The sequence below is a fragment of the Streptomyces sp. NPDC046909 genome (assembly GCF_040644695.1).
Taxonomy (GTDB): Bacteria; Actinomycetota; Actinomycetes; order Streptomycetales; family Streptomycetaceae; genus Streptomyces.
Map to the genome: position 1 here is coordinate 33310 of NZ_JBEYXC010000028.1, position 55493 is coordinate 88802.

A 55493-nucleotide genomic window follows, 5' to 3' on the forward strand; every position below is an offset into this window, starting at 1 on the left:
GCTGGCCCAGGTGATTTCAGCCTGTCCGGCGTTTGAGGCCGAGGTTTTGCCGTCCCGATCCCCCACCCACCCGCTGGGGGCTGAGCTTCTTGCTGCTGGCCCAGGTGATTTCAGCCTGTCCGGCGTTTGAGGCCGAGGTTTTGCCGTCCCGATCCCCCACCCACCCGCTGGGGGCTGAGCTTCTTGCTGCCGGCCCAGGTATTTCCAGCCCGTCCGGCGTTTGAGGACGAGGCCCCTTCAGGGCCGAAAAGGCGGGGTCTGGGGGCGCAGCCCCCAGGGACGCGGGGTCGAAGGGGCAGCGCCCCTGGAGGATGGGACGGGTAGGGGCGGCGGGGGCGAGAAAAACCCGGCCCGCACGCCCGCGCCCTCAAGCCCCCAACATCCGCCGCAACAGCTCCCGCAACACTTCCCGCTCCGCACGAGACAACCCGGCCAGCGGCTCCCGAGCGAACCGCAACTCGTCCCGCAACCCCCGAGCCACCCCCCGCCCCTCGTCCGTCACCGCCGCCAGCTTCACCCGCCGATCCGCAGGATCAGGCCGCCGCTCCACCAACCCCCGCGACTCCAGCCGATCCACTATCCCGGTGACATTCGACGGCTCGCACCGCAACTTGTGCGCCAGCTTCCGCATGGGCAACGGCTCCAGCGACAGCAGACTCAGCAGCCGCGCCTGCGCCCCGGTGAGCGAATGCTCCGCCGCCGCATCTTCGAAGTCCGCGTAGAAACGCGCCACGACATCCCCGATCAGCTCGACGACCTCAAGAGTGAGCGCGTCGGGACGGCGATCGGCGGTCTGGCGATCAGCGGTCTGGCGATCGGACTTCTGCGGAGCGGACAGGCCTTCGGCGGACATGCCCCCACCCTACCCCCAATACTTGACAACATGAAATATTCAGGAGCATGGTTGTTTCAGGTACTGAAGTAAATTCGAAAGGCTCCGTCATGATCAACCGCGAGTGGCACCTCCTCTCCCGCCCCGTCGGCTGGCCCAAGCCCGAGGACTTCGCCCTGGTCGAGGCGGAGATCCGGCAGCCCGCCGAGGGTGAGGTCCTCGTACGGAACAAGTACCTGTCGGTGGACCCGTACATGCGCGGCCGCATGAGCGCCGCGAAGTCGTACGTCGCCCCGTTCGAGCTGGGCAAGGCCATGCAGGGCGGCGCGGTCGGCGAGGTCATCGCCTCCGGCGCCGAGGGCATAGCCGTCGGTGACCATGTCCTCCACTTCGGCGGCTGGCGCGAGTACGCCACCTTCGATGCCAAGCAGGCCGTCAAGGTCGACCCCGACGCCGCGCCCCTGTCCACGTACCTCGGCGTCCTCGGCATGACCGGCCTCACCGCCTACGCCGGCCTCCTGCGCACCGCCGTCTTCAAGGAGGGCGACTCGGTCTTCGTCTCCGGCGCCGCCGGTGCCGTCGGCAGCCAGGTCGGCCAGATCGCCAAGCTCAAGGGCGCCTCGCGCGTCATCGGCTCGGCGGGCTCGGACGACAAGGTCAAGCTCCTCGTGGAGGAGTACGGCTTCGACGCGGCCTTCAACTACAAGAACGGCCCCGTCGCCGAACAGCTCCGTGCCGCCGCCCCCGACGGCGTCGACGTCTACTTCGACAACGTCGGCGGCGACCACCTGGAGGCCGCCATCGGCTCCCTCAACCAGGGTGGCCGTATCGCGATCTGCGGCATGATCTCGGTCTACAACAACACCGAGCCCGCCCCCGGCCCGAAGAACCTCGCCCGTCTCATCCAGACCCGCGGCCGCATCGAGGGCCTCCTCGTCGGCGACCACTACGACCTCCAGTCGCAGTTCGTCCAGGAGGTCGGCGCCTGGGTCCGCTCCGGCGAGCTGAAGTACCGCGAGACGGTCGTCGAGGGCATCGAGAACAACCTGGAGGCGTTCCTCGGGGTCCTGCGCGGCGACAACACCGGAAAGATGATCGTCAAGCTGTAGGTCTTCCGACTGGTTTCCGGGATGCGGTAACTTCTTTCCACTATCTGCCGTCGATCGTGGGCGCGAGTCACGGCGGGACCCAGGAGGAAGACACCGCATGTCCATCCAGCAGACCGACGTCCTCTACACCGCCGTCGCCACCGCCGAGAACGGTCGCGACGGCCGGGTCGCCACCGAGGACGGCCGCCTCGACGTCGTCGTGAACCCGCCCAAGGAGATGGGCGGCTCCGGCGAGGGCACCAACCCGGAGCAGCTGTTCGCCGCCGGTTACAGCGCCTGCTTCCAGGGCGCCCTCGGTGTCGTGGCGCGCCAGGAGAAGGCCGACATCACCGGTTCGACGGTCACCGCGAAGGTCGGCATCGGCAAGAACGACGACGGCTTCGGCCTCATCGTCGAGATCTCGGCCCACATCCCCCATGTGACCGCCGACACGGCCCGAGCCCTCCTCGAAAAGGCCCACCAGGTCTGCCCGTACTCCAAGGCGACCCGCGACAACATCACGGTGACCCTCATCTGACGGTGACCCTCATCTGAGCGCACTCGTTGCGTACGACAGAGGCCGCACCCCTGGACGTGGGGTGCGGCCTCCGCTCTTGCCCTCGTTCAAACCGCCAGCGCAGCGCTGTGCACCGCCCTCACCAGCCGGTCGTTCTCCGGCGCCGCCCCGCCCGGGAAGGCGGCCCGCCGCCGGGTGTAGCCGTACGCCAGACCGCTCCACGGATCGGCGAAGGCCTGGGAGCCGGCGGCCCCGCTGTGCCCGAAGGTGCCGGCGCCCAGGAACGGATGGCGGCTGTCGGCGGTCGCCTGGAAGCCCAGACCGAAGGAGCGATGGTCGCGGGCCACCAGGTCGTAGCCGGTCGAGTGGATCTGGCCGACCTCGGCGATGGTGTCCGGCTTCAGCAGCGGCGGCCGCTCGCCCACCTCGCTGATCGCCGCCGCGTACATCCCGGCGAGCCCGCGCGCCGCCGCCACCCCGCCCGCCGAAGCGGGCCCCTTGGCGCGCACGGTACGGGAGTTGGCGTACTCCACCAGGTCCACCGGGTCCGGCACATGCGTGTTGAACGCGATCGACGCCAGGGTGTGCGGGCCGGTGGGCGTGGCGTCGATCTCGGCCTGCTGGACGGGGGTGGGGAGCATCGGCTGGACCGGCCGGTACCGGGGCTCCAGGGCCGCCGGCAGCCCCAGATGGAAGTCCAGGCCGTACGGCGCCCGGACCCGCTCCTCCCACAGCTCCTGGATCGTCCGGCCGGTGGCCCGGCGCACGACCTCGCCGGTGAGCGCGCCGATGACCAGGGCGTGATAGCCGAACGCGGTGCCCGGGCGCCAGAACGGCCGCTGGTCGGCGAGGCGTTCGGCGATCACCCGGTCGTCGGCCATCTCGTCCCGGGAGAACCCGGCGTCGAGACCGACGAGTCCGGCCCGGTGTGTGATCAGCTCGCGCAGGGTCAGCGCGCCCTTGCCCTCGGCCGCGAACTCCGGCCAGTAGTAGGTCACCTTGCGGTCCAGTTCGAGCGTGCCGTCCTGGACGAGGAGAGCGACCACGAGATGCGCGGCACCCTTCGTCGACGAGAAGACGGCGTGGAGGGAGTCGGCTTCGTTGCCGTCGCCCGTCCACAGGTCGACGACTCTGCGGCCGTGCACATACGCGCACAACTGGCCCTCGTAGTCGGGGCGTTCACCGGCCACGAACGCGGCGAACTCCTCGCGCACGGTCTCGTACCCGTCGGCGACGGTGCCGTGGATCTCCTGCGTCATCCGCTCTCCTTGACTGTTCTACACCGCTAACCGGCGTGTGCCACGCTGAACAACGCCTTCGCGACCTGCGGGAGTTCCCCCTTCGGATGGTCCCGGAAGAGGGGCTCGGTGCCGAAGAGGACCGACTGCCGGCCACTGACGACCGAGGCCTGTCCGGCCGCGGCGGAGGGTCCCCCGCCGCCATCCTCCAATGGCCGCCAGTGCCCGGAGACAAGGGGGTTCCCGGCCGCGTACGACTGTTCCACCCGCACCCCCGGACCGAGATCCGTGAACCACACGGGCGCGTACACGAAACCGTGGTCCGGGGCGCCCTCGGTCACAGGACCCGAATTGACCACCCGCACCACACCGTTGGCGTCCCCGTTCCCCTCGACCGCCTTCACCGCCAACAGGCCGGTGGCGGTGCCGAGTTCGGCCCCGGTGACACCACGCCCGACGAGCCCGTGCCCGGCGCCGAGGAAGGCGTCAAGCGCGGTACGGGCGGCCACGGTCAGATCGCCGTACTCCAATCCCGCCGACACGAACAGCACATCCGCCGACGACCAGTCGAAGCCCGCGTTGAGCACGGCCGTCGAGACCGGCGTCACCTCGAAGTTCATCTCGCGGAGCGCGAAGAGCTCACCGGGGGTGACGGCCGCGGCGACACGGACGCGCTGGAGCGGAGCGGTGCCGCTGACCTTCGTGGCGTCGAAGGCCACGTCGTACGTACGAGCCGCGTCGGCCGCCGCGGCTCGCGCCGACGCCGGGACGATCGCACTTCCGTCCGCTGCCCGCCGTACCGGAACACCTTGCCGCAGCAGCGAGTTGAGGGCGGCGTACGCCTGCGGGTCGTCGAGGCGCAGCCGCAGATCGCCGCGCGGGGCGACGTATCCGACGGCGGCGGCCTCGCTGACGGACCGCAGCGGCAGGCCGGTGAGGTGTCCGCCGGTCACGGCCGTCACCGGGGCGCCCCACAGCCTGCCGAGGCTCCAGCCCGAGATGTCGTACATCACCGAGACCTTGTCGCTGATGTCCCGCCCGTCGGCGAGCAGCACATTGGCGAGGCCGCGCTTGGGCTGGCGCATGTCGACGACGTACGAGCCCTTCGCGTACGTCTGCCCGCCGAGCCGGAAGGCGTGGACGGCGCGGGTGACGCGGATGTCGTTGGCGAGGAGGTGGTCGACGAGCCGGGCGGTGGCGGTGGCGCTCCTCGCGGAGCCCGCCGGGAGGACGTACGCGCGCGGGAAGGTGGTCGTGTAGACGTCCTCGGGCCCGATGCCGGGCACCCCGGGGACGGTCTCGGCGGAGACCGGCACCTGGGCGGCACCGGCGGCCCCGCGCCGGAAGACCTCGATCTGATCGGCGACGAGTGAGGTCCGGTTGGTCTGTACGAAGTCGAGGGTCGCGCGGATCGCGGCGCCCGCGACCTCGACGTTGATCGCGGACCGCCGCCGCAGCTCCGCCACCGGCAGGTTGTTGTAGGCGGCGTTGTTCACCTGCAACGGGATCTCGACGGTGTGCGCGGCGACCGTGCCGTGGAAGGCCGCGTACTGCGGGGTGAAGATCGGCGGCCAGTCGTCCCAGCCCTCCTCCTGGTCCCGGAAGGGGATCTGCGCGGGCTCGACACCGTCCTTCGCGGGCGTGTAGCCGAGGCCGTTGACCGCCGCCTCCATGCCGAGGGCGTTGGCGTAGGTGTTCTTCAGGAAGAGGTCGTACTCGTAGTTCTCGCCGTGCGGGGGAGTGGTGGGCTCGATGAGGGTGCCGTTGACGTACCCGTGCAGATCGAGCATGACGGCCGGCTGCTTGTCGATCTCGATCTGCCGCATCGCCCGCGCCTCGGGCTGCGAGGCGGTGACGAAGTCCCGGTTCAGATCGAAGCCGTTGGCGTTGGCGCGGGTGCCGGCGATACGGCCGTCCGGGTTGGCGGTGATGTTGAAGTAGAGGCGGGAGTGGGCCAGAAGGTCCCGCGTCCTGCCGTCCGTGGCGGTGGCGAGCTGCTCGATGAGCTTGAGGGAGGCGTCGGTGCCCTCCCACTCGTTGCCGTGGATGTTGTTGTTGAAGAAGACGGGCGCCTTGTAACGCGTCTTGATCTCGGCCGACTTGGCGGCGCTGGCGGGGGAGTTCTCGATCAGCTCCCGCATCCGCTCCTGCGCGCGGGTCTGCGCGGTGCTCTCCGGGGCGGTGACGGTGACGAGATAGAGCCGATGCCCACCGGCCGACTGCCCGGCGACCTCCACACTCACCCGGTCGCCGAGGGCCTGGACGGCGTTCAGCTTCGGCGCGATCGCGTGGTACGGCGTGAGGCCGAGCTTGATGGACTTGTCGGCGGGGTTCTCCGGGTCGGGGGCGAGGACCTGCTCCCGCGGATAGCCACGGACGGCCCCGCCGAGGGCGGTGTCCTCGGCGAGGGCCCGCCGGGCGGCGCTCGCGGGGGCCTGGGCCGCGCGCTGGTCGAGGGCGGGCTCGTGCCGGGTGGCGGGGGGTTCGGGCTCGGCGCCCGCTGTGTGGGGGCTGAGGAACAGGGACCCCGCCGTGGTGAGGGCGAGGGCGGTGATCAGTACGGGTCTCGCGGGAGCGGTTCTGGTGGTGCGCACGCGTCGTACCTCCTCCGGAGCTTCCTGAGATCGGTACGGCGACATGTACCTGTTCGACTCAACCGGAACAAGAGGGAGTTGGTGTCACGGATGCCCCGGATGGCGTATGTCGGGGGCCTCGGACGGGGCATGCTGAGGTCGAACGAGCCGAGGACGAGGAGAGCCACCCATGGCAACCATCCCTTCGCTCCCCAGCAGGGACGACGTGCTGCGCATGGCCCGCAGCACGACGGACATCACCGGCCAACTCCTGGACACCGCCGGGAACATCACCAGGATCGCGATCAACACCTTCGACCCCAGGGACGGTTCGGGCCAGGAAGTGCTCAGGGTCCTGCGTGAGACGACCGCGGAACTGGCGGAGGCGAGCGCGTCCCCGCAGGCCCAGGAGGCGTTCTACCGCATCGTCGACACCCTCACCCGCCTCGGTACCAGCGGCGCCCCCCTCGCCGTCCACCCCGTCAGCGAACCGGCCCAGGCCCTGCTCACCGCGCTCGGCGACAGCCTGCTGCCGGTGCTGGACGCGGTGGAACCGGCGGTGGAGGAGTTCGCGACGGCCCTCGGCGACCTGGTGGAGGCGATGTCCCCGCTGCTCCCCGCGGCGGCGGGCCTGGCGGCGGGCGCCCTCCTCGCCCTGACCCCGCTGATCCGCTCGGCGGCGGACGTCCTGCGCGACTCGTCCCCCGAACTCCGCCGCATCGCCGACGCGCTGACGGCCGCCCTCGCCCCCCTGATGCCCCTCCAGGTGGCCCTGGCGGAACGCGCGGCGGCCGCGGGCGCGGGCGTGGTCCGGGCGGGCCTCCAGCCGCTCGCGGATCTGACGGAGGCCGCGGCGGCGACCACGAAGGCGGCCCGCCCCGTCCTGATCGCGGGCGAGGAACTGCTCGTGGCGAGCCTGGAACACCTCCAGCCCGTCCTCCTGGCCGGCGCCTCCCGCGCGGGCCGGGTGGCCCGGGCGGCGGCGGTACGCGTCCAGGCCGCGGTGTCGCCGGTGGCCGAGCCGGGAGTGGTGGTCGCGGTGGTACCAGGATGATGGGAACGGGGGGCCTCCACGGCGGCCGCGAGCCTTGTCAGTGCCGCCCGATAGAGTTCCCCCATGCGCGATCTTGGGGTGGGTTTCACGTTCCTGCTGAGAGGCCAGCGATGGGTGGCCCGGCACGGCAGGCAGTACAACTTCGGGCTGATCCCCGGTCTGATCACCCTTGTCCTGTACGGTGCGGCACTCGTCGCGCTGGCCATCTGGGGCGACGACTTCATCGGCTGGGCGACGCCCTTCGCCGACGACTGGTCGAGCCCTTGGCTGGGCCTGTTCCGCGGCTTCCTCACCGTCGTCCTGTGGGCCCTCGCCCTGCTCCTCGCGGTCCTCACCTTCACCGCGGTCACGCTCCTGATAGGCCAGCCCTTCTACGAGAGCCTCTCGGAGAAGGTCGACCGTGACGTCTCCCCGGACGGCACGGCCCCCGAGTCGAACCTCCCCCTCTGGCAGGAGCTGTGGATCTCGGCGCGCGACAGCCTCCGGATCCTCGTCCGCGCCCTGCTCTGGGGCGTGCTCCTCTTCGCCCTCGGCTTCATCCCGTTCGTCGGCCAGACCATCGTCCCGGTGCTCGGCTTCTTCGTCACCGGCTTCTTCCTCACCGAGGAACTCGTCGCCGTCGCGATGCAGCGCCGCGGCGTCGAACTCCGCGACCGCCTCGCCCTCCTCCGCTCCCGCAAGACCCTGGTCTGGGGCTTCGGCACCCCCCTGGGCCTGGCCTTCCTGGTCCCGTTCGTCGCGGTGTTCCTGATGCCGGGCGCGGTCGCGGGCGCGACGCTGCTGGCGCGGGAGCTCCTGGGCGAGGAGAGCACCGAGGACGGGGACCGAGAGGGGCAGGACGTCACCGCGTGACGGGCGTGGCGGGGGCAAGACTGCACCGCGCAACCCCCAGCGAGGCCGGCACCGTCGGACCTCACCCCGCTCCAGGCCCTGCGCTCCGGCTTCCGCTCGGTCCTGGCCGGCCTCGGCATCAGCCTCGCGTTCGCTCCGTCGCACTGGCCTCCACGGCGACCGTCAGGATCGCCCGCACCTGCGCGATGATGTCGAGCCGGTTCGCCACGAACTCCGGGTCGGTCACCTCGGTGGTGTTCCCGGTCCCGAACTGGAGCACCGGCGTGTGCACATGGCCGCCAGGCAGGCTGCCGTGCAGCCCGAGCCGGTCCCGCAGCAGCGTGGCGCGATAGGCGATCTCATTGGAGAGGTAGTTCCCGCCGCCCCCGGCCCGGGCCGTCGACCCTTCCGTCGGCCCGTCCGGGCGGACGACGGGATCGGTCGCCCCGGCCGGTATCTCGGTCACGCTCGTGTTGTCGTACACGGGGAACCGCCCGGTGGTGGCGGCCACGATCGCCGTGTACGGCAAGGTGGTCGTCGTCCACTGCGGCTGCGAGGCCGGATCGGTGACCGGCACGGTCTCCGTCCGGCTCACGTTCTCGTTGTCCGGGAACCCGCCCCGCCAGGCCCCGTTGGTCCGCTCGACATCGAACCGCCCGACACGCCCCTGACTGACCGTGGTGAACAGGTCGACCTTCTTCAGATACGGCCGCAGAGTCCGCTCCACCGTCCCCTCGGCGAAGTCCTGCCACCGCACCGGAAACATGGCCGTCTCCACCCGCACCGGCCCGTCCGCCGTCTCGATCACGGTCCCGTCGAGCGCGAGCGCGGTGGCCCCGGACGGATTGGAGATCCGGATGTCCCGGTCCAGCGTGAACGGGTCGAACCCGGTGACGAGAATCCGCTTGATCCCCTTGCCGCCCGGATACCGGATGTCGGTCTGCCCCCGAGAGTTCCGCTCCAACTCATCCAACAGACAGGCCCGTTGCTCCTCACTCAGCCCGAACCCCGGCTCCCAGCCCCGCACCTCCCGCGTCATCCCCAGCCGAGCCCAGTACAACGGCCGATCGTCGTCCCGGCTCAGATCACCCCCATCGGGCCCCCGCCCCTGCGCCCGGTCCACGGCCCGCTTCCACAGCTGGGCCCCTTCCCGTACGACGATCCGCCGCGCCTGCGCATAACTGTGCGCCGACTCCAGCGCCCGCTCGAACTCCGGCGCCACGGAGTCGAATCCGGACCGCCGCAGAATCTCCTGCGGTACGGCCTTGTCGAGCCGCAGCTCCTCGACGGTCGCGGTGGGCGCGGCCTCGGCCGCCTGGGGCAGTGCGAGCCCGGCGATCAGGGCGAACCCGATCACACCGACCCGAACACGTAGGGAATTCAAGGGAGTTCAGCCTTCCGTCGCTGTGGGGAGCGTGGTGCTGCCGACGGCGGAAGTATTACGTGACGGAAGTGGTCTACGCCATGGGGTGTGACTCGGGAGGGGTTCAGGGGAGGGTCAGGAGGGATTCATGAACGCGAGCAGGATGATCACCGGGATCACCTGGAAGAGGGCCGCTCCCCACAGCCGGGCGGCCAGCAGCGCGACCCCGATGGCCGCCACCACACCGCACAGCACGCCCAGTTCCGTCGTCGGCGGGTCGTACGACTGCTCGTCCCAGCCCGCCGCCCATCCGCTCCACGCGGCCACCCACCATCCACCGGCCACGGCAAGGAAGTTGACCGGCAGGAGTGTGAGCGTCGCGACGGTGTTCTTCGCCCTCATGGCGGCCATCCTCGCCGGGCCCCACGGAAACCGCCTGAGTATCCGTACCTAGGAAGGGCAGCGGGGAATCCGCGCCGCCGCCTCCCGCAAGGCCCCCACGAACGCCCCCACCACCGGCGCCACCCCCCGCCCCCGCACAGTCGCCGCATACACCGCCCGCGCCGGCGCCCCCTCGTCCCGCACCGGAACCAGCACGACATCCGGCCGCACGGACGCGGCGGCCAGCGCCGGGACCAGAGCGACCCCGAGCCCCGCCGCCACATACCCCTGCTTGGCGGTCCACTCGGCGACGACATGCGCGACCCGCGGCCGGAACCCCTGCCGCAAGGCCGCGTCCAGCAACGTCCCCTCCGGCCGCGCGCTCCCCGAGATCCAGTCGGCGTCGGCGAACCGCCCGAGCCGGACCGGTCCACCACCCGCGAGCGGATGCCCGGCCGGAACAGCGACATACAGCGACTCGTCGAGAAGATGATGAAGCTCGTACGACTCCAGCGCCGCACCCCCCGTCGTGGACACCACCGCCAGATCCAGATGCCCGCCGTCGAGCCGCTCCAGGAGCCCCGGGGTGAACCCTTCCTCCCGGGACACCCGAACCCGCGGATGACGGCCCCGGAACACACCCAGCGCCACCGGCACCAACGCAGCGTCGGCCGTCGCGAACGCCCCGAACCGCAGCCGCCCGCCCGCCACTTCCCGCAACGCGGCCAGCTCCCGCCCCGCCCCGTGCAACGCCGCCACGACCGCCTCCGCGTGCGGCACGAGCACCCGTCCCGCCTCGGTGAGCCGTACACCTCGCGGCAACCGGTCGAAGAGCGGGCCCCCGCCCAGCGCCGACTCCAGCGAGGAGATCTGCCGGGACACCGCGGACTGGGTCCAGCCGAGCGTGCGAGCGGCCACGGTGAAGGAACCCTGACGGGCCACTTCGAGGAAGGCCCGCAGCCAGACGGTCGAGAGATCGAGCGGCGACTCATGCGAGGACGGCAGGACGGACTCATGCGAGGTCGGCATGGCAGCCATGCTAGACATTCGCTTGTCGCATCACGCGCACGGACATAGCTTCGAGCCCATGGAGCACATCGCATTCCTGGGCCTCGGCCACATGGGCACCCCCATGGCCCGCCAACTCCTCTCCGCAGGCCACCCGTTGACCGTCTGGAACCGGACCGCCGAGAGGGCCGCCCCACTGGTCACCGAAGGAGCCCGGCAGGCCGCCGGCCCGGCCGAAGCGGTCAGGGACGCCGACGTCGTCATCACCATGCTCGCCGACCCGGACGCGCTCGACGCGGTGGCGCGGGCCGCCGCAGCAGCCCTACGCCCCGGCACCCACTGGATCGAGATGTCCACCGTCGGCCCGGACGCCGTACGCCGCCTCGCAGCCCAACTCCCCACGGGCGTCACCCTCATCGACGCCCCCGTCATGGGCAGCACCGACAAGGCCGCCACCGGCACGCTCGGCATCCTCGCGGGCGGTGACGCGACCGGCGTCGAGCACGTACTTGCCCGCCTCGGCACCGTCACCCGCACCGGCCCCCTCGGTTCCGGCGCCGCCCTCAAGCTCGTCCTCAACTCGGCCGTCATCAGCGGCATCGCGGTGGTCGCCGAGGCCCTGCGCCTCGCGGACGCCCTCGGCCTCGACGGCGACACCGCCCGCGCCGCCCTCGCGAAGGGCCCCCTCTCCGGAGTCGTCGCCCGCGCCTTCGCGGAAGACGTGCACTTCGAAGCGACCCTCGCGGTGAAGGACCTGGACCTGGCCGCCAAGACCGCCCAACTGCCTGTGATCGAGGCCGCGTTGGAGCACTACCGCCGCGTGGCCGCCCCCGGCGAGGACATCTCGGAAGCCGCGGCCCGTATCCGCACGAACTGAACTGCGCTGAAGGAGCCCCACCCGATGAAAGTGACGATCGACAACCCCGCCTCCGCACCCCAGCCCCTCAGCCCGTACTACTCCCAGGTCGCCCGAGTCGAACAACCCGACGGCAGCGCCCTGTTGTACCTCTCCGGCCAGATCGCCGAGGGCGCCACCCTCGCCGAGCAGAGCCGAGGCGTCTTCGAGACCATCGACGCCCTGCTGAAGGCCCACGGCGCCACACTCGCGGACATCATCAACATCCGCACCTACCTGACCGACATCGGCAAGCTGCACGAATACGGCGCCGTACGAAGGGAGTTCCTCACCGGGACCCCGCCCACCAGCATGACCTTCGAGGTGCCGAGGCTGTTCCGACCGGAGGCCCAGATCGAGGTGGAAGTGGTCGCGGCGGTACCGGCAGACCGCTAGGGCCTGTCCGGGTCCTCACCCAGCAGCCTGAGGAAGTCCCGGAACGCCCCCGGCATGTCCACGGACTCCGGATCCAGCAGCCACTGGTACTGGAGTCCGTCCATCACCGCCACCAGCAGCGGCGCCGTACGCTCCGGCGTCAGCCCGTTCGGCAGCCGCTCCCCGTACTCGGTCCGCAGCACCGCCGCCATGCTCTCGCGCACCTGCGCATACCGCTCGGTGAAATACCCCCGCGCCGGATGCCCCTCGGTCACGCTCTCCCCGAGCAGTGCCGAGAAGGTCTGGATGATGTTCGGCCGCATCGCGTTGTACTCGACGAGCGAGGCGAGCAGATCGACCCGCCAGGTGGTGGCCGGCATCGCGTCCCACTGGTCCCGCTCCTTGAGCACCGCGACCAGCAGCGCGTCCTTCGTCGGGAAGTAGTGCAGCAGCCCCTGCTGAGTGAGCCCGACCCGCTCCGCGACGGCGGCCAGACTCGCCGCCCGGTAACCGCGCTCGGCGATCACCTCCAGGGCCGCCCGGACGATCTCCGCGCGCCGTTCCTCGCTCCTGACCCTGGCGTTCATGGGGAAACCGTACGACATCCCCGTACCCCTAATATTACGGCAAGATAACGAAACCTACCGGTCTACAGGGAACGGGTGCACGATGGAGGAATCGCACGGACCCGAACCCAGGAGGACCCAATGGCGGGCACCCACTCCACCCCGGCCGGAAGCTCGGCCGACCAGGCGCGGGAGGCAGCCGTAGAGGCGGCCCTCGGCAAGCTCGACCTGGACGCCAAGGCCCGGCTGCTCTCCGGCCAGGACATGTGGACCCTGCCCGCCCTGCCCGAGATCGGTCTTGCCTCCCTCGTCATGTCCGACGGGCCGATCGGTGTCCGAGGAGTCCGCTGGACCGCCGACGACCCGTCCATCGCGCTGCCCTCCCCGACCGCCCTCGGCGCCACCTGGGACCCCGAACTCGCCCGCCGCGCCGGTGCGTTGCTCGCCCAGGAGGCCCGCCGCAAGGGCGTCCACGTGCTGCTCGCCCCGACGGTCAACCTCCACCGCTCCCCGCTCGGCGGCCGCCACTTCGAGGCCTACAGCGAGGACCCGTACCTCACGGGACTCATCGGCGCGGGGTATGTGCGGGGCGTCCAGTCCGGCGGCGTCGGCACCACCGTCAAGCACTTCGTCGCCAACGACGCCGAGACCGACCGCTTCACCGTCGACAACATCGTCTCCGAACGCGCCCTGCGCGAGCTGTACCTGCGCCCCTTCGAGCTGATCGTCGAGAACGCCCGCCCCTGGGGCATCATGACCGCGTACAACCAGGTCAACGGCGTGACGATGACCGAGCACCACCACCTCGTGAACGAGATCGCGCGCGGCGAGTGGGGCTTCGACGGCTACAACGTCTCCGACTGGATGGCCGCCCGCTCCACCAAGGGCGCCATCGAGGGCGGCCTCGACGTCGCCATGCCCGGCCCGCAGACCGTGTACGGCCCGCCCCTCGCCCAGGCCGTCCGCGACGGCGAGGTCGAGGAGTCCAAGGTCGACGACGCCGTACGCAACGTCCTCCGCCTCGCCGCCCGCGTCGGCGCCCTGGAGAACGCCGAGCCGGTCGTCACCGAGCTCCCCGACCCCATCGACGGCGAGGCCCTGGCCCGCGAGATGGCCCGCCGCGCCTTCGTGCTCGTGAAGAACGAGAACGACGCCCTGCCCTTGAAGCCGAACGGCACGGTGGCCCTCATCGGCGCCGCCGCCCGCGACGCCCGCGTCCTCGGCGGCGGCTCCGCCACCGTCTTCCCGCCCCGGATCGTCTCCCCGCTCGACGGCCTCACCGCCGTCGTCCCCGACCTGACGTACGCCGTCGGCGCCGACCCCGTCACCGAACTCGCCGTCGCCGACAAGGGGTTCACGCTCCGCGCCGTCTGCCGTGACATCGACGGCAACGTCCTCGGCACCGGCAACGCCCCCAACGGCCAGATCCAGTGGATGGGCAACGACCTCCCCGAGGGCGTCACCCACGACGCCCTCCACACCATCGAGCTGACCGGCACCTTCACCCCGCGCGACACCGGCACCCACTCCTTCGGCATCAAGGGCGTCGGCGCCTTCACCCTCACCGTCGACGGCACGACGTACTACGACGACCTCCAGCTCCCCGCCGACACCAGCGACCCCTTCGAGGCCTTCTTCGGCTCCCCGGTGCCGCGCGGCGAGGTCGAACTGACCGCGGGCGAGCCGGTCGAGGTCTCCCTCACCCATGTCTTCCAGCTCCCCGAGGGAATCCCGTTCAAGGCCATCGCCTTCGCGCTCGCCCATCAGGAGCCGCGGCGCGACGCCGACGAGCTGATCGCCGAGGCCGTCGAGGCCGCCCGGAACGCCGACACCGCCGTCGTCGTGGTCGCCACCACCGACCGCGTCGAGTCCGAGGGCTTCGACCGCAAGGACCTCGAACTCCCCGGCCGCCAGGACGACCTGGTCCGAGCCGTGGCCGCCGCCAACCCGAACACGGTCGTGGTCGTCAACTCCGGCTCCCCGGTGGAGCTCCCGTGGCGCGACGACGTCGCCGCCGTCCTGCTCAGCTGGTTCCCCGGCCAGGAGGGCGGCGCGGCCCTCGCCGACGTCCTCACCGGCGCCCACGAGCCCGGCGGCCGCCTCCCCACCACCTGGGGCTCCCTCGACGCCGCCCCGGTCACCCAGGTCGTCCCGGCCGACGGCCGGCTCCCGTACACCGAGGACGTCTTCATCGGCTACCGCGCCTGGACGAAGGAGGGCCGCACCCCCTCGTACCCCTTCGGCCACGGCCTCGGCTACACCGACTGGACCTACGACTCCGTCGAGGTGGACGGCACCACGGTCCGCGTCCGCCTCCGCAACACCGGCGAGCGCACCGGCCGCGAGGTCGTCCAGGTCTACGTCGCCCCCACCGAGTCCGGGGACCGCCCCGAGCGCGAGCTGGCCGGCTTCGCGGGCATCGAGGCCGCCCCCGGCGAGAGCGTCGAGGTCACGGTCGAGATCCCGCGCCGCGCCTTCGAGACCTGGACCGTCGGAGAGGGAGAGGAGGGCTCGTGGTCGTTTGTGAAGGGTTCGTACGAGATCCAGATCGGCCGCTCGATCACGGACCGCCGCCTCACCGCCACGATTAACGTCTGATCCGGGACAAGCTCCCCACAGAGCAGCCCCGGTCCGGGACCTGACACCCGGGCCGGGGCTTGTGCGTATCCAGCCGTATCCAGCGTGTCTAGCGCGTGGAAAAGGCGTACACGGTCTCCGACCGGAACACCTCGCCCGGCCGCAGCACCGTGCTCGGGAACTCCGGCCGGTTCGGCGCGTCCGGGAAGTGCTGGGTCTCCAGCGCGACCCCGTCGCAGGGCGCGAAGGGCTCGTCGAGGTGGTCGGCGGTGTACAGCTGGAGCCCCGGCTCGGTGGTGGAGACCGTCAGCACCCGCCCGGAGGAGGGATCGTGCAGCTCGGCGACCTCGACCGGGGCGTCCGTGACGCCCTTGTCGAGCACGAAGTTGTGGTCGTACCCCGAACCGACCTTCCGGACCTCCCGGAAGTCGAAGCGCCCGCCGGTCACGTCCTCCAGCACACCTGTGGGGATCAGATCCGCGTCGACCGGAGTGAACCGGGAGGCGGCGATCCGCAGTTCATGCCCGCCCGCGTTCCCGGAACCGGCCAGGTTGAAGTAGCTGTGGTTCGTCAGGTTGATCACGGTCGGCGCGTCCGTGACCGCCTCGTACGAGATCCGCAGCGCACCGTCCGCGTCCAGCGCGTAGGTGGCGGCGACCTCCAGCCGCCCCGGGAACCCTTCCTCGCCGTGCGGACTGACCCGGGACAGCCGCAACCCGTGCTCACCCACGGGCTCGACGTCCCACACCCGCTTGTCGAAACCGCGCTCCCCGCCGTGCAGCGAGTTCGGCGCGTTGTTGGGCGCCAGCGCGTACGTCACCCCGTCCAGCGGGAAGCGCCCGCCGGCGATCCGGTTCGCGTACCGCCCGACCAGCGCGCCGAAGTAGGGCCCGGTGTGGGTGAGATAGCCGTCCAGCTCCGCGAACCCCAGCACCACGTTCGCGGGGCGCCCGTCCCGGTCCGGCACCTCGACGGACTGCACGATCCCGCCGTACGACAGCACCCTGACCCGCACGCCGGCCCGCTTCAGGGTCCAGCGGTGGACCGGGGTGCCGTCGGGAAGTGTGCCGAAGAGTTCGTTCATGTTCGGAACTCTAGGTCACGCCTTCTTGCCCGTGACCTCCCGGTAGGCGATCTCCGCGAGCCTGGCCTGCCCGTTCACGCTCGGGTGGAACCAGTCGATATGGCTCAGCTGGTCCGTCCCGAAGCGGAAGTCGTAGACCGCGCCGCCGTCGAAGCGGCACCGCTCGTCCTTCGCGCAGACCTCCTCCAGCACCTCGTTGTACGCCTCCACCCGGTCCTGCACGGTGTCCCGGCGCTCCGTCGCCGCCGTGTCCACGGCATCGGCGTCGCCCAGCATCGACGGGCATATCCCGAGCTTCCACACCTGCTTGCCGAGCGGGTTGTCGCGCCCCTGCGACCACAGCCGCTTGAGGTTCGGCACGCTCGCCACGTACACCTGTGCCTTCGGCGCCGCGTCCCGCAGGGTGCGCAGCGCCTCCTCGAACTGCGCCCGGAAGTCCGCCACGGACGTCATCGCCGCGGCGGTGTCCCGGCACGCGTCATTGGCGCCCACCATCACCGTCACCAGCCCGGGCCTCTTCGCCGCGGCCTGTGCCATCTGCCCGGCCAGATCGGTCATCCGCGCCCCGCTGACCGCGTAGTTCCAGCTGTTGGAGGCCGCCTTCGCCGCCCCGAGGAGCCGTACGGCGAGACTGTCGACCTCGGCCCGGGTGCCGGTCGCCCAGGAGGCGTCCGGGCAGTCCTGGAGGAGGGAACAGGCGTCGAAGGCGCGGGTGATGGAGTCACCGACGGCGGCGAGCGAGGCCGGGCTGGAGTCCCACACGGGCGTCGAGGGACTGGGGGAGGGCTTCACTCTCTGCGCCTCGGTGCCGGAAGCGGACGGCGCCGATTCATCGCCGCCGACGGCGTCACAGCCGGCGGCGCCCAGAACGGCCGCCGTCACGACGGCGAGTACGGCACGCGAGCGCTGCCTTCGCTTCCGCATCCCCTGATGTTCCCCTCGGTCGACATGCGATCTCCTGCGAACTTCGTCCCCCTCCATGACAACGTTCGGGAGTTCCCGACCCCTCAGGGTGCAACGGCTCACCCCCGTACAGGCGTCCTGCCGGGTGAATGGCGGGCGTTTCACGGCACCGGGACCGACGGTACGTCACACTCCTTGCGCCGCCGCACGGTAGCCTCGCCATCAACGTGGCTGCCGCCACCGCCACTCAGCCCGTCCGCACAATGGTCCCGCTCTGCCCGGAGGTCCCGGTGACGACACGTGGAGTTCTGTACGTGCACTCCGCTCCGCGCGCGCTGTGCCCGCACGTCGAGTGGGCCGTCGCCGGAGTGCTCGGCACGCGCGTCAACCTCGACTGGATCCGGCAGCCCGCGGCCCCCGGCACCTGGCGCTCGGAGTTCTCCTGGAAGGCCGAGGTGGGTACGGCGTCGAAGCTGGCGTCGGCCCTGAGAGGCTGGCACCTCCTCCGCTTCGAGGTCACGGCCGAGCCCTGCCCCACCGCCGAGGGCGAGCGCTACAGCTGCACCCCCGACCTGGGCATCTTCCACGCGGTCACCGGCATCCACGGCGACATCCTGATCCCGGAGGACCGCCTGAGGGCAGCCCTGGCCCGCTCCCAGGGCGGCGAGACCGACCTGGAGTCGGAGATCGCCAAGCTCCTCGGAAAGCCGTGGGACGACGAGTTGGAGCCGTTCAGGTACGCGGGTGAGGGAGCTCCGGTGCGTTGGCTGCACCAGGTGGTCTGAAGAGCGTCCTGAGGGGCAACGCCCTAAGGGGCGCGGGGAACTGCGCGACCAGCCCCCACCGCCCCGCAGACGAAAAACGGCCCGGCCTCCTCACAGAGACCGGGCCACTTTCAGCTATCGGCGCGCTTTCACACCGTGCGGAACGCCAGGACGACGTTGTGGCCGCCGAACCCGAACGAGTCGTTCAGCGCGGCGATCCGCCCCTCGACCGGCAGCTTGCGGGCTTCCCCGCGGACGACATCCGCGTTGGCCTCCGCCTCCGGGTCGAGGTTCTCGATGTTGATGGTCGGCGGGGCGACCCGGTTGTACAGGGCGAGGATCGTCGCCACGGACTCCACACCACCGGCGCCACCGAGCAGATGACCGGTCATGGACTTGGTCGCGGACACCGCGAAGTGGTCGGTGTCGTCGCCGAACACCTTCCGCAGCGCCTTCAGTTCCGCCACGTCACCCGCCGGCGTCGACGTCGCGTGCGCGTTGACGTGCACGATCTCCGCCGGGTTCAGGTCACTGTTGTCGAGCAGGTTCTGGAGGGCGTGGGCGATGCCCCGCCCCTCCGGCTCGGGCTGCACGATGTCGTGGCCGTCGGCGGAGATGCCCTGGCCGACGGCCTCGGCGTACACGCGGGCCCCGCGCTTCGCCGCGTGCTCCGCGGACTCCAGGACGATCACGCCGGCACCCTCGCCGAGGACGAAGCCGTCGCGCGCGGTGTCGTAGGGACGAGAGGCGCCCTGCGGGTTCTCGTTGTTCTTGGACATCGCCATCATGTTGCCGAACGCGGCGATGGGCAGCGGGTGGATCGCCGCCTCCGTACCACCCGCGACGACGACGTCGGCGCGGCCGGAGCGGATCATCTCGATGGCGTAGCCGATGGCCTCGGCGCCCGAGGCGCACGCGGAGACCGGGGTGTGCACACCGGCGCGGGCGCCGACGAGCAGACCCACGTTCGCGGACGGGCCGTTCGGCATGAGCATGGGGACGGTGTGCGGGGAGACGCGGCGGACGCCCTTCTCCTTCAGCACGTCGTACTGGTCGAGCAGCGTCGTGACGCCACCGATGCCGGAGGCGATGACGGCGCCGAGACGGTCGGGGTCGACGCTCTGGTCCTCACCCGCCCTGCCCTCGAACCCGGCGTCCTTCCAGGCCTCCTGGGCCGCGATCAGCGCGAACTGCGCCGAGCGGTCCAGTCGCCGGGCCTGCGGCCGGGGGATGACCTCGGTCGGCTCCACGGCGACGGGCGCCGCGATGCGGACGGCCTGGTCGGCCGCCCACTCCTGCTCCAGGGGCTTCACACCGGACTTGCCGGCGATCAGGCCCTCCCAGGTAGAGGCTGCGTCGCCACCCAGCGGTGTGGTTGCGCCGATACCGGTGACGACCACGGTGCGATTGGTCGGGCTCACGGGAAATCTTTCTCCAAGTATCACGAGGATTCAGCGGCGCCACCGCCGGGTGGCGGGGCTAGCGCAGCCGGGCCTGAGTGGTGGATCAGGCCTGGTGCTTGAGGATGTAGTCGGTCGCGTCGCCGACCGTCTTGAGGTTCTTGACGTCCTCGTCCGGGATCTTGACGTCGAAGCGCTCTTCGGCGGCGACGACGACCTCGACCATGGACAGCGAGTCGACGTCCAGGTCGTCGGTGAAGGACTTGTCCAGCTGGACGTCCTCGACCGGGATGCCGGCGATCTCGTTGACGATGTCGGCGAGACCGGCGACGATCTCTTCCTGAGTGGCGGCCATTGAGGCGCTCCTTCGTTGATATCCAGAGGGTTTGGCACGTACCGCGGCAGCGGCGGTGCCTAGGGGAGGGTAACGACAGTCGCGGCGTAGACGAGACCCGCCCCGAAGCCGATGACGAGCGCGGTGTCGCCGCTCTTCGCCTCGCCGGTCGCCAGGAGCCGCTCCATCGCGAGCGGGATCGAGGCGGCCGAGGTGTTGCCGGTGGTGCGAACGTCACGCGCGACCGTGACGGACTCCGGCAGCTTGAGTGTCTTCACCATCGAGTCGATGATCCGCTCGTTGGCCTGGTGGGGAATGAAGACGTCCAGGTCCTCCGCGGAGACGCCGGCGACATCCAGCGCCTCCTTGGCGACCTTCGCCATCTCGAAGACGGCCCAGCGGAACACCGCCTGGCCCTCCTGCGTGATGGCGGGGAACTTGGCGACCTCGCCGGAACGGTAGTCCGTCCACGGCACGGTCTGCTTGATCGTCTCGGACTTGTCGCCCTCGGAGCCCCACACGGTCGGGCCGATGCCCGGCTCCTGCGAGGGACCCACGACGACCGCGCCGGCACCGTCACCGAACAGGAAGGCCGTCGCCCGGTCCTCCAGGTCGGTCAGGTCGCTCAGCCGCTCGACGCCGATGACGAGGACATACTCCGCGCTGCCCTCGACGATCATGCCCTTGGCGAGGGTCAGGCCGTAGCCGAAGCCCGCGCAGCCGGCCGAGATGTCGAAGGCGGCGGCCTTGTTGGTGCCCAGCTTGTCGGCGATCTCGGTCGCGACGGCCGGGGTCTGCTTGAAGTGCGAGACGGTGGAGACGATCACGCCGCCGATCTGCTCGGCGGAGATCCCGGCGTCGGCGATCGCCTTGCCGGACGCCTCGATCGACATCGCGGCGACGGTCTCCTCGTCCGAGGCCCAGTGCCGGGTCTCGATGCCGGAGCGCGAGCGGATCCACTCGTCGGACGAGTCGATCGTCTCGAGGATCACCTCGTTCGGCACGACCCGCGTCGGGCGGTAGCCGCCGACACCGAGGATCCGCGCGTACGGGGCGCCCTTGCTGGGCTTGATCTTCGACATTGCTCTCGGGCTCCTTTTCAGGCGCTCTGCTCGGCGATGAGCTCGCGAGCGGCGTCGAGGTCGGCGGGTGTCTTGAGGGCCAGCGTCTTCACGCCGGGCAGTGCGCGCTTGGCGAGGCCGACCAGCGTGCCGCCGGGGGAGACCTCGATGATCGCGGTCGCGCCGAGCTCCTTGAAGGTCTCCATGCACAGGTCCCAGCGGACCGGGTTGGCGACCTGGCCGACGAGCCGGGTGAGCACCTCGGAGCCGGTGGCGACGGTCCGGCCGTCCTTGTTGGAGACGTAGGGGAGCGTCGGGTCGGCGGGCGTGACGGCCTCGGCGGCCTTCGCGAGCGTGTCGACCGCGGGCGCCATGTGGTGCGTGTGGAAGGCGCCGGCCACCTTCAGCGCGACGACCTTGCGGACGCCCTCGGGCTTGTCCTCGTTCAGCGCGGCGAGCTGATCCAGCGTGCCGGCGGCCACGATCTGGCCCGCGCCGTTCACGTTCGCCGGGGTCAGACCGAGCTTCTCCAGGTGCGCGACCGAGGTCTCCGGGTCGCCGCCGAGCAGCGCCGACATACCGGTCTCGGTGACGGCGGCGGCCTCGGCCATCGCCAGACCGCGCTTGCGTACGAGGGTCAGCGCGGTGGTGTCGTCGAGGACACCGGCGAAGGCGGCGGCGGTGAACTCACCGACGGAGTGACCCGCGACGGCGCCGGGCGTGATGTCACCCAGTGCCGCGGCGGACAGGATCCCGGCCGCGACCAGCAGCGGCTGGGCCACGGCGGTGTCACGGATCTCGTCCGCGTCGGCCTGGGTGCCGTAGTGGGCGAGGTCCAGGCCGATGGCGTCGGACCACGCGGCGACGCGGTCCGCGGCACCGGGGAGTTCGAGCCAGGGGGTCAGGAAGCCGGGCGTCTGGGCGCCCTGGCCGGGAGCGACGAGTACGAGCACTCTCACACTCTCTCTTGAGGGCGGCCCAAGCCGCCCGTGGGGACAGGGACGAAGAACACGAGGGGGTTTTGTGGGCCCCCGACAAAAGCCTAGAGCTGGAGATCCCCGTCGGCCAGACGCCCCAGGATGAGCGCGATCCGCAGCGTGAACGCGGAGCGTACATCCGAAGGCGACCAGCCGGTGACGTCAGTCACACGTCGAAGCCGGTAGCGCACGGTGTTGGGATGGACGAAGAGCATCCGGGCGGCGCCCTCAAGACTGGACGCCTGTTCGAGATAGACCGAGAGCGTCTCCAGGAGCGCGGATCCGGCCTCCTCCAGCGGTCTGTAGATCTCCTCCACCAACTGCTCGCGAGCGCTGGGATCCCCCGCGATGGCACGCTCCGGAAGCAGATCGTCCGCCAGTACCGGGCGCGGGGCGTCCTGCCAGGCGGAACACGCCTTGAGCCCCGCCGCGGCGGCCTGCGCGGACCGCGTGGCGGCCAGCAGATCCGGTACGACGGGCCCCGCGACCACCGGTCCGGCCGCATAAGGCCCGATCAGCGACTTGGCGACGGCGATGGGATTGTCGCTGCCACCGGCGATGACCACGAGCCGGTCCCCGAGCACCCCGGTGAGCACCTGGAGCTTGGCGTGCCGGGCGGCCCGGCGGATCGCCTCGACGGTCAGCTCGGAGTCCCCGTCGGGAGCGGTCCCGAGCACGACGCACACATGCTCCGGCGAGTTCCAGCCGAGCGCGGCGGCCCTGCTGACCGCCCCCTCGTCGGCCTCCCCGCTGAGCACGGCGTTGACGACCAGGGACTCCAGCCGGGCGTCCCAGGCACCGCGTGCCTCGGCTGCCTGGGCGTAGACCTGGGCGGTCGCGAAGGCGATCTCACGGGCGTAGACGAGCAGGGCCTCACGCAGGATGGACTCGTCACCAGGAGCGGCCACCTCGTCGATGGCGGACTCCATGACCTCGATGGTGGTCCGCACCATCTCCACGGTCTGCCGCAGGGTGATGGCCCGGGTCAGCTCGCGCGGAGCCGTGCCGAACACATCGGTGGAGATCGCCTGCGGGGCGTCGGGATGCCGGAACCACTCGGTGAACGCGGCGATACCGGCCTGCGCGACCAGCCCGATCCAGGAACGGTTCTCCGGGGGCATGGCCCGGTACCACGACAGTGTCTCGTCCATCCGCGCGATCGCCTGAGCGGCGAGCGACCCGGACGACTTCTCCAGCCGCTTCAGGGTCGCCGAGTGCGGATGACTCTCACGTACGACGGCTTCGTTGGTGCTGGCTTCGGGTTCGGGCACGGGACAAGACTGCCTTATCCGGACGTGAGTGCGCGCCGCCGGGTACCGGCTGAGGGCTACCGTGGGGTCCGTGATGGACGTACGGCGCGCCGCTGGGCGCTACCCAGGGGGCGATCCGGCGGCCGGGATCGAGTCGTGGCACGCCTTTTCCTTCGGCCCGCACTACGACCCCGACAACCTCCGCTTCGGCGCGGTGATCGCCTGCAACGAGGAGCGCCTCGCCCCCGGCGCCGGCTTCGACGAGCATCCGCACAGCCACACCGAGATCGTCACGTGGGTCGTCGAGGGCGAGCTCACCCACCGCGACTCCGCCGGACACGAGACGACGGTCCGCCCCGGGGACGTACAGCGCCTCAGCTCGGCGGCGGGCGTCCGGCACATCGAGCGCAACGACACCGGCACGCCCCTGACCTTCGTACAGATGTGGCTGGCCCCGCTGACCCCGGGCGGCGACCCGTCGTACGAGATCGTCCGGGGCATCGCCGACTCGACCCCGTACGCCGTCCCGGAGGCGGCCGCGCTGCTGCATGTACGGCGGCTCACGGCGGGGGAGCGGACGGCGGTGCCGGACGGGCGGTATGTGTACGTCCATGTCGTGCGGGGTGAAGTGCTGCTGGGCGGCGTGGAGTTCGGGCCCGGTGACGCGGCCCGTATCACCGACGCCAAGGGCGTGGACGCGGTCGCGGTGACGCCGGCCGAGCTGCTGCTGTGGGAGATGGGTTAGAGCTCGCGGAGCACGGCGTCGGTGAAGGGCGGCCACGCCTCGACCGCCCACGGTCCGAAGGCGCGGTCCGTCAGTGCCACGCAGGCCGCGCCCGCGTCGGGGTCGATCCACAGGAACGTACCGGACTGGCCGAAGTGCCCGAAGGTGCGCGGGGAGGAGGAACTACCCGTCCAGTGCGGGGACTTGGAGTCGCGGATCTCGAAGCCGAGGCCCCAGTCGTTGGGGTTCTGGTGGCCGTAGCCCGGCAGGACGCCCTTGGTGCCCGGGTACTGGACCGTCATCGCCTCCGCGACGGTACGGGGGTCGAGGAGCCGCGGCGTCTGGACCTCGGCGGCGAACCGCACCAGGTCCTCGACGGTCGACACACCGTCCTTGGCGGGGGAGCCCTCCAGCGAGGTCGCCGTCATCCCCAGCGGTTCGAGCACCGCCTGCCGCAGATACTCGGCGAACGGGATGTCCGTGGCCTTCGCGATGTGGTCGCCCAGCTGCTCGAACCCGGCGTTGGAGTACAGCCGCCGCTCCCCGGGCGGGGCCGTCACCCGGTGCTCGTCGAAGGCGAGCCCCGAGGTGTGCGCGAGCAGATGCCGTACGGTCGCCCCCGCGGGACCGGCGGGGTCGTCGAACTCGATTGCCCCCTCCTCGTACGCGACCAGCGCCGCGTACGCCGCGAGCGGCTTGGTGACCGAGGCCAGCGGGAAGCGGTGGCCCACCGGACCGTGCGTACCCAGCAGCGTCCCGTCCGCCCGTACGACGGCCGCGGCGGCGGTCGGGACCGGCCAGTTCTCGATCAGGGCGAGGCTAGTGAGCGACATGCCGTCGAGACTATGCCGCTCACAGCCGCAGCCGCATCGAGGGGTCCGGCTTGCGCACGAAGCCGAGCGAGGCGTACAGCGGCTCGGCCTCGGCGGAGGCGTTCAGATCGACCTGGCCGGCACCCCGCTCCCGGAACCACTCCAGCAACTCGGTCACGCACGCGCGCGCGTACCCGCGACGCCGGGCGCCGGGGTCGGTGGCGACGCTGAAGACGTGCCCGACCCGCCCGCGCGGATTGTCGGCCCGCCCGATCCGGTACTCCACCGTCCCGACCGCGATCGCCGCCAGCGCCCCCGGCCGCTCGGGATGATCCACGGCGAACACCGCGAACTCCCCGTCCGGATCCGCCAGCCGCCCCTCCAGAACGGGCAGCGACCCGGCGTGCCAGTCGGTGGAAGGATCGGCCCCGGCCATCGAGTCGATCATCACCTGCCGGAGCCGCAGCACTTCCCGGGCATCCTCGGGCACAGCACGTCGTACGAGACTCATGTCCCGCACGCTAGCCAGCGCGCCCCGTTGACGTCGTGCGAATTCTTACCGTTTCCGCTTGCTTGGAGTGCACTCCAAGGTCATAGCGTTGAGGCCATGACGGTGATGGAGACCACGACCACCACGGGTACCAGGACCGACAGCTGCAGCGGCCCACCGCAACCGCGGCGGCGCCCCGCGGGCGAGGACAGCTACACGATCAGCGAGGTCGTCGCCTTTACCGGCCTGTCGGCGCACACACTGCGCTGGTACGAGCGCATCGGCCTGATGCCGCACATCGACCGCTCGCACACCGGCCAGCGCCGCTACAGCAACGCCGACCTGGACTGGCTCGACTTCGTCGGCAAGCTGCGGCTCACGGGGATGTCCGTCGCCGACATGGTCCGCTTCGCGGAACTGGTCCGCGAGGGCGACCACACCTACGGCCAGCGCTCCCAGCTGCTGGAGGCGACCCGCCGGGACGTGCTGTCCCGGATCGCGGAGCTCCAGGACACGCTCGCCGTACTCGACCTGAAGATCAACTTCTACAGCGGGGCGCAGCACGCCCGCGAAACGGAGAAAGCCGGATGACCGACAGCAGGATCCCGACCGCGACACTGGGCACCGGCGGCCCCGAGGTGGGGGTGCAGGGCCTGGGCTGCATGGGCATGAGTTTCGCGTACGGCCCCACGGACTCGACCGAGTCCCGGGCCACCCTGGAGCGGGCCCTGGAACTCGGCGTCACCCTCTACGACACGGCCGACGCGTACGGGGCCGGGGAGAACGAGAAGTTCCTCTCCCCCTTCTTCAAGGCCCACCGCGACGAGGTCGTCATCGCGACGAAGTTCGCCCTGTCGATCCCCCCGGACGACCTGACCCGCCGCGTCATCCGCAACGACGCCCCGTACATCCGCCAGGCCGTCGAGGCGAGCCTCAAGCGGCTCGACGTCGACGTCATCGACCTCTACTACATGCACCGCCGCGATGTGAACGTCCCCATCGAGGACACCGTCGCCGTCATGGGTGACCTGGTCCGCGAGGGCAAGGTCAAGCACCTCGGCCTGAGCGAGGTCACGGGCACGGAGCTCCGTACGGCCCAGGCGGTGCACCCCATCGCCGCCGTCCAGTCGGAGTGGTCGCTGTTCAGCCGCGACATCGAGTCGGGCGTGGTCCCGGCCGCGCGCGACCTGGGCGTCGCCCTGGTCCCCTACTCCCCGCTGGGCCGAGGCTTCCTGACGGGCGCCTTCGCCAACGCCGACACGGACCTGACGGCCGACGACTTCCGCCGCCATCAGCCCCGCTTCACCGGCGAGAACGCGGCGGCGAACGTGGCCCTGCTGGAGCCCATCCGCGCGATCGCCGAGGCGCACGGGGTCTCCCTTGGCCAGGTCGCCCTGGCCTGGGTCCAGCACCAGGCCCAGGTCCACAACCTGACGGTCGTCCCGATCCCGGGCACGCGGAAGGTCAGCCGCGTGGAGGAGAACACGGCGGCGACGGCCATCGAGCTGACGGACGAGGAACTGGCACTGCTGGAGCCGATCGCGGGCAAGGTGGCGGGGGAACGGTACGCCGATATGGCCTTCACTTCCGCCGGACGTGAGTGAAACCCCCTAGGGGCGCGGGGCTGTATCAATGTGCGGCTCCGCCGCGTGGCGCGACCAGCCACAACGGCGCCGCACCCGACAACGCACCTCACAACTCAGCCAACAGCTCCGCTTTCTTCACCGAGAACTCCTCGTCGGTGACCAGTCCCGCCTGGTGCAACTCACCGAGATGACGAATGCGCTCAGCGATGTCGGCCGGATCGCGCCTCGCCGCCCCGGCCGACACCGCGGCGACCGGCCCGTGACTGCGCACCGCGGCCAGCACAGCCGCCGCGAACGGCAATGACTCGTGCACCGGCCCGTATCCCAGCCCGAACACCACGGCCGCCGGATCCTGATCGGCCTGCGCGGGCTGCTCGACGCCACCGTCGCGCCGTATGAGCCGCAGATGCCCCTCGAAGACCTCCGGCGACCGCCACTCCACCCCACTGAGGTCGGCCACCGGGAAACTCTGGTCCCCCGCCTTCCACTTCGCCGACGAGGCCCCCGTCCAGAACCACCGGAACCGCACGGTCTTCCCGTCGAACGCCGCCTTCCCGTCGTACGCCTTGAAGGACAACGGCACTTCGGGCGCCGGCACCAGGAACCGCTCGGCGGGTTCACCGTCATCGGAGGAGACCCGTTCCAGCTGTGCGCGCAGCTCGTCCGCGTAGTACTCGGCGAGCACCTCCCGCTCGGCGGGCAGCACGAGCCGGTACGGATCGCACCCGTCCTTCAACTGCCCCGCGGCCGCCTCCATCAGCGGATCCGCGCCGGGCCGGGGCTCGGCACGCAGGACGACCGTGCCGCGCTTGCCGGGGGTCAGCGTCACCCCGGCCAACGCCGTCAGAGGAATCCTTCGCTCTCCCAGGGACTGGAAGAGCTTGGGTGTTCGAATCCCCCGTTCGTAACGGATGCGCACGGAGTCGGACTCGAACTCCCAGGCGGCATGAAATCCGGCCAGTACGTCACCCATGCGGCTCATCGTATGCGGCACGAGCTCCTCCGTCGCCTCCCCGCGCAGACCGCGATTCTTGCGGCGCTACGCGCGTCAGCCCGCCACGGCACCGGACAAACCGGCCCGGCAGGCCTTGTCGTCATCCGCACAGTGCACCGAGCGATACGCGCCGACGCCGATCTCGGCGAAGTTCAGCAGGCTCTCGGTACCCGGCTCGAAATAGCCACTGTGCCCTTCCGCGTCCGACGCCGACAGCACCCGTGCCCCGAACGCGGAGGACACCGGGTCGGCTCCATGGCCCAGACCGCCGAGTTCGAGATACGGCACGTCCTGGATCCAGTCGTCCGCGTCCCGCATCGCCCACACCTGCGCCGAGGTGTCGAGCTGGGACGCCTTGGTGACCCGCATCCCCGGACTGCCCGCCACCGCTATGTCGGCCACCCGGCCGGGCAGTTCACGCGCGGCGACCCCGCACACCACCGAGCCGTAGCTGTGGCAGAACAGGGAGACGGGGGAGGCGCCGGGCAGTGCGCGCACCAGCGCGTTCAGCCGGACGGCACCCTCCGCCGCGCGCACCCCGGTCGCCGAGTCGAGGCCGATACCGCCGGGCGCGGTGTAGTCGGCCCAGGCGATGACGGCCGTGCGCGTGGCGGGGCTCGCCGCCTTCTCCGCGGCGTACAGCGCCTTGGCCATGCCGACCGGGGCCGAGTACTTGCGGTAGGTGCGCTGGAAGGTGAGCAGATCGGTGTCGACGCCGGGGACGACGACCGAGATCCGCTCCGCCTTGTTCAGGTTGCCGAAGACCTCGGCGACCCGCCCGGAGCCGGCCGGGTCGAACGCGAGGATCTTGCGCTTGTCGCTCATCAGCGCCTCGTAGCGGTGCATACGGCGGCCCGCCTCGCGCTGTCCGTCGGCCGAGAGCCGGGTGTCGTGCATGCGTTTCAGCTCGACCTTGCGGGCCTGGCCGAGCGCGATCCGGTTGGCGCGGTAGCGGAGTTCGACGGGGGCGCCGTTCATGTTGCCGACCGCGAGCGGGTAGCGGTGCGCGAGGCCGGCGCGCTGCTGAGCGGTCAGCGAGGCGAAGAACCGGGTGAGCGCGGTGGGGGCCGCGTCCGGGTCCGGCAGCTTGTGTCCGGCTATGCGGCCGTGCTCCCAGGCGCTGAGCGAGGTCTGGAGCGGGGTGGTGCTCCGGTGGTTGCGCAGGGCGGTCCAGCCGGTGGTCGCCAGCATGACGAACACCACGGCCAGCGCGAGCAGTGCGCGCCAGACGTTCAGTTGGGGAGAGGTGTCGAAGGAAGTCACTGAAAGGACACACTAGGAGAACGAGAGGGTCTCGCGTTAACCGAGTGACGGAGGTCACGTTTCGGCGCGCGTGACGATGACCTCAGTTTGTTCTCCAGTCACCCGTGAGCGCCGGGCCCACCTGTTCGAGATACGAAACCGTGAGCGTCCGCATCGCGTCCAGACTGAAGTCCGCGGCGGTGTTCCACTGCCGTTCCGTCACCCGCATCACCCCGCTGAAGACGGCCACCACGAGCCGGGGCCGCGGGTCGGTGTCCGCGTCGAGCCCCTCGCGCTCGGCGATCACCCGCGTCAGCGTCTCCTCGATCTCCATGGACCGCCGCAGATGGGCGGCGAGCAGCACCGGGGTCGACTCGATCACCCGGTACATCTGGAGATACAGCTCGATCGGCACGACGGACTCGATCACGTCGTTCAGCGAGTCCCAGCCCTCCAGAACCGCCTGCCGCAGCGCCTCCAGCGGGGCCTCGTGCGGCGGCCGGGCCCGTACCGCCTCCATGAAGTGCGCCACGGTCAGGGCCTCGACGGCGAGGGCGGCCTCCTCCTTGTTCGCGAAGTAGCGGAAGAAGGTGCGCTGGGAGACCTCGACGGCGTCGGCGATGTCGTCGACGGTCGTCCCCTCGTAGCCGCGGGTGGTGAACAGCTCGAGGGCGGCTCGAAGGAGCGCCTCCCGGGTGCGCTGCTTCTTGCGTTCGCGCAGGTTTTCCATGCTGTGTCAGTTACCGACTTGTGAATTGCTTTGTCAATTGTCAGTGGCTGTCACTAGCCTCGAAGCATGACTAGTCAGACCACGCTCGACAAGACGGGGCCGGGGGACGACGCGACGTCCGCCCCGTCCGTGTCACCGGCCTCGGGGCTGCGCGGCCACCCTTGGTTCACCCTCATCACCGTCGCCGTCGGCGTCATGATGGTGGCCCTCGACGGCACCATCGTGGCGATCGCCAACCCGGCCATCCAGAAGGACCTCGGCGCCACCTTCGCCCAGGTCCAGTGGATCACCAACGGCTACTTCCTCGCCCTCGCGGTCTCCCTGATCACCGCGGGCAAGCTCGGTGACCGCTTCGGCCACCGGCAGACCTTCCTGATAGGCGTGGTCGGCTTCGCCGCCGCCTCCGGTGCGATCGGGCTGTCCGACAGCATCGCGTTCGTCGTCACCTTCCGGGTCTTCCAGGGCCTGTTCGGCGCGCTGCTGATGCCGGCCGCGCTCGGTCTGCTGCGGGCGACCTTCCCGGCCGAGAAGCTGAACATGGCCATCGGTATCTGGGGCATGGTCATCGGCGCCTCCACGGCGGGCGGCCCGATCCTCGGCGGTGTGCTCGTGGAGCACGTCAACTGGCAGTCGGTGTTCTTCATCAACGTGCCGGTCGGCATCCTCGCCCTGGTCCTGGGCGTGCTGATCCTCCTGGACCACCGCGCGGAGAACGCCCCGCGCTCCTTCGACCTGCTGGGCATCGCGCTGCTGTCGGGTGCGATGTTCTGCCTGGTCTGGGCCCTGATCAAGGCTCCGGAGTGGGGCTGGGGCGCCGGTCAGACGTGGACCTTCATCGCCGCGTCGGTGCTGGGCTTCGGGCTCTTCGCCTTCTGGGAGACGAAGGTCAAGGAGCCGCTGATCCCGCTGGGCCTGTTCCGCTCGGTCCCGCTCTCCGCGGGCGTGGTCCTGATGGTCCTGATGGCCATCGCCTTCATGGGCGGCCTGTTCTTCGTGACGTTCTACCTCCAGAACGTGCACGGCATGAGCCCGATCGACGCGGGCCTCCACCTGCTTCCCCTCACCGGCATGATGATCGTCGGCTCCCCGCTCGCGGGCGTGGCGATCACCAAGCTGGGCCCGCGCATCCCGCTGGCCGGCGGTATGGCGGCCACCGCGATCGCCATGTACGGCATGTCCACGCTGGAGAGGGACACGGGCAGCGCCGTGATGTCCCTGTGGTTCGCGCTGCTGGGCCTCGGTCTGGCGCCCGTCATGGTCGGCGCGACCGAGGTCATCGTCGGCAACGCGCCGCTGGAGCTCTCCGGAGTCGCCGGTGGCCTTCAGCAGGCGGCGATGCAGATCGGCGGCAGCCTCGGCACCGCCGTCCTGGGTGCCGTGATGGCGTCCAAGGTCGACAGCGACCTCGCCGGCAACTGGAAGGACGCGGGCCTTCCGCCGCTCACCGCGGCGCAGCAGGCCCAGGCCTCCGAGGCCGTCCAGGTCGGCGTCCCGCCGATCGGCAAGGGCACGCCGGCGGAGGTCGCCGCGAAGATCACGGATGTCGCGCACGACACCTTCATCTCCGGCATGAGCCTGGCGTCCCTGGTCGCCGCGGGCGTGGCGGCGGTGGCGGTCCTGGTCGCGCTGCTCACCAAGCGCGGGGCGAACGCGGAGTCGGGCGCGGGCGTGGGCCACATCTGACGCGCGGTCAGGGCGAAGTCCCCTATCAGGGTGAAGAGGCTAAAGATTCCTCGCCCCCGGTACGCGCCGCAGGTCACAGTTAGTCAAGCCCTCCGCACGGCACGGAATATGCCGGACGAGGGTGACCGGCGCTGCGGCGCGCTGCCGGAGGGGGGCGGCGCGCCGCAAGGCCGAAGGATTGAACCCCGAACCAGGGGTACCCGCCCACCAGAGCCCAATCTGCCTAAGGGTTCAGGGAGTTGTTGACGATGGCGGGCTTCGGACACCGCACGCGCAGGTACCCCCGCTCACGTGGCCGGACGTGGTCACGGACCGGGCCGGATCGCGCGACCCTGGGAATCATCGGCGTCATCTGCGCGATCGCGGGCTTCTTCGTGCTGGGGATTCTCCTCGGCCCCCTTGCGATCGTCGCGGGCTGGCTGGCCATGGGCCGCCGGTGGGCGGGTGGCCGCCCGGTGACGGCCCTGGTGGCCGTGGTCCTGGGTGCCATCGACACCATCGCCGCGTTGATGTGGCTGATGTGAGGGGCGGGACCCCCGGTTGATGGGCCGGGGGTCCACCTCAAGGGCCGACCGACTGTTGTTCCTGAAGGGCGGCCACCTGCGCCCGTAGCGCCCGTACCTCCTCCGTGAGGGCCACGATCGCCTCGGTCTGCCGGCGTTCCTCCACGTCGTCCTTCTCGAAACGGGCGATGAACCAGGCGGCGATGTTCGCGGTCACGACGCCGAGGAGCGCGATGCCCGAGAGCATGAGCCCGACGGCGATCATGCGGCCCAGGCCGGTGGTCGGGGCGTGGTCGCCGTAGCCCACGGTCGTCATCGTGGTGAACGACCACCACACCGCGTCACCCAGCGTGCGGATGTTCCCGTCGGGGGAGTCCCGTTCCACGGACAGGACCGCGAGGGAGCCGAACATCAGCAACCCGACCACCGCGCCCGCGACATACGTCGTCAGCCGGATCTGCGAGGCCATCCGCGCCCTGCGCTGCACCAACAGCAGCGTGGCGACCAGCCGCAGCAGCCGCAGCGGCTGGAGGAGGGGCAGTACCACCGCCCCCAGGTCGAGCCAGTGTCGTCGTACGAACTCCCGACGATCCCGCGAGACCGACAGCCGTACGACGTAGTCGACGGCGAACGCCCCCCACACCACCCACTCGACACCCGTGCACAGGGCCGTCAGTTCATGGCCGGCCGAGTCGTCCACGATCGGCACGGCATAGGCGACGGCGAACAGCACCGCGAGCCCCATCAGTGGCCGCTGGGTCAGGTGTTCCCAACGGTCCTGCGCCGATTGTTCCTTCATGACCGCATCGTAAAGAAGCAGTAAGGGCGGTGGGACCGAGAGGCCCCACCGCCCTTCACACACCTACAGCGCTACAGCCTCACGCGTCTCCGCCCGCCGCACCCGGATCCGCCGCCGCGACGTCCAGGAGCTGGTAGCGGTCGATCGCCTGCTTCAGCACCGACCGGTCCACCTTCCCCTCCTTCGCCAGCTCCGTCAGCACGCCCACCACGATCGACTGCGCGTCGATGTGGAAGAAGCGGCGAGCCGCGCCACGCGTGTCCGCGAACCCGAATCCGTCGGCGCCCAGCGACTGGTACGTCCCCGGCACCCACCGCGCGATCTGGTCCGGCACCGCCCGCATCCAGTCGGACACCGCGACGAACGGCCCCTGCGCACCGGACAGCTTCCGCGTCACGTACGGCACCCGCTGCTCCTCCTCGGGGTGCAGCAGGTTGTGCCGCTCGACGTCGACCGCCTCGCGCCGCAGCTCGTTCCAGGAGGTCGCCGACCAGACGTCCGCCTTGACGTTCCACTCCTCGGCGAGGATCTTCTGCGCCTCGACCGCCCACGGCACCGCGACACCGGACGCGATGATCTGCGCCGGGATCGAGCCCGAAGTGCCCTCGCTGTAGCGGTGGATGCCCTTGAGGATGCCCTCGACGTCCACGTTCTCCGGCTCGGCCGGGTGCTGGATCGGCTCGTTGTAGACGGTGAGGTAGTAGAAGACGTCCTCGGCCTCGGGCCCGTACATCCGGCGCAGACCGTCCTGCACGATGTGCGCGATCTCGAACCCGTACGCCGGGTCGTACGCCACACAGCCGGGGTTGGTGGAAGCCAGCAGCTGCGAGTGGCCGTCCGCGTGCTGCAACCCCTCACCGGTCAGCGTCGTACGCCCCGCGGTCGCACCCAGTACGAAACCGCGCGCCAACTGGTCCGACATCTGCCAGAACTGGTCACCGGTGCGCTGGAACCCGAACATCGAGTAGAAGACGTACACCGGGATCAACGGCTCGCCGTGCGTGGCGTACGCCGATCCCGCCGCGATCAGCGAGGCCGTGCAGCCCGCCTCCGAGATGCCGTCGTGCAGCATCTGGCCGGTCGGCGACTCCTTGTACGCGAGCAGCAGATCGCGGTCGACCGCCTCGTACTGCTGACCGAGCGGGTTGTAGATCTTCGCGCTCGGGAAGAACGAGTCCATGCCGAACGTCCGGTACTCGTCCGGCGCGATCAGCACGAACCGCTTGCCGAGCTCCTTGTCCCGCATGAGGTCCTTGAGGAGCCGGACAAAGGCCATGGTCGTCGCGATCGACTGCTGGCCCGAGCCCTTCTTCACGGTCGCGTACGTCTTGTCGTCCGGCAGCGCGAGCGGCTTGGCACGGACCACGCGCGTGGGGACGTAACCGCCGAGCGAGTTGCGGCGGTCGTGCATGTACTGGATCTCTTCCGAGTTCCGGCCCGGGTGGTAGTACGGCGGCGCGCCGGACTCCAGCTCCTGGTCGGTGATCGGGATGTGCAGCCGGTCGCGGAAGCCCTTGAGGTCGTCGACCGTCAGCTTCTTCATCTGGTGCGTGGCGTTGCGGCCCTCGAAGTTCGGGCCCAGCGTCCAGCCCTTGACCGTCTTGGCGAGGATCACCGTCGGCTGGCCCTTGTGCGCCTTGGCCGCCGCGAACGCCGCGAAGATCTTCTTGTGGTCGTGACCGCCACGGCCCAGGTGCAGGATCTGGTCGTCGGTCATGTTCTCGACCATCGCGCGCAGCCGGTGGTCGTCCCCGAAGAAGTGCTCGCGGATGTAGGCCCCGGACTCGGTGGCGTACGTCTGGTACTGGCCGTCCGGCGTGGTGTTCATCCGGTTGACGAGCACACCGTCGCGGTCCTGCGCGAGCAGCGGGTCCCAGGAGCGGTCCCAGACCAGCTTCACGACGTTCCAGCCGGCGCCCCGGAAGACCGACTCCAGCTCCTGGATGACCTTGCCGTTGCCGCGCACCGGCCCGTCGAGGCGCTGGAGGTTGCAGTTGACGACGAAGGTCAGGTTGTCGAGGCCCTCGCGCGCGGCGATGGTCAGCTGGCCGAGCGACTCCGGCTCGTCCATCTCGCCGTCGCCGAGGAACGCCCACACATGCGACTTCGAGGTGTCGGCGATCCCGCGCGCGTGCATGTAGCGGTTCATCCGCGCCTGGTAGATCGCGCCGATCGGACCGAGGCCCATCGACACGGTCGGGAACTCCCAGAAGTCCGGCATGAGCCGCGGGTGCGGATACGAGGACAGCCCGTACGGCGCCTTCGACTTCTCCTGGCGGAACGCGTCGAGGTTCTGCTCGCTGAGCCGGTCCAGGAGGAACGCGCGCGCGTAGATGCCCGGGGAGGCGTGGCCCTGGAAGAAGACCTGGTCGCCGCCGTCGCCCTCGTCCTTGCCGCGGAAGAAGTGGTTGAAGCCCACGTCGTAGAGCGAGGCCGAGGAGGCGAAGGTGGCGATGTGGCCGCCGACCCCGATGCCGGGCCGCTGGGCGCGGGAGACCATCACCGCGGCGTTCCAGCGGGTCGCGTTGAGGACCTTGCGCTCGATCTCCTCGTTGCCCGGGAAGAACGGCTCGTCCTTGGTGGCGATCGTGTTGACGTAGTCCGTGCTGCGCATCTCGGGCACGGCGACGCGCTTCTCGCGGGCCCGCTCGATCAGCCGCAGCATCAGATAGCGGGCCCGCTCCCGGCCGCGCTCGTCGACGGCGGCGTCAAGGGAGTCGAGCCACTCCTGGGTCTCCTCGGGATCGAAGTCAGGAACCTGACTCGGAAGGCCGCCAATGATGATCGGATTGCGATCGGATCCGGAAGCCACGCTGTTCCTTCGCTGTCAGAGGGCTGTTCTCGGTGGGGTTTCGATGGGTATCGCGGGATGCCTGCACCGTTCCCCATCGTGTACCTCGGGGAGGCAAACGTCATCTCTACCCGTTGGTAACCCATGCTGTTCCTGGGCTTATCGAGCCTCCCTCCGGTTCCCAAAGCCGCAAAGGGGGCAGAAAGGTGTGGTGTAGGTCACTTGTGGCAGGAATCGCGTGCCTGGAGTTGCGGTGACACGGCCAGGAACGTCACCGTTTCGGCGGTCTGAACGGCCGGGTACTTGCGCGATCCGTCCCGCCCGTGTGGACTACGGCCAATGCTTCGCGCACGCGCGTGGCTGAGTTATTCCCCAAGACATGATCAGGAGGCAACCCGTGAGCGCGACCGCGGACCACGCGGAGGAGCGGACGAACCCTGCCGCAAGGCTGGGGTTCCAGCCCGAGCAGGTGGTCCAGGAGATCGGCTACGACGACGACGTCGACCAGGAGCTCCGCGAGTCCATCGAAGAAGTCATCGGCAGTGAGCTGATGGACGAGGAATACGACGACGTCGCGGACGCAGTGGTGCTGTGGTTCCGCGACGACGACGGCGACCTCACCGACGTACTGGTGGACGCCACCACGTACATCGAGGAGGGCGGCTCGATCCTGCTGCTGACGCCGAAGACCGGACGCGACGGCTACGTCGAGCCCAGCGACATCTCCGAAGCCGCGACGACGGCGGGGCTCTCGGCCTCCAAGAGCGTCAGCGTCGGCAAGGACTGGAGCGGCAGCCGGCTGGTGACGCCGAAGGCAGCCAAGTCCAAGCGGTGACCCTCCGCTGAGCACTACCGGACGGGCTGAGTTCCGCTCAGCCCGTCCGTCGGTCTGTCGTGATCACTGCGTAGGGTGTTCTCACCCGAACAGTCCACCCGAGAGGGATTCACGACGATGGCGATCCAGGTCGGCGAAAAGGCCCCCGACTTCGAGCTCAAGGACAACCACGGCGCGACCGTCAAGCTGTCCGACTTCCGCGGCAGCAAGAATGTCGTCCTGCTCTTCTACCCCTTCGCCTTCACCGGGGTGTGCACCGGCGAGCTCTGCGAGCTGCGCGACAACCTCCCCCAGTTCTCCGACCGCGACACCCAGCTGCTCGCCGTCTCCAACGACTCCATCCACACCCTGCGCGTCTTCGCCGAGCAGGAGGGCCTGGAGTACCCGCTGCTCAGCGACTTCTGGCCGCACGGCGAGGTCTCCCGCGCGTACGGCGTCTTCGCCGAGGACAAGGGCTGCGCGGTGCGCGGCACCTTCGTCATCGACAAGGAGGGCGTGGTGCGCTGGACCGTCGTCAACGCGCTGCCCGACGCCCGTGACCTGAACGAGTACGTGAAGGCCCTCGACGCCATCTGAGTCGGGGACACCCTGTGATTGTTGGGTTCCAAGCCCTGCGTAGGGCGGGAACCCGTCACTAGGATCGACTCGTTGATCCGGTATCAAACGCATGGCGGGGCTCCCCGCCCCTGGACACCAATGGAGGACTCGTGGGAGTCAGCCTCAGCAAGGGCGGCAACGTATCGCTGACCAAGGAGGCCCCGGGCCTGACCGCGGTCATCATCGGTCTGGGCTGGGACGTCCGCACCACGACCGGCACCGACTTCGACCTGGACGCCAGCGCCCTGCTGCTGGACGCCTCGGGCAAGGTCAGCAGCGACGCGAACTTCGTCTTCTTCAACAACCTCAAGAGCCCCGACGGCTCGGTCGAGCACACCGGTGACAACATCACCGGTGAGGGCGAGGGCGACGACGAGCAGATCAAGGTCAACCTCGCGGCCGTCCCGGCCGACATCGAGAAGATCGTGTTCCCGGTCTCGATCTACGACGCCGAGAACCGCCAGCAGTCCTTCGGCCAGGTCCGCAACGCGTTCATCCGCGTCGTGAACCAGGCCGGCGAGGCGGAGATCGCCCGCTACGACCTCTCCGAGGACGCGTCCACCGAGACCGCGATGGTCTTCGGCGAGCTGTACCGGCACGGCGCGGAGTGGAAGTTCCGCGCCATCGGCCAGGGCTACGCCTCGGGCCTGCGCGGCATCGCGCAGGACTTCGGCGTCAACGTCTGAGCCGTCCGTCAGGCATGAGCCGGGCATGACCCAGGCGTGAGCCACCCCGTCCGGCGCCGCACGGTTTACGTGTGGCGCCGGACGCGCAGGACCACCGACAGGAACAGCAGCACTACGGGGAGGGACCAGCACATGGGCGTCACGCTCGCCAAGGGAGGCAATGTCTCCCTGTCCAAGGCCGCGCCGAACCTCACACAGGTGATGATCGGGCTGGGCTGGGACGCACGCTCCACCACCGGAGCCGACTTCGACCTCGACGCCAGCGCGCTGCTCTGCGGCGCCGGCAACCGGGTCCTGGGCGACGAGTGGTTCATCTTCTACAACCAGCTCAAGAGCCCCGACGGCTCGGTGGAGCACACCGGCGACAACCTCACCGGTGAGGGTGACGGCGACGACGAGTCGATCCTGATCAACCTCCCCCAGGTGCCGGCCCACTGCGAGAAGATCGTCTTCCCCGTCTCGATCCATGACGCGGACAACCGGGGCCAGACCTTCGGGCAGGTCAGCAATGCCTTCATCCGCGTGGTGAACCAGGCCGACGGCCAGGAACTCGCCCGCTACGACCTCTCGGAGGACGCCTCCACCGAAACCGCGATGATCTTCGGCGAGGTCTACCGCTACGCGGGCGAATGGAAGTTCCGCGCGGTGGGCCAGGGGTACGCGTCGGGGCTGCGGGGCATCGCCCTGGACTTCGGGGTCAATGTCTCGTAACGCCTTATGAGCAAAACCCGGTCCCCGCCGGGCGCCGACGGGGGCCGGACTAGACTTCGGCTTCAAAGTCTTCGTAAAGCCGAGTACGGCGCGGGGGAGCCCCGTACACAAGGATTGGGTAGCCAGTGGTTCTGAAAACCTTCGGCTGGTCGTTCGCGATCACCGCGCTCGGCCTGGTCGCAGCGGTCTTGTACGGGGGGTGGGAGGCCTTCGGCATCGTCGCGATCCTCTCCATCCTGGAGATCTCGCTGTCCTTCGACAACGCGGTGGTCAACGCCGGGATCCTGAAGAAGATGAGTGCCTTCTGGCAGAAGATCTTCCTCACGATCGGCGTGCTCATCGCCGTGTTCGGCATGCGGCTGGTCTTCCCGGTCGTGATCGTCGCCATCAGCGCCAAGATGGGCCCGATCGAGGCGGTCGACCTCGCGCTCAACAACAAGGACCATTACCAGGAGCTCGTCACCGACGCCCACCCGGCGATCGCCGCGTTCGGTGGCATGTTCCTGCTGATGATCTTCCTGGACTTCATCTTCGAGGACCGCGACATCCAGTGGCTGCGCTGGATCGAGCGCCCGCTCGCCAAGCTCGGCAAGGTCGACATGCTGTCGGTCTGCATCGCGCTGGTCGTCCTGCTCATCACCGCCTTCACCTTCGCCACCCACGCCCACCAGCACGGCGGCACACACGTCGACAAGGCACAGACCGTCCTGATCTCCGGTATCGCCGGTCTGATCACCTACATGATCGTCGGCGGTCTCTCCGGCTACTTCGAGGACAAGCTGGAGGAAGAGGAGGAGCGGGAGCACGAGGAGGAGGAAGAGGCCGCGCGCACGGGCAAGAAGAAGCCCGCCGTCGTCCTCGCCGGCCAGGCCGCGTTCTTCATGTTCCTCTACCTCGAGGTCCTCGACGCGTCCTTCTCCTTCGACGGTGTCATCGGCGCCTTCGCCATCACCAACGACATCGTGCTGATGGCCCTCGGCCTCGGTATCGGCGCCATGTACGTCCGGTCGCTGACGGTCTACCTGGTCCGCCAGGGCACCCTCGACGACTACGTCTACCTGGAGCACGGCGCGCACTACGCGATCGGCGCGCTGGCCGTGATCCTCATGGTCACCATCCAGTACGAGATCCACGAGATCATCACCGGCATGGTCGGTGTGATCCTGATCGGCTGGTCCTTCTGGTCCTCGGTGCGCCGCAACAGGGCGCTCGCGGCGGCCGAGGGAAAAGCGGAGGGCTCGGACGAGAAGGCTGAGGTCTCCGTCTAGTACGCGGTTCTCCCGTAGTACTTGGTTCTCGTAGTACTCGGTTCTCCCGTCGGGTGTGACAGCCCTCCGGGTGAGGAACGCTCTGAGCGGGGCGGCGTCGACTCCTCGACGCCGCCCCGCCGGTCTTTGACGTACTGCATCTACACCTGAGTGAACGTGGGGCGGGAACATGGGCTTCTTGGACGGACTCTGGCGCGGACGCGCGGCCGAGTTCGACTCGGGCAACGCGGCGACCAACTCGATCGAGCTGACCAAACGGCACGACCGGGTCTCCCTCAGCAAACAGGGCGCGGAGACGGGCCACCTCCGCATCAACCTGGCCTGGCGGATGCGGACCTCCGACATCGGCGGCTCACAGCGGGAGTCGCTGCTGCGGCACCCCTTCAAGGCGCTCAAGCCGCCCGAGGTCATCGGACACAGCCAGAGCATGGTCAACGTCGACCTCGACCTCGGGTGCCTGTACGAGCTGACCGACGGCTCCAAGGGGGTCGTACAGCCGCTGGGCGGGTTCTTCGGGGACGTGAACTCGGCGCCGTACGTGAAGCTCAGCGGGGACGACCGGTTCGGGTCGGCGTCCGGGGAGACGATCTACGTCAACCTCGACCACCGGGAGTCGATCAAGCGGATCCTGGTGTTCGTCTACATCTACGACCAGACCCCGGCGTTCGACCGCACGCACGCGATCGTGACCCTGTACCCCAGCAACGGGCCGCGCATCGAGATAGGCCTCGACGAACGTCATCCGCAGGCACGGTCCTGCGCCGTCGTGATGATCGAGAACATCAAGGGGGAGATCGTCGTGCGGCGCGAGGTGAAGTTCGTCTACGGCTTCCAGGCCGAGCTGGACCGGTTGTACGGGTGGGGGTTGCAGTGGGGGCGGGGATACAAGACGAAGGCTGACCGCTAGGAGCGGATGAACTGAGGCCCCTGCGGAGGCAGCCGGAAATCCGGGTCCAGGGCCGGGGCCGCCGCCGCCGGCTGCGGGTAGCCGTACGACGGCTGGCTCGTCGGCTGGGGATAGCCGTAGGCCGGCTGGGTCGGCGGCGGGGACTGGGGGTAGCCGTAGGACGGCTGGGACGGTACGGCCGTCGGCTGCTCCGGAGGGAGCGGTACGGACGGCTCGGGCGCCGGGGCCGGCTCCTCCGGCTGGGCCGAGTCGTCGATCAGGATGCCGTAGTCGCCGGCCAGGCCCTCCAGGCCGTTCGAGTAGCCCTCGCCCAGGGCGCGGAACTTCCAGCCCTCGCCGCGGCGGTACAGCTCGCCCAGGATGAGGGCCGTCTCCTTGCCGGTCTGCGGCTTGACGTCGAAGTAGGCCAGCGGCTCGCCGTCGGGGGCCTTGCCGTCGTACAGCGAAATACGCAGCGCCCGTACGCGGTCGAAGGTGACGCCGTCCGCCGAAGCGACCAGGAGAATCTGCCCGACGCCGGGCTCGACACCGGTGAGATCTGTCTGGATCGTGTCGGTGAGGCCGTCGGCGACCCGCTTCTTGCCGATGAGCCTGACCTTCCCGGAGGGGTGCCGGGGCTGGTTGTAGAAGACGAAGTCCTCGTCGGAGCGCACACGACCGTCGGGGCCGAGGAGCAGCGCCGAGGCGTCGACATCCGTGTCCCCCTGCCCGGGCGTCCAGCGCACCACGGCGCGCACCGTGGTGACCTCCAGCGGGACGTTCGACCCCTTCAGCATCGCGTGCGTCATGCGGTCATCCTGCCCTCTCGGTCCTGGTCACGACAATGCGGGGGTACCGGTTCCGTGGTCGGATCCGACCCGGTCGTGCCCACCTGCGTTACCTGAAGTTCATGCCCGATGGGAACCCCTGACATGGGTTTGTACGTACTATTACCGGCCACCTGTGAACCGTTCACAGGAGGCTCAGCCGCCACGGGGGAGTTATATGCGTCATTTCGGGCACATCGCCTCTGAGGTGCGTCAGCGCCTCTTCCACCAGGAGCCGTGCGAGTTCGACGCCGACTCCCCGGCCCGGCTGCTCTCCGCGGCCCTGGGCGCCACGCTGTACAGCCCGGCCACCCGGCCGCGGCTCGCCGACGACGTGCTGAAACAGGTCGGGCGTGGCGTGGTCTCGATGGTGCTGTGCCTGGAGGACTCGATCGGTGACGAGGACGTCGTGGAGGGCGAGGAGAACCTCGTACGACAGTTCACCGACCTCGCCGACCGGGCGGTGACCGAGCTTCCGCTGCTCTTCATCCGGGTCCGCCACCCCGAACAGATCCCCGACCTCGTACAGCGCCTCGGGCCCGCCGTCCGGCTGCTGTCCGGATTCGTGTTCCCGAAGTTCACCGAGGAACGCGGCATCCCCTTCCTGGAGGCCCTCTCCGGCGCCGAGGCGGCGAGCGGCCGCCGGCTGTTCGGCATGCCCGTCCTGGAGACGCCCGAGCTGATGTACCGGGAGTCCCGCGTGGACGCCCTGGAGGGCATCGCCCGCGCCGTCGACAAGTACCGCGACCGCGTCCTCGCGCTGCGTCTCGGCGTCACCGACTTCTGCTCCTCGTACGGGCTGCGCAGAGCGCCCGACATGACCGCCTACGACGTCCAGATCGTCGCCTCCGTGATCGCCGACGTGGTGAACATGCTCGGCCGGGCCGACGGCACCGGCTTCACGGTCACCGGCCCGGTCTGGGAGTACTTCCGCGTCCAGGAGCGCATGTTCAAGCCGCAGCTGCGCCGCAGCCCCTTCCTGGAGGGCCAGGCCGAGGAACTGCGCGAGGCCCTCATCGAGCACTCCATGGACGGACTGCTGCGGGAGATTACGCTTGATCAGGCGAACGGATTGATGGGCAAGACCTGCATCCATCCCTCGCACGTCCTGCCCGTGCACGCCCTGTCTGTGGTCAGTCACGAGGAGTTCAGTGACGCACAGGACATCCTCCGGCCCGAGCGGGGCGGCGGAGGCGTACTGCGGTCGCAGTACACGAACAAGATGAACGAGGTGAAGCCGCACCGGGCCTGGGCCGAGCGCACCATGCTGCGCGCCGAGGTGTTCGGGGTGGCCAACGAGGACATCGGCTTCGTGGAACTGCTCGCCGCCGGAATCCCGGACTGAGTCACAGAGCTGACTGAGCCGGGTCGACACAAGGGACGCATGATCAACGCAGTGAACAACGGGGTACCGGGCGAGGTCTGGTCCGGCACCTGGGTCGCCGAGCGGCTCGGGGTCGAACTCCTGGGCGACGACACCCTGACCGACCTCCTCGGCCTGGCCCTCCGCCGCAACCCCAAGCGAGCCCACCTCCTCGTCTCCAACGTCCTCGGCAAGCACGTCCCTCAGTCACCCTCCGTGGTGTACGGCTACGGCTTCGCACTGGGCCGCCGGGTACGGGACCTGCTGGGCACGGAGGAGGCGGGGCGGGCGGTAGTGCTCGGTTACGCCGAGACCGCGACGGGCCTCGGCCACTCCGTCGCCGACGGCGTGGGCCTGGCCCCCTACCTCCACTCCACCCGCCGCCCGGTACCCGGCGTGGCCCCGGCGGGCGGCTTCGAGGAGTCCCACAGCCACGCCACCTCGCATCTGCTCCTCCCTGAGGACCCGGCCCTGCTGGTGGGCGACGGCCCGCTGGTCCTGGTCGACGACGAGTTCTCGACCGGCAACACGGTCCTGAACACGATCAGGGACCTGCACGAGCGGTACCCGAGGGGCCGGTACGTGGTGGTGGCGCTGGTGGACATGCGCTCAGAGGCGGACGCGGGGCGGCTGGAGGCATTCGCGCGGCAGCTGGGCGCGAGGGTGGACCTGGTGGCAGCGGCGTCAGGGACGGTGAGCCTGCCGGAGGGGGTCCTGGAGAAAGGGCAGGACCTTGTAGCGAGGTTCGAGGTGGCCAACCTAGGGGCGCGGGGAACTGCGCGATCAACCCCCACACCCCCGCACCCGACCCACAAGCGTGTCGACCTGTTCTGGCCCCACGGCCTCCCCGACGGCGGCCGCCACGGCTTCACCCCCCAGCACCGCATACGCCTGGACAACGCACTCCCCGCGATGGCAGCACGTCTTGCCGAGGCACTGCCGCAAGGCGCCCGCCGCATACACATCCTCGGCTTCGAAGAGCTCATGTACGCCCCGCTCAGACTCGCCCGCGAGCTGGAGCAGATCATCGACGCCGAGGTGCGGTACTCCACGACCACCAGGTCGCCTGTCCTGGCTGTGGACGACCCGGGCTATGCGATACGCACCCGCATCGCCTTCCCGGCCCACGACAATCCCGCGGACGGCCCCGGCGAGCGCTACGCCTACAACATCGCCGGCGCCGATTTCGACGCGATCGTCGCCGTCGTCGACTCCGCCGCGGACACCTCCGAACTGCACGCACCAGACGGTCTGTTGGCCCAGCTGGCCGAACATGCCCCGCACATCACACTCGCGGTCGTCCCCTCGTACGTCCCCGAAAGGCCCGCCATGCTGCCCGAGCCCCTCCGCGGCCCCGCCTTCTCCTCGTACGCCCCGGAAGAGGTCGGCTGGCTGCTCCAGGACCTCTCGGACGTGACCCTGGAGGCTCCGACCGAGGAGCGCGAGGAGGCCATCCAGAGCGGCGGCGCGCACTACGCGGAGTCGCTGCCGGTCGAGTACCAGCCGAGCGAGCAGTACCAGCGGCTCTTCCACACCGCGCTGGACGCGTCGGCGGCGCGGCTCGCGCAAGCCGTGGGCGCGGTCACCGAGATCGTCCTCGCCGAACGCTCCCCCCGCCCGGTCCTCGTCTCCCTCGCCCGCGCCGGCACCCCCGTCGGCGTCCTGATGCGCCGCTGGGCGCAGTTCCGCCACGGGCTCGACCTCCCGCACTACGCCGTCTCGATCGTCCGAGGCCGCGGCATCGACGCCAACGCGCTCCGCTGGCTCGCCGCCCACCACGACCCGGCCGACGTCGTGTTCGTCGACGGCTGGACCGGCAAGGGCGCGATCACCCGCGAACTCGCCGACGCCATCAAGGAGTTCGAGGCCTCCGACGGCATCACCGGCTTCGACCCGGAGATCGCCGTACTGGCCGACCCGGGCTCGTGCGTCGAGACGTACGGCACCCGCGAGGACTTCCTGATCCCCTCCGCGTGCCTCAACTCCACGGTCTCCGGCCTGATTTCACGGACCGTCCTGCGCGCGGACCTCGTCGGCCCCAACGACTTCCACGGCGCCAAGTTCTACCGCGAACTCGCCGGCGCCGATGTCTCCGTGGACTTCCTCGACGCCGTCGCCGCCACCTTCCCGGAGGTCGTGGACGCGGTGGACGCCCAGACCAAGGAACTGCTCTCCGGCGACCGCACCCCGACCTGGGAGGGCTGGGCGGCCGTCGAGCGCATCAGCGAGGAGTACGGCATCCACGACGTCAACCTCGTCAAGCCGGGCGTCGGCGAGACGACTCGCGTCCTGCTGCGCCGCGTGCCCTGGAAGATCCTCGCGCGGGCCGGAGCGGGCCCCGACCTGGACCACGTACGTCTGTTGGCCGAGCAGAGAGGTGTCCCGGTGGAAGAGGTCGACGAACTCCCGTACACCTGCGTGGGGTTGATCCACCCCAAGTACACGCGGGGCGCGACGGGCGCCGACGGCAAGGCGGTGGCGGTCTGATGCCGGTTCTCGTCGCGAGCGACCTCGACCGTACGCTGATCTACTCCTCCGCCGCCCTCGCGCTGACCATGCCGGACGCGCGGGCGCCCCGGCTGCTCTGCGTCGAGGTCCACGAGAGCAAGCCGCTGTCGTACATGACGGAGACGGCCGCCGCCCTGCTCGCCGAACTCGGCGACACGGCGGTGTTCGTGCCGACGACCACCCGGACCCGCAAGCAGTACCAGCGCATCAACCTCCCCGGCCCCGCGCCGACTTACGCGATCTGCGCCAACGGCGGGCACCTCCTCGTCGACGGCGTCTCGGACGCCGACTGGCACGCGCGCGTACAGGCCCGTCTCGCCGACGAGTGCGCGCCGCTGGACGAGGTCCGCGAGCACCTCATGCGGACCGCCGACCCGGTGTGGGTACGCAAGCACCGCGTCGCCGAGGACCTCTTCGCCTACCTCGTCGTCGAGCGTGAACTCCTCCCCGAGGACTGGGTGAAGGAACTCGCGGTGTGGGCCGAGAACCTCGGCTGGACGGTCTCCCTCCAGGGCCGCAAGATCTACGCCGTCCCCAAGCCGCTCACCAAGAGCGCCGCCATGCACGAGGTCGCCCGCCGCACCGGCGCGGACCTGACCGTCGCGGCCGGCGACTCCCTCCTCGACGCCGACCTCCTCCTCGCCGCGGACCAGGGCTGGCGCCCGGGACACGGCGAACTGGCCGACGAGGGCTTCACCGCCCCGACGATCACCGCCCTGCCGGAACGGGGCGTGGTGGCGGGGGAGCGGATCCTGCGGGAGTTCCTCAGGACGGTTCGGACGCCTCGGTAGCGGTAGACGTGGGTCGCCGCCGCAGTCGTACGGCCATGAAGGTGACGACCGCCAGTGCGGCGACCACGAGGACGACCTTCGAGTACGCGGACACCAGGTCCGTCACCTGGGTCCAGTTGGCGCCGAGCGCATAGCCCGCGAGCACGAACGCGGTGTTCCACAGCGCGCTGCCCAGGGTGGTGAGCGTGAGGAACACCCGCAGGGGCATGCGCTCGACGCCGGCCGGGACCGAGACGAGGCTGCGGAAGACCGGGATCATCCGGCCGAAGAACACCGCCTTCGTGCCGTGCCGCAGGAACCACGCCTCGGTCTTCTCGATGTCGCTCACCTTCACCAGCGGCAGCCGGGCCGCGATCGCGACGATGCGCTCACGGCCGAGGAGCGCGCCGACGCCGTACAGGGCGAGCGCGCCGATCACCGAACCGGCGGTGGTCCACAGCAGGACGGCGAGCAGGCTGAGGCGGCCGGTGCTCGCCGCGAATCCCGCGAGCGGCAGGATGACCTCGCTCGGCAGCGGCGGGAAGAGGTTCTCCAGGGCGATGGCCAGACCGGCGCCGGGCGCGCCGAGTGTGTCCATGAGCCCGTTGATCCACTGCGGTGCGGCTGTCATGCCGGTCACCGTAGGAAACCGCACCTGAAGGCTTCCTGAAACGGCTGTCCGTCAGCCGCAGCAGCCCCCGCCGCAGCAACCTCCGCCCGCCTGGGGCGCGGGGGCGGCGGAGGCGCTCGCCGTACCTCCGACCGCCACCGTCGACAGCAGCTTCACCGTGTCCTCGTGCCCGGCGGGGCAGGACGCCGGGTCGGAGGACTGGGCCATGGGCCGGCTGACTTCGAAGGTGTCGCCGCAGGTCCGGCAGCGGTAGTCATAGCGAGGCATGCAGACAGATTAGCCGTCAGTGCGGCGCGGCCCCCCGCTCCTCCCGGATCTGCCCCACCACCCGCGCCACCGTCTGCCGCACCGCCTCCGTCTCCGTCAGGAAGTGCCAGTAGTCCGGGTGCCGGCCTTCCAGCGTGCCGATCGCGCGCTCCAGGCGGGCCACCGAGTCGTCGAGGGGGCGGGCATGGCGCGGGTCGGGGGTGCTGCGGCCCGACATGGCCAGCCGCTGCGCGTCCCGGATCGCGAAGCGCGTGCGGTCGATCTCCTGCTGCGGGTCCTTCTGTACGGCGTTCAGGCGCCGCAGCCGGTCGCCGGCCGCCGAGACCGCCTCGTCGGTGGTGTTCAGCAGGGCCCGTACGGTCGACAGCAGCGCCGTCGCGTCCGGCCAGCGCTGGGCCTCGCGCGCGGCCCGGGCCTCGGTCAGCTTCCGCTCGGCCTGGCGGACGTTCTCCTCGGCCTGCCCCGGCACCTGCTGGAGGTCCTGCCAGCAGGCCGCGGAGAAACGCCGCCGCAGCTCGCTCAGGACCGGTTCGACCTGGCCCGCGCGCGTGGTGAGGGCCTGGGCGCGGGTGCGCAGGGAGACGAGCCGGTGATCGATCTCGGCCGCCTTCTCGGGCAGCCGCTCCGACTCGACCCGGACCGCCTCGGCCTCCCGCGCGACCCGCTCGGCGCGCTCCAGGGTCTGCGGGACACCATGCGCCCCCGCGCCCTGGTTCAGCTTGGTCAGCTCGGGCCCGAGGGCGGCGAGCCGGGCGGCGAGGTCGTCCGCCGTCAGCCCCGACTGCCGTACCGCGTCAAGGGCGTTGGACGCGGCCAGCAGCCCCTGCCGGGCCCGCTCGACGGCGGGGGCGAGCCGGGCCAGCTGGGTCTCGGCCTTGCCGAGCAGCGGCCCGAGACTGTCCCCGAAGCGGTCCAGCTCCCGCTTGACGTCGGTCAGCTCGTCCTTGGCCTTGCTGAGCTCCGTACGCGCGCGTACGGCGACCGAGGCCTCCAGGTCGTCCCGGTCGAGGTCATGGGCGTCGACGGCCTCGATGTACCGGTGGCTCGCCTCGTCGATGCGCCGGCCGATCGCCTCGAAGTCGGCGACCGCGCGCCGGGCGGCGGGGGAGTCGTCGACCGCGGTGATCGTCTCTATCGAGATCCGCAGATCGCGCTGGGCGGTGTCCAGCTCGTAGAACGCGGCCGCCGCGGCGTCCTTCGCGGCCTGCGCCTCGGCCCGCTGGCTCTCCGAGCGGCCCCCGAACCAGCGCCGGGTGCCACCGCCGGCGAACGCGGCCGGCAGCGCGAGGGCCACGGCCAGCGGCAGCGCGACGAGGGTGAGTGTGTCGCGCAGCGCATGACGCGCGCGCGGCTCCGACGGCGAGTACGGCTGCGCTGGTGTCGCCGTCACATCCCTCTCCCGTGCTGTGTCCGACCTGGCCCGGTGTCATTCTCCCACCGGTTAAGGACGAACACACGGGCCCGTTAGTTCGCGGTCCGGACTGTGACTTTGCCGTCGCCGGTACGGGCGTCGATCACATGCGAGCTGGAGTCGGCCCGCGGCACGGACACATCCACCCCGCCGTCCCCGGTCTGAGTCGTCACCTTGTACGTCCCCTCGGGCACGGCTATCGTCACCGACCCGTCGCCGCTCCTGGACTCCACCCGGTCCGGCACGGCGCCCAGTTGGAGATGGACCGACCCGTCCCCGGTCTCGGTGGTCACGTCCCGAGAGGTGACCTCGGCCCGCACGGACCCGTCCCCCGTCCTCAGCTCCAGCGGCCCGCTGGAGTCGGTCACATGCACCGACCCGTCCCCCGTACGAATGCTCAGCGCGTCCTCGAACCCCTCGGCCCGCACGCTCCCGTCCCCGTCCTCGACCTTCACGCTGACCCCGCGCGGCACCTCGATCCGGTGCTTGGCGGCGCAGTCCGCGACCACACCACTGCACTTCATCCGCAGCTTCAGCGTGTCGCCCTCCATCGACCACGTCACCTTCGGGTCCTTGCCGAGAGCGACCGTCCCCTCGAACCACCGGGTCACCTCGATCCGCCCCGCCTCGTTGTCATCGGCGGCCACGATCTCCAGCGCCGAGTCGTCGGAATCGACGGTCAGCGTCTTCCCCCGCAACGCGAACGACCGCTGCTCCGGATCCTTGTCGTCCCCGGCGGACGCCCCACAGGCACTGACCCCCGCGATGAGCACGACGGCCCCGACGGCGAGGACCACGCGGGCGGTGGCGGAACGGGTCATGTGAATCTCCCCCTGAGACAGCTCGACGAGGCACTTCGACGACACACCGATGAGACTCTTCGACCGTACGGAGCGGGGCACTGCCGGGGTATCCGGGAAGCTCCCGGATCCGGGGTGGGGAAAGCCCCCGAATCAACCCTGAGGTCCCGTCGCCTTGCGACTGTCCGTTAGGGGTTCCCGCATCGAATGCGCGACCTTTTCGAGTGATGCTCGTTGAGTGCGATGAAGTGATCTTCGGAGTGGTTGTCGGGGGTGGCGATGAGCGGGCTCCGCGAGCTGAAGGCGCCGTTCGTCGTGCCCGGCCCCACCGGGGTGGCGATTCGCGCGCGGCTGCGGGTGTCCTCGGCGGACGAGACGGTGCTGGCCGAGGTGGGCAGATTCCTCGGCTCTCTGGCTTCCAGGGATCTCGCGGAGCGGTCTCGGCGAGGGCGCGCTGCCGACGCAACCTCCTGGGCTGTGCGGAAAAGAGCCCTGACCGGGGCCTCGTCGGCACGGTGGGCGGGCAGCATCACCAAAGGCGACGGACGACCTCTGGACGCTTGCGAGGCGCGGCCAGGCCGCCGAGATGACGTGGTTGAGGGGGCAGATCACAGGCATCGAGGCACGGCTTGCGCGACCGCTGGGTGCCAAGGCCGACAAACGAGCCGGGTTGGAGCGCGGCTATGGCACTCGCGCGGAGTGGCATGCGAAGTCTCGTCGCCGCGGCGCGCTTCAGCACCGGCTGACCGGTGTCGAGGCGGACTGGACGGCCGGCCGGGCATGCGTCGTGCGCGGCGGCAAGCAGCTCGCCAACGCGCGTCATCATCTGCCCGAGACCGCGCGGGACCGGTCGGTGTGGCAGGAGCGATGGCGGGCCGCCCGAATGTTCCTCGCGGCGGACGGAGAGTCGGGCAAGCGCTGTGGCAATGAGACGATCCGCGTCACTGATACCGGGCAGCTGTCGATCAGACTTCCGTCAGCCCTGACACACCTGGCGAACGCCTCGCACGGTCGGTACGTGCTGGATGCGACTGTGGCCTTCAATCACAGGTCAGGGGAACGGCAGGAGCGGATCTTCAGCGACAGAGCGGTGGCCTACCGCATCCACCTCGACGTCTCGCGCTACCGCTGGTACATCACCGCTTCTTGGAAACGCGCACCCATCCCCGCACTGCCGCTCGGGACGGCCTTGGCGCGCGGTGTGGTCGCGATGGACATGAACGACGACCACCTCGCCGTATGGCGTCTCGACGCGCACGGCAACCCCGTTGGCGAGCCCCGCCGCTTCTCCTACGACTTGTCGTCGGGCAACGCGCAGCACCGAGATGCTCAGATCCGGCACGCGCTGACCCGGCTGCTGCGCCACACCCGGAACACCGGGGCCACGGCGATCGCGGTGGAAGATCTCGACTTCACCGACAGCGCGAGCCGGGAACGACACGGCCGGAACAAGCGTTTCCGACGTCTCATCTCTCGCTTCCCCACCGCCAAGCTCAAAGCCCGGCTGGTGGCGATGGCCGCCGAGCAGGGCATCGCGGTCGTCGCGGTGGATCCGGCCTACACCTCCCGTTGGGGCGCTCAGCACTGGCAGCGGCCCCTTACCGGCAAGATCCGCGAAGTATCTCGCCACGATGCAGCAGCCGTGGCGATCGGACGGCGCGCCCTGGGGCACCCGATCCGGCGACGGACGGCACCGCCCCCGCACGACCGGAGTGATGGTGCGGGGCATCGGACCGTCCAGGCCGGGCCAGGAACCCGACGGCGTGAGGAACCCCGCCCCCGCCTTCCCGGACCACGGACAGGATCCGTGCGGCCCGGAGGCGGAGTGAACGTGGGGGACCAGCGTGCCCAACACCGCTCGGGGCACGCGGCTGAGCAAGGACCCTGGCAACGGGACCTACTTCCGCTCAGTCCCTCAGGAATGGCTACGCCTGCCCGGGGCCGTGAAACCGGTTTGCAGGGCAGGGCCCGGGACAATGTAGGCTGTCGACCTGTCCCGGGTGCGTAGCTCAGCGGTAGAGCGCCTGCCTTACAAGCAGGATGTCGGCGGTTCGACACCGTCCGCGCCCACAGATGAAATAAAGCCCAGCTCGATCGGGCTTTAACGGCCCTCCGGAGTGATCTCCGGGGGGCCGTTTTCGCGATCCAAATGTTCAGAGATCAAGATCGGCGGCGGCAACGTAAGCATCCTGGGCCGCTGGACGACACCGACCGGAGCCGGCGGCGGGATTCGAACCCGCGTCGCTCTCTTTGCAGGAGAAGTAGCCGCAGCCTGCGCACCTGAACGATGCCAACCGTACGGCGCCCCCCCGGCCCCGGCACCTCAATTACTGGGCCTGATCCACCAGTCGGCGATGCCGCGTGCCGCCGTCACTCCGGGATCTTGCTCCGGCCGGCGTGCTTGGCCTCATTCAGCGTGCTTCAGCTTCATGCGGGCGTCCACCCGTTCCGCCCCCGTGATCTCGGCCCAGAAGCGGTGGCCGCTGACGAAGACGGCGAGTTCGTGTTCGCGTTGTCTGAGCTTCTCCACCTCGGCCTGTTCGTCGGCCGTCCAGCCCGGGGAGGCGGGGCGTTCCACCTTGCGCCAGCCCGCGGTGTCGCTGAATCCGTCCAGGGGCTCGACCGACCAGGGAAGCCGCTTGAGCAGGGCCGACAGCTCGGCCCGGACCTGATGCAGCTCCTCCTGACCGGCGAGGAGGTCACTCGGAAAGTCATAGGTCGTAGCCACGGCGCAATGCTACGCCTGTTCGATTTAGGGGTGCGAGTTTCTTGGGGTAGTTCGTGTGTTCGAGTGTGGAGGCGTCGTCAGCGGGGTCCGGCACGGCTTCCAGGGGCCCTGGAAGCCGTACCGGACCCCTGGATCAGTGACCTGCGGCCTTCAGGTCGTTCACCAGGCGGGTCGCCACCGGTGCCGGTACGCCGTGGTGGGCCGCCGCGCGGAGCAACGCGCCGCCGATCGCGTCGAGTTCGAGGGGGCGGCCGGCCTCGGCGTCGCGTTGCATGGAGGACTTGGTCCCGGGTGGGAAGGCCTCGTAGCGGGCGAGGGTCTGGGCCGGGTCCGTGGGGGCGCCCGAGGCGCGGCTCACCGTCGCCGTCTCCTCGACCAGGGCCGTCAGCTCCTCGCGGTGGCGGGTGCGGATGTCGCCCAGGGGGAGGGCGTATCGGGTGGTGAGCAGGGCCAGCGGGGCGAGGAAGGTCATCTTGGACCAGAGGGCCGCCGTCTCGTCCGGCAGGACCCGCGTCGTCGGGCCGGAGGAGTCCAGTACAGCCGCCAGCCTGTCCAGGCGATGCCGTGGCACCTTGTCGCCGGTGAGGTCGATCTCCGCCAGCGGGCTGCCGTGCACGATCTCGCCGGGGGACAAGCGCGTCGACTCCGTCCGGATCGCCGCCGGGGCGACCGTCTCCTCGCCGTAGCGGGCCCGCAGCGTCGCCGGGTGCTCCACGCCGTTCAGGAACGGCACCAGGAGCGCGTCGCCCAGTACCTCCGGCGGTACGCGCTCCAGCGCCGCGTCCAGCGTCGTGTGCTTGACCGCCACCAGACACGCGTCCACCGGCGTGCGCAGCACGGTGTCCGCCGCCACCTCCGCCGCGAAGTCGCCGAACAGACCGCTGCGGACCCTGATTCCGGAGGTGCGGAGGGCCGCGGCGGTCTCCTCGCCGGCCAGGCAGATCACCCGGTGCCCGGCCCGGGCCAGCAGTCCGGCCAGCAGGCCGCCGATGCCGCCCGGGCCCAGCACGGCCACGGTCAGCTTCTCGTCGCGCGTCGACTTCTCGTCGTACGCCACATTCTCGTCGTGCGTCATCACACGAAGTCCCTTCGTCGGTCGGCCCCTTGAACGGTGGCCGCCTCGCAAAGGATCATCGCAGACCTCACAGACGTACGGTCTCGCCCGGTGCCAACAAGTGCAGTCGCTCCGTCAGTCCGGCCTCCGCGAAGGCCTTCGTCAGGGTCGGGCCGTCCTGGGTGAAGTGGCCCCAGTGCTCGAAGTGCAGCGGTACGACATGCCGGGCGCCCAGGACGACGGCCGCCTCGGCTGCCTGCTCGCTGGTCAGGGTGAGGGTGGCGTCCGGGACGACGGGAGTGCGCGCCGCGCCCGCGAACAGCACCGCCACGTCGAACGGGCCCTCGCGGTCGGCGATCTCCCGTACCCGGTCGAGGGAGGCGTTGTCGCCGCTGACGTACACCTTGGGCAGGCCCTCGCCGGACAGTACGAAGCCGGTGACCTCGCCGACGAGGGGTTCGGAGCCCTCGGGGCCGTGCAGGGCGGGGACGGCGGTGACGCGTACGGCGCCGATCTCGACGCTCTCCCAGGTGGGGAGGGGGTGGATCAGGGAGCCGAGGCGGCCGTGGGCGGCGGGAGTGGACAGGACGAGGGGGACTTCGGTGAGGAACGCGCGGCCCGCCGGGTCCAGGTTGTCGGGGTGCTGGTCGTGGGAGAGGAGCACCGCGTCCACCGGGCCCAGGTCGGCCGCCGTGGTCGCCGGGCCCGTTGTCTTCACCAGCCTGCGGTTGCCCACGGGGTACTCCCCGGGCGCGTCGAAGGTGGGGTCGGTGAGGAGACGCAGGCCCCCGAGAGACAGAACGGCGGTCGGGCCGCCGACGTAAGAGATCTCCACTGTCGTCATGTTCCGCACAATCCCGTGGAGCCCCGGCGCTATTCCCGGCGGCGAGCGAGACTGGACGCATGTGCCGAAGCATCAAGACCCTCCGCCCGCCCGCGCTGCCCGAGGAGGCCACGGACGACGAGATCCGCGCCGCCGCCCTCCAGTACGTACGCAAGGTCTCCGGCTTCCGGGCCCCGGCCGCGCACAACAAGGAGGTCTTCGAGCAGGCGGTGGCCGCGATCGCCGAGGCGACCGCCGCACTGCTGGACGGCCTGGAGATCCGCGGTGTCACACAGAGAGCCGGGTGACCGGGTCGTACCTCAGGGGCGCGGGGCTGTGCCGATATACGGCTCCGCCGCGTGGGCGCGACCAGCCACGACGGCGCCGCAGCCGGACCATCACCTTCATGCCGGCTGGCGGCGCATCACGTACGCCGCTCCCGCTCCCGCTGCGAACAGGGCCAGCACCGAGACCCCCGTCGCCAGCCATGTCGTACCCAGCCACTGGGCGCCGTAGTAGCCCAGGGCCACGCTGTACGCCGCCCAGGCCAGGCCCGCCAGGGCCGACCAGGGGAGGAACTCGCGGATGCGGCGGTGTGCGGCGCCCGCGACGAAGGAGACGACCGAGCGGCCGGCCGGGGCGAAGCGGGCGACGACGACCAGGGGGCCGCCGCCGCGGGCGAGGGCGGAGCCGAGACGTTCCTGCGCTGTGGTGAGGCGTCGGGAGCGGGCGATCGCGCGGTCCAGGCGGGCGCCGCCGCGCCAGGCGAGGCGGTAGGCGACCAGGTCGCCCAGGACCGAGGCGGTCGCGGCGACGAGGGTGAGCAGCAGCAGGTCGGGGACGTCACCGGGGACCTTGCCCGCCGCGGTGCCCGCGGCCGCGGCCGTGGCGGCGGTGATGACGAGGACCCCGCTGGGCAGGACCGGCAGGAACACGTCAAGGAGTACCGACGCCGCCACCAGCGCGTAGATGACCCCTGGGCTGCCGGTCAGCGCACCCACACTCCCAAGACTCTCGAACACCGTCAGTCACTCCCCGTTTCCCCCGTAACAGCCCTACAGCGTACGCCCGGGGTGTGACAGCAGGTTCAAGGGGGGCTCGTGTGTCCGGCACAGGATATTCACTCCGCTGCCACGTTCCGGGGGGCGGTTCGCGCGGGTGTCGCTTAGCACGGGAGAGGGGTGACCCATCACCACAAACGTGAGGAACGGTACACATCATGGTGGCAGGAATATGCGCGGGTGCCGTCGCCGCGGCCGTGTTCGCGGCCGGCGCCGGCGGGGCCCACGGCTACTCGATGCGGACGGACGCCCAGTTCGCACCGCCCACCGCCTTCGTCCCGTCGGCCGCGGTGACGTACGACATGGAGCTGGTCCCGGCCGCCTCCTGGATCGAGGTGCGTCAGGAGAGCAAGGAGCTCGGGCCTACGACCGTGAAGCTGCGGGTGGCGGGGCTCGTGCCCGGTCACGCGTACGGCGTCCATGTGCACCAGAAGCCCTGCGCCGCCGACCCCGCCGCCGCGGGCGGCCACTACCAGCACGAACCGTCCACCGAGCCGCACCACGTCAACGCCGAGAACGAGGTCTGGCTCGACTTCACCGCGGACGAGGGGGGCGGCGGCGAGGCTGTGGCAACCCACGAGTGGGGCTTCAGGCAGGGGGAGGCGTCGTCCGTCGTCATCCATGACGAGCCGGGGACCAAGGGGGCGCGGGTGGCGTGCTTCACCGTGCCGTTCGGGTGGGAGACCGTCTGAGGTGAGGTGGGGGGCTGAGACGCGAACGGTGCCCGTCCCTCGCGGGGGCGGGCACCGTCGTGTGCTGGTGGGGCTCAGTCGCAAGCTCAGGCTCAGGCGGCCACGGGTGACTGCTCCGTGGCCGGCTTCGTGGTGGCCGTCGCGCGCTTG

Annotated in this window: 55 protein-coding genes, 2 tRNA genes and 1 pseudogene (1 of these 58 running past the window's edge); 26 read left to right on the forward strand and 32 right to left on the reverse strand. The window is 70.3% G+C overall.

Features of this window, described 5'->3' with window-relative positions:
* Positions 1-367 precede the first annotated feature (367 nt).
* Complete coding sequence (locus ABZ928_RS50030) at positions 368-853, reverse strand: MarR family transcriptional regulator (RefSeq protein WP_361535875.1); 486 nt, start codon at positions 851-853, stop codon at positions 368-370.
* 89 nt (positions 854-942) lie between these two features.
* On the opposite strand from ABZ928_RS50030, the gene ABZ928_RS50035 reads away from it, so the two are divergent.
* Both ABZ928_RS50035 and ABZ928_RS50040 read left to right on the forward strand, forming a co-directional pair.
* The gene (locus ABZ928_RS50035) at positions 943-1941 is read left to right on the forward strand and encodes an NADP-dependent oxidoreductase (RefSeq protein WP_361535877.1); all 999 of its coding nucleotides are present in this window, start codon (positions 943-945) and stop codon (positions 1939-1941) included.
* 97 nt (positions 1942-2038) lie between these two features.
* Positions 2039-2458: an organic hydroperoxide resistance protein gene (locus ABZ928_RS50040; protein WP_361535879.1), complete on the forward strand. Its 420-nt coding sequence runs from the start codon at positions 2039-2041 to the stop codon at positions 2456-2458.
* 86 nt (positions 2459-2544) lie between these two features.
* Here the strand turns inward: ABZ928_RS50040 and ABZ928_RS50045 are convergent, their stop codons facing one another.
* Positions 2545-3696: a serine hydrolase domain-containing protein gene (locus tag ABZ928_RS50045; protein WP_361535881.1), complete on the reverse strand. Its 1152-nt coding sequence runs from the start codon at positions 3694-3696 to the stop codon at positions 2545-2547.
* Positions 3697-3722: 26 nt separating this feature from the next.
* On the reverse strand, positions 3723-6269 hold the full coding sequence (locus ABZ928_RS50050; RefSeq protein WP_361535883.1) for a M14 family zinc carboxypeptidase: 2547 nt from the start codon (positions 6267-6269) through the stop codon (positions 3723-3725).
* Positions 6270-6438: 169 nt separating this feature from the next.
* Between ABZ928_RS50050 and ABZ928_RS50055 the strand changes: the two genes are divergently transcribed.
* A complete protein-coding gene (locus ABZ928_RS50055; RefSeq protein ID WP_361535885.1) occupies positions 6439-7302 on the forward strand; it encodes a hypothetical protein in 864 nt (287 codons plus the stop codon).
* A gap of 63 nt (positions 7303-7365) precedes the next feature.
* On the forward strand, positions 7366-8154 hold the full coding sequence (locus ABZ928_RS50060; protein WP_361535887.1) for an EI24 domain-containing protein: 789 nt from the start codon (positions 7366-7368) through the stop codon (positions 8152-8154).
* A 118-nt stretch (positions 8155-8272) separates the two neighbouring features.
* Here ABZ928_RS50060 and ABZ928_RS50065 read toward each other — a convergent pair whose 3' ends face one another.
* The 3 genes from ABZ928_RS50065 to ABZ928_RS50075 all read right to left on the reverse strand — a co-directional run bounded on the left by ABZ928_RS50065 (position 8273) and on the right by ABZ928_RS50075 (position 10915).
* Entirely contained in the window at positions 8273-9517 is a 1245-nt protein-coding gene (locus ABZ928_RS50065) for a pyroglutamyl peptidase (protein WP_361535889.1), read from the reverse strand.
* A 114-nt stretch (positions 9518-9631) separates the two neighbouring features.
* Positions 9632-9898, reverse strand: a complete 267-nt coding sequence (locus ABZ928_RS50070; protein ID WP_361535891.1) for a hypothetical protein — start codon at positions 9896-9898, stop codon at positions 9632-9634.
* A gap of 48 nt (positions 9899-9946) precedes the next feature.
* Entirely contained in the window at positions 9947-10915 is a 969-nt protein-coding gene (locus ABZ928_RS50075) for a LysR family transcriptional regulator (protein WP_361535893.1), read from the reverse strand.
* A 49-nt stretch (positions 10916-10964) separates the two neighbouring features.
* On the opposite strand from ABZ928_RS50075, the gene ABZ928_RS50080 reads away from it, so the two are divergent.
* Positions 10965-11762, forward strand: a complete 798-nt coding sequence (locus ABZ928_RS50080) for an NAD(P)-dependent oxidoreductase (protein ID WP_361535895.1) — start codon at positions 10965-10967, stop codon at positions 11760-11762.
* Positions 11763-11786: 24 nt separating this feature from the next.
* Entirely contained in the window at positions 11787-12176 is a 390-nt protein-coding gene (locus tag ABZ928_RS50085; RefSeq protein WP_361535897.1) for a RidA family protein, read from the forward strand.
* On the opposite strand, the gene ABZ928_RS50090 is transcribed toward ABZ928_RS50085, so the two are convergent.
* Positions 12173-12760, reverse strand: a complete 588-nt coding sequence (locus ABZ928_RS50090; RefSeq protein WP_361535899.1) for a TetR/AcrR family transcriptional regulator — start codon at positions 12758-12760, stop codon at positions 12173-12175. The two genes, ABZ928_RS50085 and ABZ928_RS50090, sit on opposite strands and share 4 nt — an antisense overlap.
* 102 nt (positions 12761-12862) lie before the next feature.
* Here ABZ928_RS50090 and ABZ928_RS50095 point away from each other — a divergent pair, with 102 nt between their 5' ends.
* Positions 12863-15319, forward strand: coding sequence for a glycoside hydrolase family 3 C-terminal domain-containing protein (locus ABZ928_RS50095; protein ID WP_361535901.1), 2457 nt, complete (start codon positions 12863-12865; stop codon positions 15317-15319).
* A gap of 88 nt (positions 15320-15407) precedes the next feature.
* Here the strand turns inward: ABZ928_RS50095 and ABZ928_RS50100 are convergent, their stop codons facing one another.
* Entirely contained in the window at positions 15408-16382 is a 975-nt protein-coding gene (locus ABZ928_RS50100; protein WP_361535903.1) for an aldose epimerase family protein, read from the reverse strand.
* Between the two features lie 15 nt (positions 16383-16397).
* A complete protein-coding gene (locus tag ABZ928_RS50105; RefSeq protein ID WP_361535905.1) occupies positions 16398-17306 on the reverse strand; it encodes an SGNH/GDSL hydrolase family protein in 909 nt (302 codons plus the stop codon).
* Positions 17307-17575: 269 nt separating this feature from the next.
* Between ABZ928_RS50105 and ABZ928_RS50110 the strand changes: the two genes are divergently transcribed.
* Complete coding sequence (locus tag ABZ928_RS50110) at positions 17576-18070, forward strand: DUF3145 domain-containing protein (protein ID WP_361535907.1); 495 nt, start codon at positions 17576-17578, stop codon at positions 18068-18070.
* 128 nt (positions 18071-18198) lie between these two features.
* On the opposite strand, the gene fabF is transcribed toward ABZ928_RS50110, so the two are convergent.
* The 5 genes from fabF to ABZ928_RS50135 form a co-directional block, all read right to left on the reverse strand.
* Complete coding sequence (gene fabF / locus ABZ928_RS50115; protein ID WP_361535909.1) at positions 18199-19470, reverse strand: beta-ketoacyl-ACP synthase II; 1272 nt, start codon at positions 19468-19470, stop codon at positions 18199-18201.
* An 85-nt stretch (positions 19471-19555) separates the two neighbouring features.
* Positions 19556-19804 carry an acyl carrier protein gene (locus tag ABZ928_RS50120; protein ID WP_015660680.1) on the reverse strand — a complete coding sequence of 83 codons (249 nt, stop codon included), beginning with the start codon at positions 19802-19804 and terminating at the stop codon, positions 19556-19558.
* Positions 19805-19863: 59 nt separating this feature from the next.
* Complete coding sequence (locus ABZ928_RS50125; protein ID WP_361535911.1) at positions 19864-20865, reverse strand: ketoacyl-ACP synthase III; 1002 nt, start codon at positions 20863-20865, stop codon at positions 19864-19866.
* Positions 20866-20882: 17 nt separating this feature from the next.
* On the reverse strand, positions 20883-21797 hold the full coding sequence (locus ABZ928_RS50130) for an ACP S-malonyltransferase (protein ID WP_361535913.1): 915 nt from the start codon (positions 21795-21797) through the stop codon (positions 20883-20885).
* A gap of 89 nt (positions 21798-21886) precedes the next feature.
* Positions 21887-23092, reverse strand: a complete 1206-nt coding sequence (locus tag ABZ928_RS50135; RefSeq protein ID WP_361535915.1) for a helix-turn-helix domain-containing protein — start codon at positions 23090-23092, stop codon at positions 21887-21889.
* A 73-nt stretch (positions 23093-23165) separates the two neighbouring features.
* Between ABZ928_RS50135 and ABZ928_RS50140 the strand changes: the two genes are divergently transcribed.
* Positions 23166-23816 carry a pirin family protein gene (locus tag ABZ928_RS50140; protein ID WP_361535989.1) on the forward strand — a complete coding sequence of 217 codons (651 nt, stop codon included), beginning with the start codon at positions 23166-23168 and terminating at the stop codon, positions 23814-23816.
* Here ABZ928_RS50140 and ABZ928_RS50145 read toward each other — a convergent pair.
* Both ABZ928_RS50145 and ABZ928_RS50150 read right to left on the reverse strand, forming a co-directional pair.
* Complete coding sequence (locus ABZ928_RS50145) at positions 23813-24628, reverse strand: serine hydrolase domain-containing protein (RefSeq protein ID WP_361535917.1); 816 nt, start codon at positions 24626-24628, stop codon at positions 23813-23815. The genes ABZ928_RS50140 and ABZ928_RS50145 overlap by 4 nt on opposite strands.
* A gap of 19 nt (positions 24629-24647) precedes the next feature.
* Entirely contained in the window at positions 24648-25118 is a 471-nt protein-coding gene (locus ABZ928_RS50150; RefSeq protein ID WP_361535919.1) for a GNAT family N-acetyltransferase, read from the reverse strand.
* A gap of 96 nt (positions 25119-25214) precedes the next feature.
* Here ABZ928_RS50150 and ABZ928_RS50155 point away from each other — a divergent pair, with 96 nt between their 5' ends.
* On the forward strand, positions 25215-25688 hold the full coding sequence (locus ABZ928_RS50155; RefSeq protein ID WP_361535921.1) for a MerR family transcriptional regulator: 474 nt from the start codon (positions 25215-25217) through the stop codon (positions 25686-25688).
* Positions 25685-26701, forward strand: coding sequence for an aldo/keto reductase (locus ABZ928_RS50160; protein WP_361535923.1), 1017 nt, complete (start codon positions 25685-25687; stop codon positions 26699-26701). Before ABZ928_RS50155 ends, ABZ928_RS50160 begins: the two co-directional genes overlap by 4 nt.
* An 88-nt stretch (positions 26702-26789) precedes the next feature.
* On the opposite strand, the gene ABZ928_RS50165 is transcribed toward ABZ928_RS50160, so the two are convergent.
* The 3 genes from ABZ928_RS50165 to ABZ928_RS50175 all read right to left on the reverse strand — a co-directional run bounded on the left by ABZ928_RS50165 (position 26790) and on the right by ABZ928_RS50175 (position 29649).
* The gene (locus tag ABZ928_RS50165) at positions 26790-27665 is read right to left on the reverse strand and encodes a DUF4429 domain-containing protein (protein WP_361535991.1); all 876 of its coding nucleotides are present in this window, start codon (positions 27663-27665) and stop codon (positions 26790-26792) included.
* A 66-nt stretch (positions 27666-27731) separates the two neighbouring features.
* Entirely contained in the window at positions 27732-28940 is a 1209-nt protein-coding gene (locus ABZ928_RS50170; RefSeq protein WP_361535925.1) for an alpha/beta hydrolase, read from the reverse strand.
* A gap of 82 nt (positions 28941-29022) precedes the next feature.
* Complete coding sequence (locus tag ABZ928_RS50175; protein WP_361535927.1) at positions 29023-29649, reverse strand: TetR family transcriptional regulator; 627 nt, start codon at positions 29647-29649, stop codon at positions 29023-29025.
* 66 nt (positions 29650-29715) lie between these two features.
* Here ABZ928_RS50175 and ABZ928_RS50180 point away from each other — a divergent pair, with 66 nt between their 5' ends.
* Together ABZ928_RS50180 and ABZ928_RS50185 are read left to right on the forward strand one after the other, a co-directional pair.
* Positions 29716-31332, forward strand: coding sequence for an MFS transporter (locus ABZ928_RS50180; RefSeq protein ID WP_361535929.1), 1617 nt, complete (start codon positions 29716-29718; stop codon positions 31330-31332).
* Between the two features lie 248 nt (positions 31333-31580).
* Positions 31581-31856, forward strand: a complete 276-nt coding sequence (locus ABZ928_RS50185) for a small hydrophobic protein (protein WP_361535931.1) — start codon at positions 31581-31583, stop codon at positions 31854-31856.
* Positions 31857-31893: 37 nt separating this feature from the next.
* On the opposite strand, the gene ABZ928_RS50190 is transcribed toward ABZ928_RS50185, so the two are convergent.
* Positions 31894-32634, reverse strand: coding sequence for an ion channel (locus tag ABZ928_RS50190; RefSeq protein ID WP_361535933.1), 741 nt, complete (start codon positions 32632-32634; stop codon positions 31894-31896).
* Positions 32635-32713: 79 nt separating this feature from the next.
* On the reverse strand, positions 32714-35446 hold the full coding sequence (gene aceE, locus ABZ928_RS50195) for a pyruvate dehydrogenase (acetyl-transferring), homodimeric type (protein WP_361535935.1): 2733 nt from the start codon (positions 35444-35446) through the stop codon (positions 32714-32716).
* 376 nt (positions 35447-35822) lie between these two features.
* Here aceE and ABZ928_RS50200 point away from each other — a divergent pair, with 376 nt between their 5' ends.
* The 6 genes from ABZ928_RS50200 to ABZ928_RS50225 all read left to right on the forward strand — a co-directional run bounded on the left by ABZ928_RS50200 (position 35823) and on the right by ABZ928_RS50225 (position 40429).
* Positions 35823-36260 carry a DUF3052 domain-containing protein gene (locus tag ABZ928_RS50200; protein WP_046259140.1) on the forward strand — a complete coding sequence of 146 codons (438 nt, stop codon included), beginning with the start codon at positions 35823-35825 and terminating at the stop codon, positions 36258-36260.
* A gap of 117 nt (positions 36261-36377) precedes the next feature.
* On the forward strand, positions 36378-36836 hold the full coding sequence (locus tag ABZ928_RS50205; protein ID WP_361535937.1) for a peroxiredoxin: 459 nt from the start codon (positions 36378-36380) through the stop codon (positions 36834-36836).
* A gap of 131 nt (positions 36837-36967) precedes the next feature.
* Positions 36968-37543 carry a calcium homeostasis/redox stress adaptation protein gene (locus tag ABZ928_RS50210; RefSeq protein ID WP_361535939.1) on the forward strand — a complete coding sequence of 192 codons (576 nt, stop codon included), beginning with the start codon at positions 36968-36970 and terminating at the stop codon, positions 37541-37543.
* Positions 37544-37675: 132 nt separating this feature from the next.
* The gene (locus tag ABZ928_RS50215; RefSeq protein WP_361535941.1) at positions 37676-38254 is read left to right on the forward strand and encodes a TerD family protein; all 579 of its coding nucleotides are present in this window, start codon (positions 37676-37678) and stop codon (positions 38252-38254) included.
* Positions 38255-38379: 125 nt separating this feature from the next.
* On the forward strand, positions 38380-39522 hold the full coding sequence (locus tag ABZ928_RS50220) for a DUF475 domain-containing protein (RefSeq protein WP_361535942.1): 1143 nt from the start codon (positions 38380-38382) through the stop codon (positions 39520-39522).
* A 169-nt stretch (positions 39523-39691) separates the two neighbouring features.
* The gene (locus ABZ928_RS50225; protein WP_361535943.1) at positions 39692-40429 is read left to right on the forward strand and encodes a Tellurium resistance; all 738 of its coding nucleotides are present in this window, start codon (positions 39692-39694) and stop codon (positions 40427-40429) included.
* Here ABZ928_RS50225 and ABZ928_RS50230 read toward each other — a convergent pair.
* On the reverse strand, positions 40426-41217 hold the full coding sequence (locus tag ABZ928_RS50230) for a TerD family protein (protein ID WP_361535945.1): 792 nt from the start codon (positions 41215-41217) through the stop codon (positions 40426-40428). The genes ABZ928_RS50225 and ABZ928_RS50230 overlap by 4 nt on opposite strands.
* Positions 41218-41413: 196 nt before the next feature.
* On the opposite strand from ABZ928_RS50230, the gene ABZ928_RS50235 reads away from it, so the two are divergent.
* From ABZ928_RS50235 to ABZ928_RS50245, 3 genes are read left to right on the forward strand one after another with little or no spacing between them, the layout of a single operon-like run.
* Positions 41414-42580 (forward strand): HpcH/HpaI aldolase/citrate lyase family protein, encoded by a 1167-nt coding sequence (locus ABZ928_RS50235; RefSeq protein ID WP_361535947.1) that lies wholly within the window; start codon positions 41414-41416, stop codon positions 42578-42580.
* Positions 42581-42619: 39 nt separating this feature from the next.
* Entirely contained in the window at positions 42620-45085 is a 2466-nt protein-coding gene (locus ABZ928_RS50240; protein ID WP_361535949.1) for a phosphoribosyltransferase, read from the forward strand.
* Entirely contained in the window at positions 45085-45897 is an 813-nt protein-coding gene (locus ABZ928_RS50245; RefSeq protein WP_361535951.1) for an HAD family hydrolase, read from the forward strand. Before ABZ928_RS50240 ends, ABZ928_RS50245 begins: the two co-directional genes overlap by 1 nt.
* Here ABZ928_RS50245 and ABZ928_RS50250 read toward each other — a convergent pair.
* The 4 genes from ABZ928_RS50250 to ABZ928_RS50265 all read right to left on the reverse strand — a co-directional run bounded on the left by ABZ928_RS50250 (position 45872) and on the right by ABZ928_RS50265 (position 49006).
* Positions 45872-46507, reverse strand: coding sequence for a DedA family protein (locus ABZ928_RS50250; protein WP_361535953.1), 636 nt, complete (start codon positions 46505-46507; stop codon positions 45872-45874). The two genes, ABZ928_RS50245 and ABZ928_RS50250, sit on opposite strands and share 26 nt — an antisense overlap.
* A 51-nt stretch (positions 46508-46558) precedes the next feature.
* Positions 46559-46774, reverse strand: coding sequence for a zinc ribbon domain-containing protein (locus tag ABZ928_RS50255; RefSeq protein WP_361535955.1), 216 nt, complete (start codon positions 46772-46774; stop codon positions 46559-46561).
* Positions 46775-46790: 16 nt separating this feature from the next.
* Positions 46791-48164: a hypothetical protein gene (locus ABZ928_RS50260; protein ID WP_361535957.1), complete on the reverse strand. Its 1374-nt coding sequence runs from the start codon at positions 48162-48164 to the stop codon at positions 46791-46793.
* A 74-nt stretch (positions 48165-48238) separates the two neighbouring features.
* On the reverse strand, positions 48239-49006 hold the full coding sequence (locus ABZ928_RS50265) for a DUF4097 family beta strand repeat-containing protein (protein ID WP_361535959.1): 768 nt from the start codon (positions 49004-49006) through the stop codon (positions 48239-48241).
* 258 nt (positions 49007-49264) lie between these two features.
* Here ABZ928_RS50265 and ABZ928_RS50270 point away from each other — a divergent pair.
* Positions 49265-50993, forward strand: a pseudogene (locus ABZ928_RS50270) (IS200/IS605 family accessory protein TnpB-related protein).
* Positions 50984-51055: transfer RNA gene (locus ABZ928_RS50275), tRNA-Val, on the forward strand. Before ABZ928_RS50270 ends, ABZ928_RS50275 begins: the two are co-directional and overlap by 10 nt.
* 145 nt (positions 51056-51200) lie before the next feature.
* Here ABZ928_RS50275 and ABZ928_RS50280 read toward each other — a convergent pair.
* From ABZ928_RS50280 to ABZ928_RS50295, 4 genes are all read right to left on the reverse strand, one after another.
* Positions 51201-51299, reverse strand: a tRNA-Cys gene (locus ABZ928_RS50280).
* A 93-nt stretch (positions 51300-51392) separates the two neighbouring features.
* Positions 51393-51713 (reverse strand): hypothetical protein, encoded by a 321-nt coding sequence (locus ABZ928_RS50285; RefSeq protein WP_361535961.1) that lies wholly within the window; start codon positions 51711-51713, stop codon positions 51393-51395.
* A gap of 133 nt (positions 51714-51846) precedes the next feature.
* Positions 51847-52788: a 2-dehydropantoate 2-reductase gene (locus ABZ928_RS50290; RefSeq protein ID WP_361535963.1), complete on the reverse strand. Its 942-nt coding sequence runs from the start codon at positions 52786-52788 to the stop codon at positions 51847-51849.
* 67 nt (positions 52789-52855) lie between these two features.
* Entirely contained in the window at positions 52856-53611 is a 756-nt protein-coding gene (locus ABZ928_RS50295; protein WP_361535965.1) for an MBL fold metallo-hydrolase, read from the reverse strand.
* Positions 53612-53670: 59 nt separating this feature from the next.
* Between ABZ928_RS50295 and ABZ928_RS50300 the strand changes: the two genes are divergently transcribed.
* Positions 53671-53898, forward strand: coding sequence for a DUF2277 domain-containing protein (locus ABZ928_RS50300; RefSeq protein ID WP_361535967.1), 228 nt, complete (start codon positions 53671-53673; stop codon positions 53896-53898).
* 96 nt (positions 53899-53994) lie between these two features.
* On the opposite strand, the gene ABZ928_RS50305 is transcribed toward ABZ928_RS50300, so the two are convergent.
* Positions 53995-54612, reverse strand: a complete 618-nt coding sequence (locus tag ABZ928_RS50305) for a VTT domain-containing protein (RefSeq protein ID WP_361535969.1) — start codon at positions 54610-54612, stop codon at positions 53995-53997.
* Between the two features lie 197 nt (positions 54613-54809).
* On the opposite strand from ABZ928_RS50305, the gene ABZ928_RS50310 reads away from it, so the two are divergent.
* Complete coding sequence (locus ABZ928_RS50310; RefSeq protein ID WP_361535971.1) at positions 54810-55343, forward strand: superoxide dismutase family protein; 534 nt, start codon at positions 54810-54812, stop codon at positions 55341-55343.
* A gap of 92 nt (positions 55344-55435) precedes the next feature.
* Here the strand turns inward: ABZ928_RS50310 and ABZ928_RS50315 are convergent, their stop codons facing one another.
* Positions 55436-55493, reverse strand: the end of a protein-coding gene (locus tag ABZ928_RS50315; protein WP_361535973.1) for a DoxX family protein. The gene runs 395 nt beyond the window's last position; only the last 58 of its 453 coding nucleotides appear in the window; its start codon lies off the right edge, out of view; it ends in the stop codon at positions 55436-55438.

Coding starts and splice junctions, on each gene's coding strand:
- ABZ928_RS50085 (WP_361535897.1), top strand. CDS start 11,787: ATGAAAGTGACGATCGACAACCCCGCCTCCGCACCCCAGCCCCTCAGC.
- ABZ928_RS50160 (WP_361535923.1), top strand. CDS start 25,685: ATGACCGACAGCAGGATCCCGACCGCGACACTGGGCACCGGCGGCCCC.
- ABZ928_RS50175 (WP_361535927.1), bottom strand. CDS start 29,649: ATGGAAAACCTGCGCGAACGCAAGAAGCAGCGCACCCGGGAGGCGCTC.
- ABZ928_RS50145 (WP_361535917.1), bottom strand. CDS start 24,628: ATGTCGCTCACTAGCCTCGCCCTGATCGAGAACTGGCCGGTCCCGACC.
- ABZ928_RS50045 (WP_361535881.1), bottom strand. CDS start 3,696: ATGACGCAGGAGATCCACGGCACCGTCGCCGACGGGTACGAGACCGTG.
- ABZ928_RS50250 (WP_361535953.1), bottom strand. CDS start 46,507: ATGACAGCCGCACCGCAGTGGATCAACGGGCTCATGGACACACTCGGC.
- ABZ928_RS50300 (WP_361535967.1), top strand. CDS start 53,671: ATGTGCCGAAGCATCAAGACCCTCCGCCCGCCCGCGCTGCCCGAGGAG.
- ABZ928_RS50080 (WP_361535895.1), top strand. CDS start 10,965: ATGGAGCACATCGCATTCCTGGGCCTCGGCCACATGGGCACCCCCATG.
- ABZ928_RS50140 (WP_361535989.1), top strand. CDS start 23,166: ATGGACGTACGGCGCGCCGCTGGGCGCTACCCAGGGGGCGATCCGGCG.
- ABZ928_RS50030 (WP_361535875.1), bottom strand. CDS start 853: ATGTCCGCCGAAGGCCTGTCCGCTCCGCAGAAGTCCGATCGCCAGACC.
- ABZ928_RS50155 (WP_361535921.1), top strand. CDS start 25,215: ATGACGGTGATGGAGACCACGACCACCACGGGTACCAGGACCGACAGC.
- ABZ928_RS50090 (WP_361535899.1), bottom strand. CDS start 12,760: ATGTCGTACGGTTTCCCCATGAACGCCAGGGTCAGGAGCGAGGAACGG.
- ABZ928_RS50060 (WP_361535887.1), top strand. CDS start 7,366: ATGCGCGATCTTGGGGTGGGTTTCACGTTCCTGCTGAGAGGCCAGCGA.
- ABZ928_RS50125 (WP_361535911.1), bottom strand. CDS start 20,865: ATGTCGAAGATCAAGCCCAGCAAGGGCGCCCCGTACGCGCGGATCCTC.
- ABZ928_RS50205 (WP_361535937.1), top strand. CDS start 36,378: ATGGCGATCCAGGTCGGCGAAAAGGCCCCCGACTTCGAGCTCAAGGAC.
- ABZ928_RS50225 (WP_361535943.1), top strand. CDS start 39,692: ATGGGCTTCTTGGACGGACTCTGGCGCGGACGCGCGGCCGAGTTCGAC.
- ABZ928_RS50120 (WP_015660680.1), bottom strand. CDS start 19,804: ATGGCCGCCACTCAGGAAGAGATCGTCGCCGGTCTCGCCGACATCGTC.
- ABZ928_RS50245 (WP_361535951.1), top strand. CDS start 45,085: ATGCCGGTTCTCGTCGCGAGCGACCTCGACCGTACGCTGATCTACTCC.
- ABZ928_RS50095 (WP_361535901.1), top strand. CDS start 12,863: ATGGCGGGCACCCACTCCACCCCGGCCGGAAGCTCGGCCGACCAGGCG.
- ABZ928_RS50240 (WP_361535949.1), top strand. CDS start 42,620: ATGATCAACGCAGTGAACAACGGGGTACCGGGCGAGGTCTGGTCCGGC.
- ABZ928_RS50055 (WP_361535885.1), top strand. CDS start 6,439: ATGGCAACCATCCCTTCGCTCCCCAGCAGGGACGACGTGCTGCGCATG.
- ABZ928_RS50075 (WP_361535893.1), bottom strand. CDS start 10,915: ATGGCTGCCATGCCGACCTCGCATGAGTCCGTCCTGCCGTCCTCGCAT.
- ABZ928_RS50070 (WP_361535891.1), bottom strand. CDS start 9,898: ATGAGGGCGAAGAACACCGTCGCGACGCTCACACTCCTGCCGGTCAAC.
- ABZ928_RS50185 (WP_361535931.1), top strand. CDS start 31,581: ATGGCGGGCTTCGGACACCGCACGCGCAGGTACCCCCGCTCACGTGGC.
- ABZ928_RS50035 (WP_361535877.1), top strand. CDS start 943: ATGATCAACCGCGAGTGGCACCTCCTCTCCCGCCCCGTCGGCTGGCCC.
- ABZ928_RS50150 (WP_361535919.1), bottom strand. CDS start 25,118: ATGAGTCTCGTACGACGTGCTGTGCCCGAGGATGCCCGGGAAGTGCTG.
- ABZ928_RS50230 (WP_361535945.1), bottom strand. CDS start 41,217: ATGACGCACGCGATGCTGAAGGGGTCGAACGTCCCGCTGGAGGTCACC.
- ABZ928_RS50165 (WP_361535991.1), bottom strand. CDS start 27,665: ATGAGCCGCATGGGTGACGTACTGGCCGGATTTCATGCCGCCTGGGAG.
- ABZ928_RS50290 (WP_361535963.1), bottom strand. CDS start 52,788: ATGACGCACGACGAGAATGTGGCGTACGACGAGAAGTCGACGCGCGAC.
- ABZ928_RS50295 (WP_361535965.1), bottom strand. CDS start 53,611: ATGACGACAGTGGAGATCTCTTACGTCGGCGGCCCGACCGCCGTTCTG.
- ABZ928_RS50105 (WP_361535905.1), bottom strand. CDS start 17,306: ATGCGGAAGCGAAGGCAGCGCTCGCGTGCCGTACTCGCCGTCGTGACG.
- ABZ928_RS50180 (WP_361535929.1), top strand. CDS start 29,716: ATGACTAGTCAGACCACGCTCGACAAGACGGGGCCGGGGGACGACGCG.
- ABZ928_RS50255 (WP_361535955.1), bottom strand. CDS start 46,774: ATGCCTCGCTATGACTACCGCTGCCGGACCTGCGGCGACACCTTCGAA.
- ABZ928_RS50310 (WP_361535971.1), top strand. CDS start 54,810: ATGGTGGCAGGAATATGCGCGGGTGCCGTCGCCGCGGCCGTGTTCGCG.
- ABZ928_RS50040 (WP_361535879.1), top strand. CDS start 2,039: ATGTCCATCCAGCAGACCGACGTCCTCTACACCGCCGTCGCCACCGCC.
- ABZ928_RS50190 (WP_361535933.1), bottom strand. CDS start 32,634: ATGAAGGAACAATCGGCGCAGGACCGTTGGGAACACCTGACCCAGCGG.
- ABZ928_RS50235 (WP_361535947.1), top strand. CDS start 41,414: ATGCGTCATTTCGGGCACATCGCCTCTGAGGTGCGTCAGCGCCTCTTC.
- ABZ928_RS50265 (WP_361535959.1), bottom strand. CDS start 49,006: ATGACCCGTTCCGCCACCGCCCGCGTGGTCCTCGCCGTCGGGGCCGTC.
- ABZ928_RS50100 (WP_361535903.1), bottom strand. CDS start 16,382: ATGAACGAACTCTTCGGCACACTTCCCGACGGCACCCCGGTCCACCGC.
- ABZ928_RS50215 (WP_361535941.1), top strand. CDS start 37,676: ATGGGCGTCACGCTCGCCAAGGGAGGCAATGTCTCCCTGTCCAAGGCC.